41 protein-coding genes and 3 pseudogenes are annotated in these 44,113 nt (G+C 75.6%); 23 read left to right on the top strand and 21 right to left on the bottom strand.

What is annotated here, in order from left to right; genetic code table 11:
* Positions 1–254: 254 nt before the first annotated feature.
* From ABQ292_RS13425 to ABQ292_RS13415, 3 genes are all read left to right on the top strand, one after another.
* On the top strand, positions 255–1,217 hold the full coding sequence (locus ABQ292_RS13425; RefSeq protein WP_438940589.1) for an alpha/beta hydrolase: 963 nt from the start codon (positions 255–257) through the stop codon (positions 1,215–1,217).
* A 47-nt stretch (positions 1,218–1,264) separates the two neighbouring features.
* Positions 1,265–2,164, top strand: coding sequence for a phosphotransferase (locus ABQ292_RS13420; RefSeq protein ID WP_369207117.1), 900 nt, complete (start codon positions 1,265–1,267; stop codon positions 2,162–2,164).
* Between the two features lie 165 nt (positions 2,165–2,329).
* Positions 2,330–4,060, top strand: a complete 1,731-nt coding sequence (locus ABQ292_RS13415; protein ID WP_369207115.1) for a DEAD/DEAH box helicase — start codon at positions 2,330–2,332, stop codon at positions 4,058–4,060.
* A gap of 131 nt (positions 4,061–4,191) precedes the next feature.
* On the opposite strand, the gene ABQ292_RS13410 is transcribed toward ABQ292_RS13415, so the two are convergent.
* Entirely contained in the window at positions 4,192–4,800 is a 609-nt protein-coding gene (locus tag ABQ292_RS13410; RefSeq protein ID WP_369207113.1) for a GNAT family N-acetyltransferase, read from the bottom strand.
* Positions 4,797–5,411 (bottom strand): GDSL-type esterase/lipase family protein, encoded by a 615-nt coding sequence (locus tag ABQ292_RS13405; protein ID WP_369207111.1) that lies wholly within the window; start codon positions 5,409–5,411, stop codon positions 4,797–4,799. The genes ABQ292_RS13410 and ABQ292_RS13405 overlap by 4 nt, the downstream gene beginning before the upstream one ends.
* A gap of 263 nt (positions 5,412–5,674) precedes the next feature.
* Between ABQ292_RS13405 and ABQ292_RS13400 the strand changes: the two genes are divergently transcribed.
* From ABQ292_RS13400 to fdhA, 3 genes and pseudogenes are all read left to right on the top strand, one after another.
* Positions 5,675–6,628, top strand: a complete 954-nt coding sequence (locus tag ABQ292_RS13400; protein WP_369207109.1) for a cyclase family protein — start codon at positions 5,675–5,677, stop codon at positions 6,626–6,628.
* A gap of 257 nt (positions 6,629–6,885) precedes the next feature.
* Positions 6,886–7,041 (top strand): annotated as a pseudogene (locus ABQ292_RS13395) (AMP-binding protein); the annotation flags it as partial.
* 328 nt (positions 7,042–7,369) lie between these two features.
* Entirely contained in the window at positions 7,370–8,587 is a 1,218-nt protein-coding gene (fdhA, locus tag ABQ292_RS13390; RefSeq protein ID WP_204692187.1) for a formaldehyde dehydrogenase, glutathione-independent, read from the top strand.
* A gap of 64 nt (positions 8,588–8,651) precedes the next feature.
* Here fdhA and ABQ292_RS13385 read toward each other — a convergent pair whose 3' ends face one another.
* The 4 genes and pseudogenes from ABQ292_RS13385 to ABQ292_RS13370 form a co-directional block, all read right to left on the bottom strand.
* Entirely contained in the window at positions 8,652–9,872 is a 1,221-nt protein-coding gene (locus ABQ292_RS13385; RefSeq protein WP_369207119.1) for a PP2C family protein-serine/threonine phosphatase, read from the bottom strand.
* 200 nt (positions 9,873–10,072) lie between these two features.
* Positions 10,073–11,239 (bottom strand): annotated as a pseudogene (locus ABQ292_RS13380) (PAS domain-containing protein); the annotation flags it as partial.
* A 179-nt stretch (positions 11,240–11,418) separates the two neighbouring features.
* On the bottom strand, positions 11,419–12,165 hold the full coding sequence (gene yaaA, locus ABQ292_RS13375; protein WP_369207107.1) for a peroxide stress protein YaaA: 747 nt from the start codon (positions 12,163–12,165) through the stop codon (positions 11,419–11,421).
* A 76-nt stretch (positions 12,166–12,241) separates the two neighbouring features.
* Entirely contained in the window at positions 12,242–13,378 is a 1,137-nt protein-coding gene (locus ABQ292_RS13370; RefSeq protein WP_369207105.1) for an SPL family radical SAM protein, read from the bottom strand.
* Between the two features lie 170 nt (positions 13,379–13,548).
* Here ABQ292_RS13370 and ABQ292_RS13365 point away from each other — a divergent pair, with 170 nt between their 5' ends.
* From ABQ292_RS13365 to ABQ292_RS13345, 5 genes are all read left to right on the top strand, one after another.
* Complete coding sequence (locus ABQ292_RS13365) at positions 13,549–14,295, top strand: TSUP family transporter (protein WP_369207103.1); 747 nt, start codon at positions 13,549–13,551, stop codon at positions 14,293–14,295.
* A gap of 144 nt (positions 14,296–14,439) precedes the next feature.
* Complete coding sequence (locus tag ABQ292_RS13360; protein ID WP_369207101.1) at positions 14,440–15,078, top strand: ATP-dependent Clp protease proteolytic subunit; 639 nt, start codon at positions 14,440–14,442, stop codon at positions 15,076–15,078.
* A 23-nt stretch (positions 15,079–15,101) separates the two neighbouring features.
* Positions 15,102–16,085 carry a Rossmann-fold NAD(P)-binding domain-containing protein gene (locus ABQ292_RS13355; protein ID WP_369207099.1) on the top strand — a complete coding sequence of 328 codons (984 nt, stop codon included), beginning with the start codon at positions 15,102–15,104 and terminating at the stop codon, positions 16,083–16,085.
* A gap of 64 nt (positions 16,086–16,149) precedes the next feature.
* Positions 16,150–16,278: a hypothetical protein gene (locus tag ABQ292_RS13350; RefSeq protein ID WP_369207097.1), complete on the top strand. Its 129-nt coding sequence runs from the start codon at positions 16,150–16,152 to the stop codon at positions 16,276–16,278.
* A 27-nt stretch (positions 16,279–16,305) separates the two neighbouring features.
* The gene (locus tag ABQ292_RS13345) at positions 16,306–16,692 is read left to right on the top strand and encodes an AhpC/TSA family protein (RefSeq protein ID WP_369207095.1); all 387 of its coding nucleotides are present in this window, start codon (positions 16,306–16,308) and stop codon (positions 16,690–16,692) included.
* Between the two features lie 13 nt (positions 16,693–16,705).
* Here ABQ292_RS13345 and ABQ292_RS13340 read toward each other — a convergent pair whose 3' ends face one another.
* Complete coding sequence (locus tag ABQ292_RS13340) at positions 16,706–17,509, bottom strand: exodeoxyribonuclease III (protein WP_369207093.1); 804 nt, start codon at positions 17,507–17,509, stop codon at positions 16,706–16,708.
* Between the two features lie 267 nt (positions 17,510–17,776).
* Here ABQ292_RS13340 and ABQ292_RS13335 point away from each other — a divergent pair, with 267 nt between their 5' ends.
* The 3 genes from ABQ292_RS13335 to ABQ292_RS13325 all read left to right on the top strand — a co-directional run bounded on the left by ABQ292_RS13335 (position 17,777) and on the right by ABQ292_RS13325 (position 20,468).
* On the top strand, positions 17,777–19,396 hold the full coding sequence (locus tag ABQ292_RS13335; protein WP_369207091.1) for an LCP family protein: 1,620 nt from the start codon (positions 17,777–17,779) through the stop codon (positions 19,394–19,396).
* 481 nt (positions 19,397–19,877) lie between these two features.
* The gene (locus ABQ292_RS13330) at positions 19,878–20,072 is read left to right on the top strand and encodes a hypothetical protein (protein ID WP_369207089.1); all 195 of its coding nucleotides are present in this window, start codon (positions 19,878–19,880) and stop codon (positions 20,070–20,072) included.
* 192 nt (positions 20,073–20,264) lie between these two features.
* A complete protein-coding gene (locus tag ABQ292_RS13325) occupies positions 20,265–20,468 on the top strand; it encodes a hypothetical protein (protein ID WP_369207087.1) in 204 nt (67 codons plus the stop codon).
* Positions 20,469–20,571: 103 nt separating this feature from the next.
* Here ABQ292_RS13325 and ABQ292_RS13320 read toward each other — a convergent pair whose 3' ends face one another.
* The 8 genes from ABQ292_RS13320 to ABQ292_RS13285 all read right to left on the bottom strand — a co-directional run bounded on the left by ABQ292_RS13320 (position 20,572) and on the right by ABQ292_RS13285 (position 31,536).
* Positions 20,572–21,783 (bottom strand): acyl-CoA dehydrogenase family protein, encoded by a 1,212-nt coding sequence (locus ABQ292_RS13320; RefSeq protein ID WP_369207085.1) that lies wholly within the window; start codon positions 21,781–21,783, stop codon positions 20,572–20,574.
* Between the two features lie 203 nt (positions 21,784–21,986).
* Positions 21,987–22,430: a DUF4383 domain-containing protein gene (locus ABQ292_RS13315; RefSeq protein ID WP_369207083.1), complete on the bottom strand. Its 444-nt coding sequence runs from the start codon at positions 22,428–22,430 to the stop codon at positions 21,987–21,989.
* 206 nt (positions 22,431–22,636) lie between these two features.
* Entirely contained in the window at positions 22,637–24,283 is a 1,647-nt protein-coding gene (locus ABQ292_RS13310) for a carbamoyltransferase family protein (RefSeq protein WP_369207081.1), read from the bottom strand.
* A 128-nt stretch (positions 24,284–24,411) separates the two neighbouring features.
* Positions 24,412–25,803, bottom strand: coding sequence for an amidase (locus ABQ292_RS13305; RefSeq protein ID WP_369207079.1), 1,392 nt, complete (start codon positions 25,801–25,803; stop codon positions 24,412–24,414).
* 4 nt (positions 25,804–25,807) lie between these two features.
* On the bottom strand, positions 25,808–26,008 hold the full coding sequence (locus ABQ292_RS13300) for a hypothetical protein (protein WP_369207077.1): 201 nt from the start codon (positions 26,006–26,008) through the stop codon (positions 25,808–25,810).
* A 67-nt stretch (positions 26,009–26,075) separates the two neighbouring features.
* Positions 26,076–27,788, bottom strand: a complete 1,713-nt coding sequence (locus ABQ292_RS13295; RefSeq protein WP_369207075.1) for a RecQ family ATP-dependent DNA helicase — start codon at positions 27,786–27,788, stop codon at positions 26,076–26,078.
* Between the two features lie 93 nt (positions 27,789–27,881).
* On the bottom strand, positions 27,882–29,120 hold the full coding sequence (locus ABQ292_RS13290) for a DUF2786 domain-containing protein (protein ID WP_369207073.1): 1,239 nt from the start codon (positions 29,118–29,120) through the stop codon (positions 27,882–27,884).
* 94 nt (positions 29,121–29,214) lie between these two features.
* Positions 29,215–31,536: a putative bifunctional diguanylate cyclase/phosphodiesterase gene (locus ABQ292_RS13285; protein WP_369207071.1), complete on the bottom strand. Its 2,322-nt coding sequence runs from the start codon at positions 31,534–31,536 to the stop codon at positions 29,215–29,217.
* 270 nt (positions 31,537–31,806) lie between these two features.
* On the opposite strand from ABQ292_RS13285, the gene ABQ292_RS13280 reads away from it, so the two are divergent.
* The 8 genes and pseudogenes from ABQ292_RS13280 to ABQ292_RS13250 all read left to right on the top strand — a co-directional run bounded on the left by ABQ292_RS13280 (position 31,807) and on the right by ABQ292_RS13250 (position 37,748).
* Positions 31,807–32,202 (top strand): TOBE domain-containing protein, encoded by a 396-nt coding sequence (locus tag ABQ292_RS13280; protein WP_204692169.1) that lies wholly within the window; start codon positions 31,807–31,809, stop codon positions 32,200–32,202.
* Between the two features lie 113 nt (positions 32,203–32,315).
* On the top strand, positions 32,316–33,101 hold the full coding sequence (gene modA / locus ABQ292_RS13275) for a molybdate ABC transporter substrate-binding protein (protein WP_369207069.1): 786 nt from the start codon (positions 32,316–32,318) through the stop codon (positions 33,099–33,101).
* The gene (locus ABQ292_RS13270; protein WP_369207067.1) at positions 33,098–33,892 is read left to right on the top strand and encodes an ABC transporter permease; all 795 of its coding nucleotides are present in this window, start codon (positions 33,098–33,100) and stop codon (positions 33,890–33,892) included. The genes modA and ABQ292_RS13270 overlap by 4 nt, the downstream gene beginning before the upstream one ends.
* Positions 33,889–34,365 (top strand): annotated as a pseudogene (locus tag ABQ292_RS26695) (ATP-binding cassette domain-containing protein); the annotation flags it as partial. The gene ABQ292_RS13270 and the pseudogene ABQ292_RS26695, both read left to right, overlap by 4 nt.
* A gap of 120 nt (positions 34,366–34,485) precedes the next feature.
* Positions 34,486–34,941 carry a TOBE domain-containing protein gene (locus ABQ292_RS26690; RefSeq protein WP_438940590.1) on the top strand — a complete coding sequence of 152 codons (456 nt, stop codon included), beginning with the start codon at positions 34,486–34,488 and terminating at the stop codon, positions 34,939–34,941.
* Positions 34,942–34,954: 13 nt separating this feature from the next.
* Complete coding sequence (locus tag ABQ292_RS13260) at positions 34,955–35,536, top strand: nucleotidyltransferase family protein (protein ID WP_369207063.1); 582 nt, start codon at positions 34,955–34,957, stop codon at positions 35,534–35,536.
* Positions 35,533–35,943, top strand: a complete 411-nt coding sequence (locus ABQ292_RS13255; protein WP_369207061.1) for a molybdenum cofactor biosynthesis protein MoaE — start codon at positions 35,533–35,535, stop codon at positions 35,941–35,943. The genes ABQ292_RS13260 and ABQ292_RS13255 overlap by 4 nt, the downstream gene beginning before the upstream one ends.
* Before the next feature lie 170 nt (positions 35,944–36,113).
* Positions 36,114–37,748 carry a SpoIIE family protein phosphatase gene (locus tag ABQ292_RS13250; RefSeq protein WP_369207059.1) on the top strand — a complete coding sequence of 545 codons (1,635 nt, stop codon included), beginning with the start codon at positions 36,114–36,116 and terminating at the stop codon, positions 37,746–37,748.
* 6 nt (positions 37,749–37,754) lie between these two features.
* Here ABQ292_RS13250 and ABQ292_RS13245 read toward each other — a convergent pair whose 3' ends face one another.
* From ABQ292_RS13245 to ABQ292_RS13220, 6 genes are all read right to left on the bottom strand, one after another.
* Positions 37,755–37,970 carry a hypothetical protein gene (locus ABQ292_RS13245; RefSeq protein WP_369207057.1) on the bottom strand — a complete coding sequence of 72 codons (216 nt, stop codon included), beginning with the start codon at positions 37,968–37,970 and terminating at the stop codon, positions 37,755–37,757.
* Positions 37,967–39,028, bottom strand: coding sequence for a hemolysin family protein (locus ABQ292_RS13240; RefSeq protein WP_369207055.1), 1,062 nt, complete (start codon positions 39,026–39,028; stop codon positions 37,967–37,969). The genes ABQ292_RS13245 and ABQ292_RS13240 overlap by 4 nt, the downstream gene beginning before the upstream one ends.
* Positions 39,021–40,406 (bottom strand): hemolysin family protein, encoded by a 1,386-nt coding sequence (locus ABQ292_RS13235; RefSeq protein WP_369207053.1) that lies wholly within the window; start codon positions 40,404–40,406, stop codon positions 39,021–39,023. Before ABQ292_RS13235 ends, ABQ292_RS13240 begins: the two co-directional genes overlap by 8 nt.
* 69 nt (positions 40,407–40,475) lie before the next feature.
* Entirely contained in the window at positions 40,476–40,751 is a 276-nt protein-coding gene (locus ABQ292_RS13230; protein WP_369207051.1) for a MoaD/ThiS family protein, read from the bottom strand.
* Positions 40,752–40,756: 5 nt separating this feature from the next.
* On the bottom strand, positions 40,757–41,818 hold the full coding sequence (gene moaA / locus ABQ292_RS13225) for a GTP 3',8-cyclase MoaA (protein ID WP_369207049.1): 1,062 nt from the start codon (positions 41,816–41,818) through the stop codon (positions 40,757–40,759).
* A gap of 108 nt (positions 41,819–41,926) precedes the next feature.
* Positions 41,927–42,814, bottom strand: coding sequence for a hypothetical protein (locus ABQ292_RS13220; protein WP_369207047.1), 888 nt, complete (start codon positions 42,812–42,814; stop codon positions 41,927–41,929).
* A gap of 190 nt (positions 42,815–43,004) precedes the next feature.
* Here ABQ292_RS13220 and ABQ292_RS13215 point away from each other — a divergent pair.
* A partial coding sequence (locus ABQ292_RS13215) for an MFS transporter (protein WP_369207045.1) occupies positions 43,005–44,113 on the top strand: 1,109 nt, incomplete at its 3' end.

The following is a 44,113-nucleotide window of genomic DNA, read 5'->3' as shown; positions in this document are numbered from 1 at the left end:
CTGCCACGAGGTCAGGCGCAGGCGGTGGTCGTCCCGTGGGCGCCGGGCTCCACGGTGTGGCCGGGTGGACGGACCAGCTGCGCAGCTGTACGCCATCGCCACCGCGGACCGGCTGCTCCCCGCTGACGTGTTCGACGGCCTCTCGGCGGAGCGGTGGCGGACGCCCCGCCCCTGTGCCGGGTGGACGGTGCGCGAGGTCGCCGCCCACCTGGGGCCGGGGTTCGCGCTGCAGCGACGTGCGGTAGGTGTTCAGCATGCCCTTGCACCCGCAGGCAGCCGCCTTCCTCGAGCGCCGGCGACTGGCCGGCGTCCGCCCCGACCACCAGTTGACCGTCGCCGAGGCCCGGGCGGCGGCCGACGTGCCGCCGCGGGTCGTGGAGCCGGTGGCGCGGGTCGTGGACACCACGGTGCCCGGAACGGCCGGGCCGGTCCCGGTGCGGGTGCACACCCCCGCCGGGCGTCCGCTGGGCGTGGTGGTCTACCTGCACGGTGGCGGACACGTCACGGGCACGATCGACAGCTACGACGGCCTCACCCGCCGCCTGGCCAACCGGGTCCCGGCGACCGTGGTCTCGGTGGGCTACCGGCGCGCGCCCGAGCACCGCTGCCCCGCTGCTGTGGAGGACGCCGAAGCGGTCCACGGCTGGGCCACGGACCACGTCCGTGTCCTGGCGCCGGACAGCGGCGGGCGGGTCGCGGTCGCCGGGGACAGCGCCGGCGGGAACAACACCGCCGTGCTCGTCCGCCGGCTCCGCGACGCCGGGGCGCCACCACCTGCACTGCAGGTGCTCGTCTACCCGCCCGTGGACGCCGTCGCCTACCGCGACCGCAGCGCCCACCCCAGCTACACCGAGTGCGGGCGGGGCTTCGGCCTCCTCTACGAGGACGGGTTGTCCTACTGGGACCACTACCTCGGCCCGGACGGTGACCCCGCCTCGCCGGACGCCTCACCGATGCGTGCCGCGTCCCTGGCAGGGCTGCCGCCGGCCTACGTCCTCACCGTCCAGTACGACGTCCTCCGTGACGAGGGCGAGGCCTACGCCAGGGCGCTGGAGGCTGCCGGCGTGCCGGTGCAGCACCGGCGGTGGGACGGCCACCTGCACGGCTTCCTCGGCGACCCGGCCACCTTCAGCGACGCCGACCCCGCCCTCGAGGAGATCGCCGCCGCTCTGCGCGCCGCCCTCACCACCGACGCCCAGGCGACGGTGTCCCACTGACCGCTCCGGGCCGCCTGCGCGCGGGAGGCCGTGGGCAGGATGCCGGGGTGTCCGTGCACGAGGACCAGGTCGAGGTGACCGCCGGGACGGTTCGCGCGCTCGTCGCCGACCAGTTCCCCGAGTGGGCCGGGCTCGACGTCCGCGAGGTGCGGTCCGCCGCCACCGTCAACGCCGTCTTCCGGCTCGGGGACGACCTGGCCGCACGCTTCCCGCTGAGACGCGAGGATCCCGACCGGCTCCGCGCGCAGCTGGAGGCCGAGGCCGCCGCGGCACGCGAGCTGGCGCTCGTCTCGCCCGTCCCGACGCCCGTCCCCGTCGCCCTCGGGGAGCCCGGGCACGGCTGCCCGTCACCGTGGAGCGTCCAGACCTGGGTGCCCGGGCGCGACGCGACGGTCGAGGACCCGGCCAGGTCCTCCGGCTTCGCCCGGGACCTGGCCGCGCTCCTCACGCGGCTGAGGTCCGCGGACACGCGGGGACGACGCTTCGGTGGTGACGGCCGGGGTGGCGACCTGACGGACCACGACGGGTGGATGGAGGTCTGCTTCCGCAACAGCGAGGGCGTGCTCGACGTGGCACGTCTACGGCAGGTGTGGGCGGAGCTGCGGACACTGCCGGCGCCGGACCCGGACGTCATGTGCCACGGCGACCTCACGCCGCCGAACGTCCTGGTCGAGCACGGCCGACTCGTCGGGGTCCTCGACGGCGGCGGGTTCGCCGCTGCCGACCCGGCGCTCGACCTGGTCGCCGTCTGGCACCTCCTCGAGGACGAGCCACGGCAGCTGGTGCGCGAAGCACTGGGGTGCAGCGAGGTCCAGTGGCGACGCGGGATGGCCTGGGCCTTCGAGCAGTCGATGGGGCTCGTCTGGTACTACGCCGAGTCGAACCCGGTGATGAGCCGCTGGGGGCGACGGACCCTCGGCCGCCTCCTCGCCGGCTCGGACGGGTGAGTCGGCGGGGCGCCGTTCGGGAGGCGTTCCGGGGCCCGCCCCACGGCCGTTCCGGCAGGGGCGTGCCGACCGGCACGCCGACGACGCCGCCGGGCACGTGGTGCGCGCGCGGCCGTCCGGCCACCCGGGCTCCGCGCCGTCTTCCCTGCCGGGGACCATCAGGGCATGACCAGCGAGGTGGAGACGGCGACCGGCCCGGACCGGGGAGCGGCGCCCACGGGGACGGAGGAGGCGGTGACCACCTTCGCCGACCTCGGACTGCGCGCCGAGCTGCTGGCCGCGCTGACCCGGCTGGGCTACGAGGAGCCGACGCCGATCCAGCGCGAGGCGGTGCCGCCGATGGCCGCGGGCCGCGACCTGCTGGGCCAGGCCGCCACGGGCACCGGCAAGACGGCGGCCTACGCGCTGCCGGTGCTGCAGCGGCTGCCCGACGACCGGCCCGGCCGGGACCCGCTGGCGCTGGTGCTCGTGCCCACCCGCGAGCTGTGCATCCAGGTGTCGGAGGCGCTGCACCGCTACGGCCGCGACCTCGGCGCCCGGGTGGTGCCGGTCTACGGCGGGCAGCCGATCCCGCGGCAGCTGCGGGCGCTGGAGGCCGGCGTCGACGTCGTCGTCGCCACCCCCGGCCGGGCGCTGGACCTCGTGCAGCGCAACAGCCTGCGCCTGGGCGGGGTGGCCACCGTCGTGCTCGACGAGGCCGACGAGATGCTCGACATGGGCTTCGCCGAGGACCTCGAGGCGCTGCTCGACGAGGTGCCCGAGGAGCGGCAGACGGTGCTGTTCTCGGCCACCATGCCGAGCCGGCTGGACTCGATGGCCCGGCGGCACCTGCGCGACCCGCTGCGCATCCAGCTGGCCCGCGAGATGCCGGTGGAGGGCGAGGCCCCGCGGGTGCGCCAGACGGCGTTCGTCGTCGCCCGCGCCGCCAAGGCGGCGGCGCTGGGCCGGGTGCTCGACGTCGAGAGCCCGACGGCGGCCATCGTCTTCTGCCGGACCCGTGACGAGGTCGACGACCTCACCGAGACGCTCAACGCCCGCGGCTACCGCGCCGAGGCGCTGCACGGCGGGATGAGCCAGGAGCAGCGCGACCGGGTCATGGGCCGGCTGCGCGGCGGCACCGCCGAGCTGCTGGTGGCCACCGACGTCGCCGCCCGCGGCCTGGACGTCGAGCAGCTGACCCACGTCGTCAACTACGACGTCCCGGCCGCCGCCGAGACCTACGTGCACCGCATCGGCCGGGTGGGCCGCGCCGGGCGCGAGGGCGTGGCGATCACCCTGGTCGAGCCGCGGGCGCACCGGATGCTCAAGACGATCGAGCGGGTCACCGGCGCGCCGATCCACGTCGAGCGGGTGCCCACCGTCGCCGACCTGCGGGCCCGCCGGCTCGAGCTGACCCGCGCCGCGCTCCGGGAGAGCCTGCTCGGCGACGAGCTGGAGCGCTTCCGCGCCGTCGTCGACACGCTCACCGACGAGTTCGACGTCGTCGAGGTGGCGCTGGCCGCGGTCAAGCTCGCGCACGAGGCCACCACCGGCCCGGACGACGACGAGGAGATCCCCGAGGTCACCCTGCGACCCGAGCGGCCGCGGCGGGACGGCGACCGGGGCGATCGCGGGCAGGGCCGGGGTCCCCGGGAGCGCCGGTCCGGCGGCGGCGACACGGCCCGGCTGTTCATCGGCGCCGGCCGCAGCGCGGGGGTGCGCCCGGGCGACCTGGTCGGCGCGATCGCGGGGGAGACCGAGCTGCGCGGCCGTGACGTCGGTGCCATCGAGATCGCCGAGCGGTTCTCGCTGGTCGAGGTGCCCGAGGCCGCCGCCGAGGACGTCATCGCCGCGCTCAAGGCCACCACCGTCAAGGGGCGGAAGGTGACCGTCCGCCGGGAGCGTCCGCGTCCCTGACGGGACCGTGCGTCGCAGCCGGCGACGTCGCTGCCGCGTTCACCGATCGAGGGCCGGCAGGGCGGCCGCGAGCGAGGGGCCAGCCGCCATCGCGCGGTCGTCGTGGTCACCGGCCCGGCCGCGGACCAGGGTCAGGGCGAGGTCGGCGGGCACGGGATCCGTCCGGGGTCGTGGTCGGCCACGGGCCGGGCGAGGACGACGCGGTGCAGGCCGGGGCCGTCGTGGTCGGCGTGCACGGGGACGCCGTCCACGAGCAGGTCGCCGGGCTCGGCGCGGAACCCGAGCCGGGTGTGGAAGGCGATCGAGGCGGCGTTGCCCGGGCTCGTGACGCACCGGACCTCGCGGGCGCCACGCTCCGAGGCCACCGCGCCGAAGCGGGCGTGCAGCCACCGGCCCAGGCCGCCGCGCCGGACGGCAGGGTCGACGCCCAGGAAGTGCACGTGGGCCGTCCCGGGTCGCGCGGGCGAGAGGAAGCCGACCAGGAAGGCGACGAGGCGGCCGTCGGCGTCCTCGACCAGCGTGCTGGTGTCGGCGAAGTGCTCGAGGAAGAGCCGGGGCACGAGCAGCGCCCGCTCGCGGGACCCGGCCCCGCCGCCGAAGCCGCCCCACCACCTGTCGAGCACGGCCAGTACGCGCGGGTGGTCGCCCGCGTCGGGGGAGCGCACGGTCCAGCCGGGAGGCGGGCCGGGGGTCACCGGTAGCAGCACCGCCCGCAACGCGCAGGCCCGCACCGCGCTCACCGGAGCGCCCCGGCCGACAGCCACCTGGTGAAGGCCGGAGCGACGACCGCGGCCAGCCGCCGGTAGCCCGCTGCCGAGGGGTGGACGGCATCTCCGGCGGCGACCTCGGCGGTCCAGACGGCGTCCGCGGCGAGCGGGCCGAGGTCCACGAACGGCACGTGGGTGCCGGCGCACACCTCCGCCATGCCGTCTGCCAGGTCGGCCGCCCGGGCGCTGGCATCGCCGTCGGCGACCGGGGGCGGACCGATCACGAGCACCGGCCACCCCGCGGCCTCCGCGTCGGCGAGCAGCCCCGCCAGGGTCGTCAGGGAGTGCTGTCGGTCCACCCGCCGTCGCCCGTCGAGGACGTCGACGTCGTTGGTGCCGAACGCGAACACGGCGCCGTACCGGTCGCCGTCCCGCAGCCGGCGGCGGGCCTCGTCGAGCCAGCGACCGGCGACGTCGACCGAGGTGTCCCGGCGCACGCCCAGGCCGTAGGCGGTGAGCTGCCACCCGGCCTCCCGCGCCGCGGCGGACACCGGGCCGACCCACCCGGCACCGGTCGGGTCCCCGACGCCCGCGGTCAGCGAGTCGCCGAGGAAGCACACCCGGACGTCGGGCGGGGCGCTCACGGCACGGCGCGGTCGCCGCTCCCCGGACCACCGCGGCGGCGTCGCGGCGCGGACGTGCGCACGACGACGGCCGGGACGGTGCGGGGGGATCGGGTCATGCCAGCAGTATGGTCATGCACACCAGTGCATCGTCAAACGTCACGGGGGCCGAGCGGCCGACGCCGTTGACACCGGAGTTCCCCCGTTGTGACGCTGACCACCTTCCCTGCCCCCGAGGAGCCGAGCGCTCGTTCGGGGGCCTCACCGACTGCTGGGAGACGATTGTGGCCGATGCCCCCGACATGACCGAGGTCCTCGCCGACGCCCCGAAGAACTGGGGCAAGTGGGGGGAGGACGACGAGGTCGGTGCGCTGAACTACCTGACCGCGGACGAGGTGATGCGCGGCGTCCAGCACATCCGGCAGGGGCAGGTGTTCACCCTCCAGCGGCTGATCGGCGACCCCAAGGGCGACCCGGTCTGGCCGGGCCGCTCACCGGCCGTCCGCACCATGCTGCTCGACGAGTCCACCTGGGACTCCGCCGAGGCCCCGCAGTTCCCCGGCGGCCTGCACTACGCCGACGACAAGATCGACGCGTTCCTCCAGGGCTCCACGCAGTACGACGCCCTCGGGCACGTCTGGTACGACGGCCAGATCTGGAACGGCTACGACGCCCGCAGCACGGTCGGCGGCATGGCCAAGGCCAGCGTGGAGCCGATCGCCCAGCGCGGCGTCGTCGGCCGCGGGATCCTGCTGGACATGGCCCGGTTCCGGGGCAAGGACACCCTCGACAAGGGCGAGACCTTCACCCACGAGGACCTCGTGGCCTGCGCCGAGGCCCAGGGCACCCGGATCGAGCAGCACGACATCCTGGTCGTCCGGACCAACTTCCTGCAGCTGTTCTTCGACCAGGGCGAGGCCTTCTACGAGGGGTTCAACGAGCCCGGCCTGGTCTACAGCCCCGAGCTCGTGCGCTGGTTCCAGGACATGGAGATCCCCAACCTGGTCACCGACACCATCGCCAACGAGGTCACCTACGACCCGAACAACGGCACGGCGCTGCCGCTGCACTGCGCCCTGATGCGCAACCTCGGTGTCACCCTCACCGAGATCTGCGACCTCGAGAAGCTCGCCGAGAGCTGCGCGGCCGACGGCCAGTACACGTTCCTCTACGCCGCGGCGCCGCTGAAGGTCCACCGGGCCACCGGCTCCCCGGTCAACCCGCTCGCCGTCAAGTGAGCCGTCCGACCGCGAGGGGGCATTGAGCGTCCACGCCGACCGGCCCCGGCTGGCCCTCTGCGGCGAGGGGTAGCCGGCCGACATCCAGCCCGAGCACGACACGCTGCTCGACGTCTTCCGCGCCTCACTCGCGGCGGCGCCCGACAGCGTGGCGATCAGGTACTTCGACGGCGTGCTCACCTCCGCCGACCTCGACGCCGCCTCCGACGCCTGGCCGTCGCGCTCGCCGAGGGCGGCTTCTCCCCCCGGGGGACCGGGTGGGCGTCTTCGTGCAGAACGACCCGGCGTTCGTCATCGGGCTGCTCGGCGCGTGGAAGGCCGGCGGGGCCGCCGTCGCGATCAACCCGATGAACGAGGCCCGCGAGCTCACCTACCTGCTCAGCGACTCCGGGGCGACGGCGCTGCTGTGCCTCGAGCAGCTCCACGAAGGCCGGGAGCTGACCCGCGCCGGGCGCCCCACCGGGGCGCCCGGCCACCGGCCCGGCAGCAGCGCGGGCACGACAGGACACGCTGCGTGTCCACAGGCCGTGGCCCGCGGCGTGTCGGGCCTTCCCCGGTGCCCGACCGAGTGGTCCGCACCACACTCGGGCTCCTGGTGCCCCTGGGCATCCCCGCGACGGAGCGGCCGGCGACGGAGCCGGGCCACACCGACCGTCGCGGGACGGCCGCGCCGACCGGCGCGGCGGACGACGGACGCGGCCGGTACAGAGGCGTGCCGGCCGCCTACTGGGAGGAGCGTCCGTGGCAGGCAACAAGGCGGTCATGTACATGGGACCGGGCAAGGTCGAGGTCGCCGACCTGGACTACCCCGGGTTGGAGCTGAAGGAGGGGCCGGGGGTCAACCCGGCCAACGTGGGCCGCAAGACGCCGCACGGGGTGATCCTGCGGACGGTGGCCACCAACATCTGTGGCAGCGACCAGCACATGGTGCGCGGCCGGACGACCGCGCCCGAGCGGCTGGTGCTCGGCCACGAGATCACCGGGGAGATCGTCGAGAAGGGCTCGGACGTCGAGTTCCTCGAGGTCGGCGACATCGTCAGCGTGCCGTTCAACATCGCCTGTGGGCGCTGCCGCAACTGCAAGGAGGGCAAGACCGGCATCTGCCTCAACGTCAACCCCGACCGGCCCGGCTCGGCCTACGGCTACGTCGACATGGGCGGCTGGACCGGCGGCCAGGCCGAGTACGTCATGGTCCCGTACGCCGACTGGAACGCGCTGAAGTTCCCGGACCGCGACCAGGCGCTGGCCAAGATCCGGGACCTGACGATGCTCTCGGACATCTTCCCGACCGGCTACCACGGCTGCGTCACCGCGGGCGTCACCACCGGCTCGACGGTCTACATCGCCGGCGCCGGTCCGGTGGGGCTGGCCGCGGCCGCCTCCGCGCACCTGCTCGGGGCCGCCGTCGTCATCGTCGCCGACCTCAACGCCGACCGGCTGGCCCAGGCCCGCAGTTTCGGCTGCGAGACCGTGGACGTCTCGAAGGGCGACCCCAAGGACCAGATCGCGGAGATCCTCGGCGAGCCCGAGGTCGACTGCGGCGTGGACGCGGTCGGCTTCGAGGCACGCGGGCACGGCAAGGACGCCGAGCGCGAGCAGCCGGCGACCGTGCTCAACTCGCTGATGGACATCACCCGGGCCGGCGGTGCCCTCGGCATCCCCGGCCTCTATGTGACCGGCGACCCGGGCGCGGCCGACGAGGCGGCCAAGACCGGCTCGCTGTCCATCCGGCTGGGGCTCGGCTGGGCCAAGTCGCACGCGTTCACCACCGGCCAGTGCCCCGTCATGCGCTACAACCGCCAGCTGATGATGGCGATCCTCCACGACCGGGTGCAGATCGCGAAGGCGGTCAACGCCGAGGTGATCCCGCTCGAGGACGCACCGCGGGGCTACGCCGAGTTCGACCAGGGCGCGGCGAAGAAGTACGTGCTCAACCCGAACGGCCTGATCCCGGCCTGAGCCGGAGCCACCGGGAGCCCCGCCGGGACGGGCGGGGCACCCGGTGGTGGGGGCAGGGCCCTCGCTAGCGGCGGGGTGGGCTCGCCGGGTCCTCCGGGACGACGTCGGGCACCCGGTTGGGCCCGGCCACCGCCGGCCGCGGGGCGTCCTGCCGGTGCAGCCGCACGGCGACCAGGGCGACGTCGTCCTCCGGGTGGCCGTCGACCAGCCGCTCGAGCACCTCGTCCAGCATCTCCTGCAGCGGCCGGTGGGCCAGCTCCCGCAGCGCCTCGCGCAGCCGCGCCAGGCCGGCGTCGAGGTCGGCGTCGCGCCGCTCGACCAGGCCGTCGGTGAACAGCAGCACCGTCGCCCCGCGGTCGAGGGTCACCATCGACTCCTCGCGGCGGGCCTCCGGGTCGACGCCGAGCAGCAGGTCCCCGCGCCAGGTGGCCAGCTCGGCCACGCTGCCGTCGGGGTTGATCACCAGCGGCGGGAGGTGGCCGGCGTTGGCCCAGCGCATCCGCGTCACACCGCGGCGGCGCTCGTCGTCGGTCTGCTCGAGGCGGGCCACCGCCGCGGTGGCCAGCACCCGGGTCTGCAGCAGGGCCATGGAGGCGTCGAGACCGCGCAGCACCTCGCCGGGGCCGGCGTCGCTGTAGGTGGCGATGCCGCGCAGCAGTCCGCGCAGCTGGCCCATGGCCGCGGCGGCCTCGGTGTCGTGGCCGACGACGTCGCCGATGACCAGCACCGTCGCGCCGCCCGGCTGGAGGAACGCGTCGTACCAGTCGCCGCCGACCCGGGCCGCCTCGGCGGCCGGGTGGTACCGGACGGCGATCTCGGCGTGGTCGGGCTCGGGCGGCTCGGTGAGCAGGCTGCGCTGCAGACCCTCGGCCAGGGCCTGCTGCTGGCCGTAGAGGCGGGCGTTGTCCAGCGCCAGCCCGGCGCGGTCGGCGACGTCCTGGGCGGTGGCCAGGTCCTCCTCGCGCGGCGTCCAGCCCGACCGGAAGTACAGGGTCATCACGCCGAGGGTCCGGTTGCGCCCGCGCAGCGGGATGCAGCTCGCCGAGCCGGGGCTCAGCGCGGCCAGCACGTCGCGGGCCTCGCCGGCGGCCAGGAGGCCGAGCACGGACTCGGTCGGCTCCATGACCGGCTCGCCGGTGAGCAGAGCGCGCATGAGCGGCGCGGTGACCGGCATGGCGTCCATCCGGACGGCGGCGTAGCGCTCGACCAGCGCGCGCTTCGAGGGGTCGGCGTGCCAGTACCCGACGTCGCGCGGGCGGCCGTCGGGGTCGACGACGGTGACGATGCACCAGTCGGCCAGCGCGGGGACGACCAGCCGCGGCAGGTGGGCGGTCGCCGACTGGACGTCGAGGGCCCGGCCAGCTCCGCGCTCACCTGGGCGAGCAGGGCCAGCCGCTGCGCGCCGCGCTCGGCCCGGTCCTGCACCCGGCGCCGCTCGGTGACCTCGAGGAAGTAGACCGACAACCCCTCCGGGCTCGGCCAGGCCCGTACCTCGTACCAGCCGTCGAGCGGCGCGGGGTAGTGGGCGTCGAACTGCACCGGCGTCCCGGTGCGGACCGCGGCGCGGTAGCTCTCCTCGAAGACGCTGTCGACCGTGGCCGGGAAGGCGGTCCACAGCTCCTGGCCGAGCAGCTCCTCGCGGCTGCGCCCGAGCAGCCGCTCGGCCTCGGCGTTGACGTGGGTGAAGCGCCACTCGCGGTCGAGGGAGTAGAAGCCGGCCGGCATGGCCTCCAGGACGCGGGTGACCCGCACGCCGGCCGCCCGCTCGGCGGTGGTGTCGTAGGCGGCGCCGAGCACGCGGGTCGCCGTCCCGTCCCCGTCGACGAGCGTTCGTCCGCGGGCCTGCACCCAGCGGGTGTCCCCGTCGGGCCAGACGACGCGGTACTCCGCCTCGTAGTCGCCGCGGGACTCGATGCTGGCCTGGAGCGCGCCGGTCACCCGGGGCAGGTCGTCGGGGTGCACGCGCTCGTTGAACGCCTCGATGCTGCCGCCGAAGGTCTCCGGCGTGTAGCCGAACATCTCGATCAGCCGCGGGTCCCAGGTCAGCTCGCCGGTGCGCAGGTCCCAGTCGAAGGTGCCGATGCCGGCGGCGTCGATGGCCAGGCCCCAGCGCAGCCGGTCGCTCTCGTACGCGGTGGTGAGGGCGGCCAGCTCCAGCTCGGTGACCGCGGCGGCGGCCAGCTGCCGCAGCGTGGCGACGTCGGCGTCCGACCAGGGACGTGGCGCCGGGGCGACCGCGCAGAGGACGCCCACGGTGTGCCCGTCGCTGTCGACCAGCGGTGCGCCGAGGTAGGCGCCGACGGCGCCGGCCGCCACCGGCGCGAGCCGGCTGACCCGCGGGTCGCTGTGCGTGTCGGGGACGACGACGGGCGCCCGGTCGGCGGCGGCGATCGCGCAGGCGGTGGCCTGCAGCGGCGTCTCGCTGCCGAAGGCGCCGGGCGGCAGCCCGACGCCGGCCACCACGACCTGGGCGTCGTCGACGAGGGAGATCTGCGCGATCGGGACGCCGAGCAGACGGGAGGCCAGTTCGGCGAGGCGGTCGAGCGGGGCGCTGGCGTCCCGGAGCCGCAGCCGCCGCGCCGCCCCCGCGCGCGGCCGGTCGGCCTGCAGTACCTCCGCCGCCGCGTGTGGGTCCGTGACAAGGCTCTCCACGCGGGACCGCGACGTGTCGTCCACCGAACCCCTCTGCCCGGCTCGTGGCCGACTCGATACCGCAGCCGCCCGACCGCTACCGGGCCAGGCGCCGGACAGATCGTAGGGGACGCCGGTTGCGGCCAACAGAGCTGACGGGCCGCATCACAGTCATTGACGCTCCGTAACGGCCCGCCCGGTCAGGCCGCGGGGAGGACCAGGGTGAGCGCCGTCCCGCCGTCGTGTTCCACGTGCAACCCCGCCCGGCGAAGGAGGGTGCGCAGTCGGACGGCGGAGTCCGGCTCGGCGGTCGTGGTGGCCAGCAGCCGGGCGACCCGGCCCTTGTGCGACTTGTTGGCGTGGCTGACCACGGTGCGGGTGCCGTCGGGGCGCTCGCTCCGCACGTCGACGGTCACCGCGCCCCGGACCGGCGCCAGCGCCTGGTAGCTCCCGCTGCGCAGGTCGACGACGAGTTCCCCGGCCGCGGTGAGCGCCGGGCCGAGGACCGGCCGCCACAGTGCGCGCAGGGTGGGCAGCCCGGGCAGCGCCGAGCCGGCCGAGAGCCGGTAGGCCGGGATCGGGTCGGTGGCCCGGGCGAGGCCGAACAGCGCCGAGCCGACCGCGAGCCGGCGGTCGGCCCGCGCCCGCTGGGCCCGCGTCATCGAGCGGACGCCGAGGACGTCGTAGAGGACGCCGGTGTAGCGCTCGATCGCCGGCGTGGTCGGACTGGTGCACAGGGCGGCGTTGCGGGCCAGCTCGACGTCCTGGCCAGGGGAGAGCCCGAGCGCGGCGCGGGCGGCCGGCGGGTCCGCGGCGAGCCGGACCAGCGCGTCGACCAGTGTGACGCGCACTCCGGTGAGCTCCGGGGTGGCCAGCGCGGCCAGGTCGAGCGGGGCACCGTCGCCGTCCGGGGACTTGGTCTCCGACGGCGGCAGGAGCACGAGCACGGGGAACGACGCTATCCGGCTCCTCTGCGGACCCCGCCGCGAGCTCGCGAGCGGTGGAGGGCAGCGGGGTCCTCGTTCAGGTCCAGTACAGCAGGCGGGCGCCGGGGAGCCGCTCGGGGAGCTCGCGCTCGAACCAGCCGCGCAGCTCGGCCATCGTGTCCCTCGGGTACACGTGCTTGACCGAGCCGAACTTGCCGCGCTTGGTGGTCCGGCGCGCCTCGTCCATCTCGAGCTTGGTCCGCGGGTACCAGTCGAGCAGCGTCTCCTTGCTGCCCGGCGTGAACCGGTGGGTGATGCACTCGACGGTGAGGTCGTGTCCGGCCGGGACGGCGGCGGCGATGCCGTCGACCAGCTCGGCGTACTGCTCGCGCCAGCCCTCGACCGGGATGATCGGCGCGATGGTGACGCCCACCGGGTAGCCGGCGGCGGCCACCGCCGACAGCGCCCGCAGCCGCGCCGGCACCTGCGCCGTCGCGCCCTCGAAGCGGCGGGCGACGGAGGCGGCGTTGACCGAGAAGCGCAGCCGGGTCCGGCCGCCGTGGGGCAGGGCCAGCAGGCCGGCGACGTCGTCGAACTTGGTGGTCGCCCGCAACTGCACGGGGCCGGCCCAGTCGTGGGTGCCGAAGTGCTCGACCATCCGCGACAGGCCGCCGGTCAGGTGCTCGATGGCCAGCGGGTCGGTGTAGCAGGAGGCCTCGAACGTCGTCCCCTCGCCGCCGCGCTCGAGCGTGCCGGAGGTGACGGCACCGTGGCCGACGTAGGAGTCGAGGCCGTCGAGCACCTCGTCGAGGTCGGCGAACACGCGGGTGATCGGCGGGCCGCCGAGCGAGCCGGCGAGGTAGCAGTACTGGCAGTGCGCCGGGCAGCCCTCGGCCAGGTCGACCCGCCAGTCCGCCGACGGCGGGATCGGCTGCAGCTCGCGCTTGGACGGCGCCGGGACGACGAGCGCGAGGGTGTCCTTGGCGGCCATGAACGCCGCGCGGTCGCCGTCGCCGCGCAGGTTGGGCAGCCGGTCGCCCTTCAGCATCTCGATGGCGTCGACCCCGGCCGCCTCGAGGCGCGCGAGGACGCGCCGGCCGTGCGACCGCTCGGCGGCCGAGCGGGTGACGAGGACCCGCTGGGGGATCCACAGCCGGGAGGGCACGGGGGCGAGAGGGGAGCCGGGAGGAACGGTGCCGGCGGGGGTGGCGGACGGTGCGAGCAGCGCGGTCATCGCCTCCTACAACACCGGGGGCGGCCTGCTGATGCCCTGGTCAGCGGCCTTTCTGAGCCCTCCTGTCGCCCTCGGCGGAGCCGTCGGTCAGGGTCGGGACGTGTCCGCCCGCACCCACCCCGGCTCCGCGCCCGCCCCGGCGGCGGCGTGCCCGGGCCCGACGCGCTGACGTGGACGCCGACTGGCTGCCCTCGCTCGGACTCGCCGCCGCGGTGGCGCTCGGCGCGGGCACGCAGCGCATCACCGGGCTCGGGTTCGCCCTGGTCGCGGCGCCCTTCCTCGTGCTCCTGCTCGGGCCGTTCGCCGGGATCCTCCTGATCAACGTGCTGGGGGTCGCGGCCTCGGTGCTGGTGCTCGTGCAGGTGCGGCGGGACGTGGACGTGCGCCGGGGCCTGCTGCTCTCCGCGCCCGCGCTCGTGGCGGTCCTCCCGGGCGCCTGGGTCGCCCGCAACGCCGCACCGGCTCTCCTGCAGGTCCTCGTGGGCGGCTGCGTGGTGGTGGCGCTGCTCGTCGTCCTCGTGGCCGACCGGCGCAGCGACACCGGACCGGGCGTCGCGGCAGGGACGGCCCCGGCGGTCCTCGCCGGGGCGGCGTCGGGCTTCATGAACGCGACCGCTGGGGTCGGCGGGCCGGCCCTGACCATCTACGCGGTGGCGACCCGCTGGCCGCAGCCCGCCTTCGCCGCGACGGCGCAGCTGTGCTTCACCGTCATCGGCTCGGCCTCGGTGGCGGCCAAGGGCCTGCCCTCGCTGCCCGCCGCGGACTGGGTGGTCGCGGCCGCCGCCCTCGCGGTCGGCCTCGTGGCCGGCACCGCCCTCTCCGCACGGGTGGCGCCGGCGGCCGCCCGCACCGCCGCCCTCACGCTGGCCCTGGTCGGGAGCGTCGCGACCGTGGTCGACGGCCTGCTCGGCGGCTGAGCCGGCTGTCTGTCAATGCACTTTCGCGGTAGGCGAACGCCATTCCGCGTATAGCAGAAGAATGGCATCCGGCGCGCATTTCCCAGCCATTCACGCCAGGCTCCTGGACGTCGGGAAGGAGCGACCGGAGGAGGCCTCGACACCATGCGCACCCACACGCCGACCAGCGGGCGCCCGCGCCTGAGCAACGGGGACGGGAGATCGCCGGGTCTCTCCGACACGGTCCTCGACCGGCTCCTGCGCGAGCGGATCGTCGTCCTCGGCGAGGAGGTGGACGACGAGGTCGCCAACCAGCTCTGCGCGCAGATGCTCCTGCTGTCGGCCGAGGACCCGAGGGGCGACATCCACCTCTACGTCAACTCACCCGGCGGCTCGGTGAGCGCCGGGATGGCGATCCACGACACCATGCAGTTCCTCGACTGCGACGTCGCCACCTACGCGTTCGGGATGGCCGCCTCGATGGGGCAGTTCCTCCTCACCGCCGGCACCCCGGGCAAGCGGTTCTCGCTGCCCCACACGCGGATCCTGGTCCACCAGCCCTCGGCCGGTGTCGGTGGGACGCAGTCGGACATCAGCATCCAGGCCGAGATGCTGCGCCGGCTCAAGCGCGACCTCAACGAGTTGCAGGCGCAGTACACCGGCCGGACGGTGGAGGAGATCGAGCGGGACTCCGACCGCGACCGCTGGTTCACCCCCGACCAGGCGCAGGAGTACGGCCTGATCGACCACGTCGTCGCCTCCGCGACCGCGCTGCCCGGTGGTCCCGGTCCGGTGGGTGGCTGAGGAGGGCAGGGGAGGGGACCTCGATGGACGTGCTCGTCCTCGGCGGGACGGCGTGGCTGGGCCGCGAGGTGTCCCGGCAGGCGCTCGGGCGCGGTCACGCGGTCACCTGCCTGGCCCGGGGCGAGGCCGGCGAGGTCGCCGACGGCGCCCGGCTGGTGATCGCCGACCGCGAGCGCCCGGACGCCTACGACGCGGTGGCCGGCCGGTCGTGGGACGCCGTCGTCGAGGTGTCGTGGCAGCCGGCGTTCGTCCGCGCCGCGGTACAGGCGCTGGACGCCCGGCACTGGACCCACGTCTCCTCGGTCAGCGTCTACGCCTCCCGCACGACGCCGGGCGAGGACGAGACGGGTGGACTGGGGGCGTCCACCGAGCAGCCTCGCGTCGGCCGGGATCTCTACGGGCCGGCGAAGGTGACCTGCGAGGAGGTGTCCCGGGCCGCCGTGGAGGACCGCTTGGTGGTGGCCCGCGCCGGCCTGATCGGCGGTCCGGGCGACCACACCGACCGCTCGGGTGCGTGGGTCGCCCGCGCCGCCCGCGACCCGGAGGGCCCGATGCTGGTCCCGGACACCCCGGACCTGCCCACGCAGGTGGTCGACGTCCGGGACCTCGCGGCGTGGCTGGTGTCCTGCGCGGAGCGGGGCGTGACCGGGACCTACGACGCCGTGGGCCCGGTGGTCCCCTTCGGCGAGTGGGTGGCCACCTCCCGGGCGGTCGCCGGGCACACCGGACCGGTCGTGCCCGCACCCTCGGAGTGGCTGCTGGAGCAGGGCGTCGAGCCCTACGCGGGCGAGGACTCACTGCCGCTGTGGCTGCCCGCGCCCGAGGACCGGGGCTGGTCGAGCCGCTCGGGAGCACGGGCCGTGGCGGCCGGGCTGCGCCACCGCCCCCGGGAGGAGCTGCTGGCCGACGTCCTGGCGTGGGAGCGGGCGCAGGGGCTGGACCGACCGCGGCGGGCGGGGCTCAGCGCCGCCCGGGAGGCCGAGCTGCTGGCTGCGCTGGACCGCTGACGCACGTCAGCCGGGGCGGGACCAGCTGCCCGCAGTGCCGCCGGTCCTCGTCCATCCTGGGGGGATGACGCGCCGGGCACGGGTCGCCGTGGACGTGCACGACCTCCGCCTGACCGATCCTCGGGGGCGGCAGCAGCCGCTGGCCGACGGGCCGGGCGTGCGCGTCGTCGTCCTGATGCGGCACCGCCACTAGCTGCCCTGCCGGCAGCACCTGGTCCAGGTGCAGGGGGAGGTGCGCGCGGCCGGCGCCCCGGAGCTGGGGCCGGTCCTGGTCGGCTTCGGTCCGGCCGACCGGCTGGCCGCGGTCGTCCGCCGGGCCGGGTTCACCGGCGCGGTGCTCAGCGACCCCGGCCGCGCGCTGTACCGGCGGCTGGGGATCGGGCGCGCGCCGTGGTGGCGGGTCTACAACCCCGGGACGCTCGTCCTGTACGCGCGGGCGCTGCGGTCGGGCACCCGGTTGACACGGCCCTCCGGGGAGGACACCCGGCAGCTGGGCGGGGACGCCGTCGTCGTGGACGGCACGGTCGTCGAGGTCTGGCGGCCGCGCAGCCCCGACGACCGGCCCCCGGCCGACGAGGTCGTGCGCGCGGCGCTCGCCCGGCGGTGAGCGTTCGGCGGGCTCAGTCGGCCAGCTGCACGACGACCGGGGCGTGGTCGCTGGCACCCTTGCCCTTGCGCTCCTCGCGGTCGATCAGCGCGCCGGTCACCCGGCCGGCGAGCGCGGGGGAGGCGAGCACGAAGTCGATCCGCATGCCCTCGCGCCGCGGGAAGCGCAGCTGCGTGTAGTCCCAGTAGGTGTAGACGCCGGGCCCGGGGGCGTGCGGCCGGACGACGTCGGCGTACCCGGCCTCGACCACCGCGCGGAACGCCGCCCGCTCGGGCTCGGAGACGTGCGTCGAGTGCGAGAAGACGCTCGTGTCCCACACGTCGTCGTCCTGCGGGGCGATGTTCCAGTCGCCGACCAGCGCCACCTGCGCGGCCGGGTCGGCGGCCAGCCAGCCGCCGGCGGCGGTGCGCAGCGCGGCCAGCCACTCGAGCTTGTAGTCGTAGTGCGGGTCGCCCAGTGCCCGGCCGTTGGGCACGTAGAGGCTCCACACCCGCACCCCGCCGCAGGTGGCGCCCAGCGCGCGGGCCTCCGCGGCCGGCTCCGCGCCCTCCTTCGCACTCCACGTCGGCATCCCGGGGAAGCCCGTCTCGACGTCGGCCAGCCCGACCCGGGAGATCACCGCGACGCCGTTCCACTGCGAGTGGCCGACGTGGGCGACCTCGTAGCCCAGGGCGGTGAACCGGTCCTCGGGGAACTGGTCGTCGCGGCACTTGGTCTCCTGCAGCGCCAGGACGTCGACGTCGCGCCGCTGCAGCCAGGCGGCCACCCGGTCGGCGCGAGTGCGGATGGAGTTCACGTTCCAGGTCGCGAGGCGCACGACAGCCGAGCCTAGTGAGAGGACCTCCCTGCCCCCCACCACTCGCACGCTCGCGGCGGGACCCTGCGAAGGGGCCGTCCGTCGCAACCACGGTCGGTGAGCAGGAGACCACGGTCACGTCCCATCGGGTGACCTGCGCGTTCACGGGGTACGGGCGCCGGGTGACTGCCAGCGACCAGTGGGACCATGGGCCGGTGACCACGACCCGGACGACGCGCCGGACCCGCGGGACGACGCGATGACCCGGGCCGCCCACCGGGTGCGTTCGTGAGCGACGACGCCGACCTGACCCGCCCGATCGGCGACGCGCCGGCCCTCCCGCCGGTCCCCGATGCCCGGGGCGCGCAGCGGGTGGCCGAGACCCCCGGGTCCCGGCGCCGCGCCCGCCGGGAGCGCCCGGAGTCGCGCTCGCTGGGCGCCGTCCTGGCGCTGACCGTCGTCAACGCCGTCGTCTGGGGCACCGCCTTCCTGGCCTCCGGGCGGCGCCGGCTGGGCGCGGCCCTGATCGTGGTCTTCCTGCTGGTCGTGGCCGGCGGCGTCTGGCTGGCCACGGCCGGGCAGCGGACCGCGGCGCGGCTGCTGGTCGACTCCGCCGGCCTCACCTGGGTCCTCGCCGGGATCGTGGTGCTGGCCCTCGCGTGGGTCGCCGTCGTCGTCGCCGGCTACCGCTCGCTGCTGCCGCGGCGCAGCTCCCGTCCCCGGCTGGCCCTCGGGGCCCTGCTCGTCGCCGCCCTCGTCGCCGCGATCGCCTACCCGGCCTACCGGGTCGGCACGGTGGCGGTGGCCCAGCGCGGCCTCCTGGACGGCGTCTTCGCCGACGACCGGGAGTCGGCCACGGTCGACGACACGGTCGACCCGTTCGGCACCAAGGAGCGGGTCAACGTCCTGCTCCTCGGCGGTGACGGCGGCGAGGGCCGCGAGGGTGTGCGCACCGACACGGTGATCGTCGCCAGCATCGCCACCGAGACCGGTGTGACCACGCTGTTCAGCCTGCCGCGCAACCTCGAGGACCTGCCCTTCCCGGCCGACAGCCCGCTGGCCGCGATCTACCCCGACGGCTTCGACGCCGGCAGCGAGAGCGAGAGCCTGCTCAACGCCGTCTACCGCAACGGCCCGGCGCAGCACCCCGACGTCCTCGGGGCCACCGACGACCCCGGCGCCGACTTCCTCAAGCTCGGCGTCGGCGAGGCCCTCGGCCTGGACATCGACTACTACGTGCTGATCAACCTCGACGGGTTCAGCCGCCTGGTCGACGCCCTCGGCGGGATCACGGTGAACGTCAACTACTACGTGCCGGTCAACGGCAACCCCGGCACCGGCGAGCTGCCCGACGCCTACATCGCTCCCGGCCCGGACCAGCGGATGGACGGCACGACGGCGCTCGACTTCGCCCGCGGGCGCTTCGGTCTCACCGACTACGACCGGATGGACCGCCAGCGCTGCACGATCAACGCGATCATCGACGCGGCCGACCCGATCACCCTGCTCGAGCAGTACCAGGAGCTCGCGGCCACGACGCAGGACATCGTCAGCACCGACATCCCGCGGACGGCGCTCGACGACTTCGTCGACGTGGCCTTCCTGGTCAAGGACGCCGAGGTCCGCAGCGTCGTCTTCGACACGAGCCTGATCGACCCGGCCTACCCGGACTACGACCTGGTGCGCCGCATCGTGTCCGACTCGCTGGCCCCGCCGGCCCCGGCCTCCCCCGCGCCGCCGGCCGCCCCCGGCGACCAGGCCGCGGGTTCCGGGGACGACCCGGCCGGGGAGACGCCGGCGCCCCCGCCCGCCGCCCCGGCGACCGACGTCGGCGACGCCTGCGCCTACGACCCGGTGCGGGCCCAGGAGGCCCTCGACGCCGGCCAGCCGCCCACGAAGAACGGCTGAACCAGGACCCGTCCTCCACCGTGTCGTCGAGGACGGCGGTCGTCACCGGGCCCATGGCCAGCGGCTCCTGCGTGAAGGGGACGCCGAGGGCCTCGAGCCGCTCGACCTCGGCGTGCACGTCGGCGACCACGAACGAGGAGAACGGGATGCCGTCGGCGACCAGCGCCTGCTCGTACGGGCCCACCGCGGGGTGGTCGCTGGGGCTCGAGCACGAGCTCCACGCCGTCCGGGTCCTCCGGCGACACGACGGTCAGCCAGCGGGGCTCGCCGAGGGGGACCTCGGTCTTCTCCACGAAGCCGAGCACCTCGGCCCGCCCGGTCCTGACCAGGCCCGCCTGCTCGAGCACCTCCAGAACACGTCGCCCACACCGGAACGATACGCAAGCGCCTGCTTGCCCGTCGAGGCCCGGAGCCGCCTCCGTCACCGGTCTGGTTGGCTCGGACGCAGCCGGGGGCCGACCCCGGCGGGAGCGGAGGCGGCATGGGCACCCCACGGGACGGCCGACGCGAGCGGCTGGTCGCGCTGCTCGTGCTGGGCATCGGCGCGGTGCTGCTGCTCTCCTCGCCGACCTGGTTCGGCAGCGGCCGCACGGCGGTCGGCGTCGGCCAGCTCGTGCTCGCCGTCGCCCTGCTCGGGTCGGGCGCCCTGCTGCTCCGCCGGTCCCGCGCCGGCTGACGCGGGGGCCGACCGGCACCTGCCGGACCGGCCCTCGAGCTCACGACGGCGCAACGGCGGACCGGGCGGCAGGCCTGCACCGGCGTCCGGGACGCCTCCGCCCGTCCGCTCCGGACGTCGATGCCCGCTTGCAGGCCCTGGTGACCCACACCACACTCCGGGAGGACAGGGGCCCCAGGACGGAGGACGCGTGTGAAGCTCGACAAGCAGGAACTGGTGAAGATGTTGCGCGCCGAGGGCGACAACGACCGGGCCGACCAGGTCGAAGCCGGTCAGCTCCCCGACGAGATCGACACCGACCGGGACGCCGACGCCCTCACCGCGGTGGGGCTCGACAGCTCCACGTTGCAGGCCAAGCTCGCCGGCGGCGCGATCGGCGGCAACCTGCAGATCTGACGGAGGACCTCCCTCCTCCTCACCACTCGCCGGCTCGTGGCGGGCCCGGGAGGCGGTCGCACGGGGCCGGCACCCAGCTGGGTGCCGGCCCCGTCGTCCTCCCTCAGCCGTGCCAGGGGCGCTCGCGCGCCAGCTCCTCCTTGGCCACCCCGCGGATGTGCACGGCGTCCGGGCCGTCGACGATCCGCAGCGTCCGGGCGCTGGCGTAGAAGCGGGCGAGGACGGTGTCGTTGCTGACGCCGGCGCCGCCGTGCAGCTGGATGGCGCGGTCGATGACGTCGAGGGCGACCCGCGGGGCGGCGACCTTGATCGCCGAGATCTCGGTGCGGGCGCCCTTGGCCCCGTACTTGTCGATCAGGTCCGCGGTCTTGAGCACGTAGAGCCGCGCCTGGTCGATCTCCATCCGTGAGAGGGCGATGCTCTCCCGGACGGTGCCCTGCTCGGCCAGCGGCCGGCCGAAGGCGACCCGCTGCTTGGACCGCTCCACCATGAGCGCCAGCGCCCGCTCGGCCATGCCGATGGCGCGCATGCAGTGGTGGATGCGGCCCGGACCGAGCCGGGCCTGCGCGATCATGAATCCGTCGCCCTCGCCGGAGAGGATGCTGGACACCGGCACCCGGACGTCGGTGAAGCGCAGCTCCGAGTGGCCGTGCTGGTCCTGGTACCCGAACACCGGCAGATGGCGGATGATCTCCAGGCCCGGGGTGTCCCGCGGGACCAGCACCATCGACTGCTGCCGGTGCGGAGCGCCCTCGGGATCGGTCTTGCCCATGACGATGAAGACCTGGCAGCGCTCGTCGGCGGCACCGCTGGTCCACCACTTGCGGCCGTTGATCACGTACTCGTCGCCGTCGCGCACGATCGAGGTCTGGATGTTGCGCGCGTCGGAGGAGGCGACGTCGGGCTCGGTCATCGCGAAGCCGGAGCGGATCTCGCCCTCCAGCAGCGGGTCGAGCCAGCGCTGCTTCTGCTCGGGCGTCCCGAACAGCATCAGCGTCTCCATGTTGCCCGTGTCGGGCGCGCCGCAGTTGGTCGCCTCCGGGGCGATGGTCGGCGACCAGCCCATGATCTCGGCGACCGAGGCGTACTCGAGGTTGGTCAGGCCGGCGAGCTCGTGGTGGAAGAGGTTCCACAGACCCCGGGCACGGGCCTCCTTCTTGAGGTCCTCGAGGACCGGCGGGTGGCCGTGGTCGTCGTGGCCGCGGGCGGTGCGCCACTCGTCGTACACCGGCTCGGCGGGGAAGACCTGCTCACGCATGAAGTCCCACATCCGGCCGCAGACGTCCTCGGCTCGGGCGGAGAGGGCGAAGTCCATGCACCGGAAGGTATCCCTCGACGTGACCGGCGTCGCACCGGGGTCGAGCGTCGATCCGGACATCGAACGGCAGGAGCCGGGCACCCGCTGACGTGACGGGTACCCGGCTCCTGCCGTTCGGGCGGCCCCCCTGCAGGGTCCCGCCGTGGCCCCGTCCCGGGCTCCTCTGAGCGTGCGGAGGGTGGGGAGGACGGGGTCCTTCCTCAGGCGCGGGTGGGGCGCGCGACCGTGCTGTTGACCGGGCCGAGCGCGATCACCAGGCCGACGAGGGCGGTGGCGACGTGCAGCACGTTGTCGGCGGCGTTGATGTTGAGGAAGTCCCACGGCTGGTTGATCGCGATGAGGCCGTAGACGAAGGCCGCCGCGTAGCCGACCGCGAGCAGCCAGCCGTAGGTGCGGGCGCCGGCCAGCGTGCGGGACAGCGCGATGCCGGCCAGGCCGATGACGATGTGCACGATGTTGTGCAGCGGGTTGATCATGAAGATCAGCAGCATCTCGTCCTGCGCGTTGTCGGCGAAGGAGTCGAAGCCGGTGACGAAGAAGCCGACGATGCCGACCAGGAGGTAGACGACCCCGAACGCGAGGGCGAGGGTCTGGGGCCAGGCCTTGGCCGGGCGGGCGCCGGTGTTTCCTGCGGCTGCGGACATGGGTGTTCCTCCGGATCGTGGGGTGCCCGCCGTCCTGGCGGGGCGTTCATCGAGCGGTACCCCGGCGTGATCACCGGTAACGGGGACTCCCCCTTCCGGGGGGTCCCGTTACCGGAACGTCATCAGCCGCCGGGGCTGGTGCACCCGGACTTCGCAGGAACCGGCTCCTCCGGTTCGCCTCGCTCCCCCGGAGGGGGGACCCGGCGTCAGGGCCTCGGCGTCGGGCGGGGTCGGCGGACGACGAACGGGCCGATGGCCAGCAGGTCGACCGGCGCGGAGCCGAAGCACTCGAGGGCGTCGCGGGGGTCGTCGACCATCGGCCGGCCGGCGGTGTTGAGGCTGGTGTTGACCACCACGGGGATGCCGGTGCGGCGCTCGAAGGCAGCGATCATGCGGTGCACCAGCGGCTCGGTCCGGCGGTCGATGGTCTGGATGCGCGCCGTCCCGTCGACGTGGGTGACCGTGGGGATGCGGTCCTTCCACTCGGGGGCGACGTCGTGCACGAAGAGCATGTACGGCGAGGGGATCGGGCCGCGGCTGAAGATCTCCGGCGCCTTCTCCAGCAGCACCATCGGGGCGACCGGGCGGAACTGCTCGCGGCCCTTGACGTCGTTCATCCGCTCGAGGTTGGCCTCGAAGCCGGGGTGGGCGAGCAGCGAGCGGTGGCCCAGCGCCCGGGGGCCGTACTCGCTGCGGCCCTGGAACCAGGCGACGATGCCGTTGTCGGCGAGCACCTCGGCGACGGCCTCCGCGACGTCGTCGGGACGCTCGTAGTCGATCGCCGCCGTCTGCAGCCACCGCTCGATCCCGTCGTCGCTCCACCCGCGGCCCAGCGCGGCACCGGGCATCGGCTCGGTGCGCTCGCCGAGCTCGTGCGCGACGTGCAGGGCGCTGCCCAGCGCGGTGCCGGCGTCACCGGCGGCCGGCTGCACCCAGACCTCCTCGAACGGGCTCTCGGCGAGGACGCGGGTGTTGGCCACGCAGTTGAGCGCGGTGCCGCCGGCCATGGTGAGCACCCGGTCGCCGGTCTGCGCGTGCACCCAGCGGGCCAGGTCGACGAGCACCTCCTCCAGCCGCTGCTGGACGCTGGCGGCGAGGTCGGCGTGGTCCTCGGTCCACTGGTCGCCCTTGCCGAGGCGGGGGGCGAACTCGGAGAAGTCGATCCGCTCGGTGCGGAAGCCGCCGTCGTCGGTGGCGCGGATCAGCTCCGACAGCTCACCGAGGAAGCGCGGCTTGCCGTAGGAGGCCATCGCCATGACCTTGAACTCGTCGGAGCTGCGCAGGAAGCCCAGGTGGTCGGTGAGGTCCTCGTACATGAGGCCCAACGAGTGGGGGAGCGTCTGACCGGCCAGGACCTCCAGCTGCCCGTCGACGTAGCGGCCGGCGAGGTGGCTGTGCGCCTCACCGCGGCCGTCGAGCACGAGGACCGCGTTGTCCCGCTGCGGCGCGGCCAGCCCGGCGGAGGCGGCGTGCGCGACGTGGTGCTTGACGAAGCGGACCTTCGCGGGATCGAGGCCGGGGAGGGCGTGGGTCAGGAAGTCGGGCGCCATCTCGGCGTACTTCTTGCGCATGACGTCGCCGTCGTCGAACAGCCCGGACTCCTCAGGGGTGCCCATGAGCGCGGGGTCGAAGGAGTAGGCGACGGCGTCGAGCTCCTCGGGGCGGATCCCCGCCTCGGCCAGGCACCACGCCGCCGAGAGCTCGGGCAGCTCCCACGCGCTCCACGGCAGCGGGCGCTTGCCGTGCTTGCGCCGGCTGAAGCGCTCCTCCTCCGCCGCGGCCACGACCCTGCCGTCGACGACGAGGGCCGCCGCCGGGTCGTGGTAGATGGCGTTGATGCCGAGGACCTTCACGTGCGCACTCCTCTCGCCGGGCTGGCGCGCCCGGTCTCCCGCTCGATGATCACCGGACGCGGGGGGATCCGCAGCGCGAGTCGCTGGACGGAGGGACCCGGCACGGGCGCGTGCCGGGTCCCTGCCGGCTACAGGGCCGGACGCCGGCTGCTCCAGTCGGTCGCCGACCCGTAGGCCTGTCCCACGCGGAGCACGCCTCCCTCGTCGAACGGCCGGCCGATGACCTGCAGCCCGATCGGGAGCCCGGCCGAGGTGTAGCCGCAGGGCACGGAGAGCGCCGGCAGGCCGGTGACGTTGCCCGGGGCCGCGTGACCGACCCAGGCGTCGATCACCGTCTTCTCCCTCCCCCCGGGGAAGGTGAACGTCTGCTGCCCCACCTCGGCCGCGGCGGCGGGGAGGGTCGGGCACACCAGCGCGTCGAGGCCCTCGAAGGCGCGGCGGAACGCCTGCTGCACCAGCGTGCGGACGCGCAGGGCCTTGATGTACTGCGTGGCGAGCACCGTCTCCCCGGCGTCGAGGAAGACCCGGACGTCGTCGGTGTAGCGGTCCCCCGACTCCCGCAGCATCTCCTGGTGGTACGCGCTGGCCTCGGGCACGAGCACCCCGAACTCGACGGCCATCATCTGGTCGGCGTAGGGGATCTCCACGTCCCGCAGCGTCGCCCCCTGGGCCTCGAGGACGCCGATGGCCTCCCGGACGGCCGACTCCACCTCGGGGTCGACGTCGTCGAAGAAGTAGTTGGTCGGGACACCGAGCGTCAGCCCGCGGACCCCGGCGTCCAGGTCGGCGGTGAAGTCGGGCACCGGCTCCTTCGCGGAGCCCGGGTCGCGGGCGTCGAAGCCGGCGAGGACCTGCAGGGTCAGGGCCGCGTCGCGCACGGTGCGGGTGAGCGGTCCGGCGTGGTCGAGCGACCAGCACAGCGACGTGATCCCGAAGCGGGAGACCCGGCCGAAGGTCGGCTTGAGACCGACCGTGCCGCACACCGACGCCGGGATGCGGATCGAGCCGCCGGTGTCGGTGCCCATCCCCACCAGGCACTCCCCGGCGGCCACCGCGGCGCCGGACCCGCCGCTCGAGCCGCCCGGCACACGTCCGGTGTCCCAGGGGTTGCGGGTCGTCGGGGTCAGCACGCCGTAGGCGAACTCGTGGGTGTGCGTCTTCCCCACCACGACGGCGCCGGCGTCGCGGAGCCGGGCGACGCACGCCGAGTCCTCCGTCGCGAGGTGGTCCGACCGGACCGCCGAGCTGGACGTCGTCGGCAGGCCCGCGGTGTCGTAGAGGTCCTTGATGCCCACCGGGATGCCGTGCAGCGGACCGCGGTACCCGCCGTCGCCGATCTCCTCCTCCGCCTGCCGGGCGGCCTCCAGCGCTTGCTCGGCGGTGACGGCGACGAAGGCGTTCAACCTGCCCTCGACCTCCTCGATGCGGTCGAGGGCGGACTGCACCAGTTCGACCGGGGACAGCGTGCGCCGCTCGATCTGCCGGGCGGCCTCGGCGATGCTGAGCTCGTGGGGTCGCACGTCCTCACGCCCACCGCGCGTCGAAGCCCGAGGCCGGCGGCGTCTCGCCCACCGCGATCCCGTCGAGGCTGTCGTAGAGCCCCAGGACCATGGTCACGGCCGGGCCCGCCGCTGCCCGCCGTTCGGTGCCCAGGTCCAGACGGGCGTGGGCGAGCAGCTGGTCCAGTGCCTCGTCGCCGAGTGGCGAGCGCGGTGTCGGCGCCATGGGTCACCTCTTCCGGGTCGGGAGCGGGACGTGTCGCCCAGGATGCCCGGGTCCGGGTCCCGCGGCATCAGGCGCCGCGGACCCGCAGCAGGTCGTTGGCCTCGACCGCCCTCAGCGCCAGGGTCTTGTAGCCGACCTCCTCGAACAGGACGACGACGCGGTCGTCCTCGACCCGCATGACCATGCCCGGTCCCCACTCGGTGTGCTCCACCGGCGTCTCGGGCGGGAAGGGCGTGTCGGCGTCGACGGTGGTCACGCGTTCCTGCGCGGTGCCGGCCGAGCAGTTGTCGCAGTTGCCGCAGGGCTCGTCGAGCTGCTCACCGAAGTAGCCGAGCAGGAACTGGCGGCGGCAGTCGGTGGTCTCGGCGTAGCCGCGCATCATCTCCACGCGGCTCTGGTCGACCCGCTCGTGGTGCCGGGCGAGCTCGCGGGCGGCGGCCGCGGCCTCGCCCGGGGGCGGCGCGCCCTCGGCCGGGTGCGCGGCACCCTCCTCGTCGAGGACGACGGCCTCGACCTGCTCCAGCAGGTTGAGGTCGCGGGCCAGGGGGGTGGCGGCGCGGCCGGTCTCCTCGCGCAGCTGCCTGACGTCGACGCCCTCCTCGATCCCGGCCGCCGGCGCCGCGGCGACCAGCCCGGCCACCTGCTGCAGCTCTTCCTCGGCCGGGGTGCCGGCGGCGAAGAAGCGGCGCAGACCGAGGTCCTCCTGCCGGTACACCAGGACGGCGAGCGCCGGGTCGCCGTCGCGGCCGGCGCGGCCGATCTCCTGGTAGTAGCTGTCGACCGAGTCGGCCGGCTCGGCGTGGACGACGAAGCGGGTGTCGGGCTTGTCGATGCCCATGCCGAAGGCGGTGGTGGCGACGACGACGTCGAGCTCGTCGTCCATCCACGCGCGCTGGGCGTCCTCGCGCTCGCTCTTCCTCAGGCCCGCGTGGTACGGCCGGGCGCGCAGGCCCCGCTCGGTCAGGGCGCCGGCGAGGTCGAGCGTGCCCCTGCGGGTGGCGCTGTAGACGATGCCCGGGCCGCGGCCGGCCTGGACCTCGCCGGTGGCCCGGTCGAGGACGGCCTGCCGCTTGGCGTGCGCGTCGGCGTGGTGGTCGACCTCCAGCCGGATCTCCGGCCGGTCGAACCCGGCGACGACGACCTCCGGGTCGCGCATGCACAACCGCTCGAGGATCTCCGCGCGCACCGGCGGGGCCGCGGTGGCGGTGAGCGCCAGGACCGTCGGGTGGCCGAGCTGCTCGACCACCTGGCCCAGCCGGAGGTAGTCGGGGCGGAAGTCGTGGCCCCAGGCGGAGACGCAGTGCGCCTCGTCGACGACGAACAGCACCGGGCCGGCGTCGCGGACGGCGTCGACCACCTCGGGCTTGGCCAGCTGCTCGGGGGCGAGGAACAGGTAGCGGACCGTTCCGTCCGCCAGGCCCTCCAGGGCGGCACGCTGGTCGCCGGCGGACAGGCTGGAGTTGAGTTGGGCGGCGCGGCCGACGGCGTCCCCGAGCTCGTCGAGGCGCTCGACCTGGTCGCGCTGCAGGGCGATCAGCGGCGAGACGACGAGCACCGGGCCGTCGAGCAGCTGCCCGGCGACCTGGTAGACCGCCGACTTCCCCGCACCCGACGGCAGCACCGCCAGGGTGTCGCGCCCGGCGAGGACGGCCTGCATGGCCCGCTCCTGACCGGGCCGGAACGAGTCGTGACCGAGGACGTCGCGGGCGACCTCGCGCAGCCGGCGGGTGCGGACGGAGGCCGAGTTGCCGGCGGGGTTGTCACCGGGATTGGGTGGCACCGGCTGCGGCTGCCCGGACGCCGAGATCGGCAAACGGCGCGCGGGTGGACACCGGACGTCCCCGCGGGGACGCGGTGGGGGAGGGGCGAGGGCTCAGCGCAGGTGGGAGCGGCGGGGCCCGACGTCGGCGGAGTCGGCGGCCGCGCGGCCGGCCCACCAGCCCGGGGCGTCGGCCGATGCGCGGCTGCGGCTGCTGCGCACGCGGGGGAACAGCTCGGTGAACGCGTCGTCGACCGCCTCCTGCCGGGAGCGGAGGACCGGCCGCAGGTCCACGCCCTGTTCCGCCGCGGCGGCCGTAGCGGCGCGGTCCCGTGCGCTGGTCAGCCGCTCGCCGATGCGGGCCGCGTAACCCAGGAGGAACGCGCGGCGGAACGAGCGCGAGGCCGACCGCCGTCCCGCCGCCCGCTCGGCGGCCCCGAGGGCCTGGCCGACCTGGAGCAGCAGGGAGGTGAACAGCAGCTCGACGGCGTCGAGGTCGCCGGCGACGCCGACCAGGTTCGCGATGCCCAGGCCCGAGTACCAGACCAGCTGCACGCCGTTGGCGTCGGCGACCGCGCCCAGCAGCTGCACCTTGGCCCGCACGTAGGGGTCGTCGACGTGCACGCGGCGGGTGTCCACGGCCGTGCGCGGCGGCGCCCCGGTGCCGGGGGACGCCGCGTCGACCAGCGCCGCGTCCACCGCGTGGCGGGTCATCAGCTCCTGCGCCTTGGCGGTGAGCGCCTCCGCCTCGTCGGGGAACTCCGTCGACTCGGCCTTGGCCAGCAGTGCGCGGATGCGCCGGAGCACCCGGGCGTCGTCGGGCGGGGGCGCCGGTGCCGCGCGGCGCACCCCCGGGCCCCAGTGGGACGGCGGGGGCACCAGCCGGTCGATCCGCGCCAGCGTGCGCAGCGTCGTGGCCAGGAGCAGCACCTCCCGCCACGCCTCGTCCGCGGGCCGCCCCTCCGCCCGGTGCCACGCGGCCACGACGGCGGGGGTGCCGGCGGTCAGCGCGCCCAGCTCGCGCAGCTGGTCCACCCAGCCCTCGGGCGCCCGGGAGGCGGCGTCGGTGCGCCGGGCGTCCCCGGCGATGAGGGCGACCACCAGCCGGGCCGCCCGGGTGGTCGCCCGGCGGCGGACCGTGTGCGCGACGTCGGCCGGCTGCCAGCCCCGCTCCCACGCGTCCGCCAGGGCCGACAGCAGCGCACGGGTCGCCCCGCCCGACCCGTCGACCCCCGGGTCGCGTCCGGCCAGGACGGCGGCCATCCCGTCCGCGTCCTCGCCGTCGTGGTGCCAGTCGCCGCCGAGGAGCAGGTCGCGGAGCCAGGCGTCGTCGGTCCCGGTCGTCTGTGGCATGCCGCGATGCTCTCCCGGCGAGCGGGTCCCGCCCGGGAGGAGCTGTGGACGGCCGGCCGCCGTCCACAGGCTCGTGCGGCGGCGGCCGCTGGCGTCACCTCGGCCGGCTGAGCCAGTCCCGCTCGATCCGTTCCGCGCTCGCCGGGCGGCCCAGGAGGAAGCCCTGCACCTGCGGGCAGCCCAGCTCCCGGAGGCGCTGCAGCTGCTCGTCGGTCTCCACGCCCTCGGCGGTGACGGTGGCGCCGAGGTGCTGGGCGAGCGCGAGCACGGCGGAGACGATGGCGTCGGTCGGGCGGTCGTCGGGCAGCCGCGCCACGAAGGAGCGGTCGAGCTTGAACGCCTGCGGCGTCCGCTCGCGCAGCGCCGCGAAGCTCGAGTAGCCGGTGCCGAAGTCGTCCACGGCCAGCCGGACGCCCGCGGCCGTGAACCGCTCCAGGGCCGCTCGCGCCCCCGGTTCCAGGGCGCAGGACTCGGTCATCTCCAGCTCGAGGGCGTCCGCGGGCAGCCCGACGCGGTCGAGCAGCGTCAGCACCCGGGGGGCGAAGTCGGCGGGCAGCAGCTGCCGGGGGGAGACGTTGACCGCCACGCGCGGGGTGGCGGCGCCGAAGACCCGCCGCCACCTCGCGACCTGGGTGCAGGCCTGCTCGAGCACCTGCAGGCCGAGCTCGTGGATGAGCCCGGTCTCCTCGGCCGCGGCGATGAACTCCGCCGTCGGCACCTCGCCGCGCTCGTCGTCGTGCCACCGGGCCAGCGCCTCGACGGTCTCGAGCCGGCCGTCGCCCACCCGCACGATCGGTTGGTAGGCGACGGTCACCGCACCGGCTCCGACCGCGCGGCGCAGTGCGGCGCGCAACCCCAGCCGGTCCCGGGTCTGCTGGCGCAGCGGTTCGTTGAACAGCTCGTAGCGGTGCCCCCCGCTGGCCTTGGCCCGCTGCAGGGCCATGTCGGCCGCCCGGAGCACCTCCTCGGCGTGCCCGCTCCCGTCCGCCCCGGCTCCGCCCCGCTCCTCACGGAGCCGCGGCCCGGCCAGGCCCTCCGCATCGGCGACCGCGACCCCGACACTGACCGTCACGACGACCTCCCGGCCGTCGACGGCGTACGGCTGGGCCAGCGCGGCGAGCAGCCGCTCGGCCACCCCGGCCGCCTCCTCGACGCCGCTCACGCCGTCCAGCAGGACGGCCATCTCGTCCCCGCCGAGGCGACCGACGAGGTCGGCGGGCCGCACCGCCTTCTCCAGCCGGCGCGCGACCGCCACGAGCAGCTCGTCGCCGGCGTCGTGCCCGAGCTGGTCGTTGACCCCCTTGAAGCCGTCCAGGTCGCAGTAGAGGACCGCGAACCGGGCGTCGGGCCCGCGCTCGGCCCGGTGCGCCGCGGCGTCCACCCGGTCCATCAGCAGGACCCGGTTGGCCAGCCCGGTGAGGGGGTCGTGGACCGCCGCGTGCTCGGCGGCCGCGATGCTGGCCTGCCGGCCGGTGACCAGCGCGCCGAGGGTCAACCCGGCCAGGGTGAGGGTGACCAGGCCGAGCTGCAGGCGCAACGGGCTCTCCACGACGTCCCGGCCGACCAGCGCCACGGCGACGGCGTTGGCGACGAGGACGGCGAAGGCCACCCGGGGCAGCCCCCCGCGGACGGCGATCCAGATGAGCGGCACGTAGACCAGGTAGGCCAGGTCCAGCCCACCCACCGAGGGCTCGCCGTAGGCGAGGTACACCGTCGCCAGCAACAGGGTGGCCTGCCCGGCGACCTCCAGCCGCCGGTCCAGCACGGGCGCGGCGAGCCGGCCGAGCCACCGGGGCCGGGTGCGGTCCGGCCAGGACGAGCGCTGGTACCCCGGTCCGAGCCGGGGCGGGCCGGTGAGGGGCGGCCGGTCGCGCCACAGTGCGGGCACCCGCCGGCTCGCGACGAGCAGCGCCGGCGTCAGCACCCCGACGCCCGTGGCCCGGCCGGACCAGAAGCCCAGGACACCCCGGAACCACTCGCCCCAGGTCAGCAGCCCCGTGACGGTGTACTGCAGGACCTGGGCGACCGCGACGACGAACGGCCCGGCGACGGCGGCCAGCCCCAGGAGCCAGGCGACGTCGCGTTGGCCGGGGAGGCGCGGGTCGATCCCGAGCCGCCGGAGGAGGAGCCAGGCCACGGCCGTGTGGACGACGGTGTTCAGCACGCCGCCGAGCCAGACGCTGACCCAGCTCACGTCCGGGCTGCCGACCACCAGGCCGTGCAGGGGCTCGGTCAGCAGGAGGAGCGGGGCGTAGCGCAGCCCGAACACCAGCAGCAGGGCGTAGCTCAGCCCCGTCGGCGGGTACCACAGCGACACCTCCTGCCGGGCCTGGAAGACGCTGGCGATGGCGTCCAGCCCCAGCCAGAGCCCCAGGTACACCACCGAGACGATCAGCGGACCGCGCCACCGGCGCATGCTCGTCGCGCCCTCCTGTCCCCGGCGGCCGGACGGGCACCGGCTGCGCACCTCCCCTGCCCCAGGCCCGGAGCCCTACACGCCGGTGCCGCGTGGCGGCCCCCTGCAGGGTCCCGCGGCGAGCCTGCGAGTGGTGGGGGGCAGGGGCGGCCTCGTCCCGGGTCCCGCCCTGAGCCTGCGAAGGGTGGGGAGGACGGCGGCCCCCTGCAGGGTCCCGCCGCGAGCCTGCGAGTGGTGGGGGGCAGGGGGTCCTCCAACTAGCCTGCCGCGGTGACGACCAGCTACCGGATCGCCGAGGCCGCGGCGCTGCTCGGGGTCAGCGACGACACCGTCCGCCGCTGGGTCGACAGCGGCCGGCTCCCGGCGCGGCGCGAGGGCGGTGGCCCGGCCGTCGTCGACGGCGCCGACCTCGCCCGTGTCGCCACCGCGCTGCACGAGGCGCCCGAGCCCGGCGCCACCCGCGGGTCCTCGGCGCGCAACCGGCTGGCGGGCATCGTCACGCGGGTCGTCCGCGACACCGTCATGGCGCAGGTGGAGATCCAGGCCGGTCCGTTCCGGCTGGTCTCGCTGATGTCCCGCGAGGCCGCCGACGAGCTGGGCCTGGAGGTCGGCGTCCGGGCGGTGGCCACGGTCAAGGCCACGCAGGTGGGCGTCGACGTCCCTTGAGCTGTCTCAGCTGAGGACGCCCCCTCCGATCGGATAGCCGCAGCATCGGGTGTGGCAGCGTTATGGTCCTCCGCAGACGCGGATCGCCGATCCGCCGGCGGGGAGGAGACCCGGTGCGCGAGCGGATGGCGGCGGTGCTGGCCGCGGTGGTGCTGGGCGCCACGGCCTGCGGGGGAGGGGACGACGCCGCGGCGTCGTCGGCGTCCGACGACGGCGGCGGGCTCACCGGCACGCTCACCGTCTTCGCGGCCGCCTCGCTCACCGACGTCTTCACCGACCTCGGGCAGCGGCTGGAGCGCGCGAACCCGGACCTGACCGTGCAGTTCAACTTCGCCGGCAGCTCGGCCCTGGCCACCCAGCTCACCCAGGGCGCCCCGGCCGACGTCTTCGCCTCGGCCAACGGCGCGCAGATGGACGTCGTCACCGACGCCGGCCTGGCCGACGGCGACCCGACCGTCTTCACCGCCAACGTCCTGCAGATCGCCGTCCCCGCAGGCAACCCGGCCGGCGTCACCGGGCTCGCCGACCTCGGCCGCGAGGAGCTCACGGTCGCCGTCTGCGCGCCCGAGGTGCCGTGCGGCGCGGCCGCCGAGGACGTCTTCACCGCTGCCGGCGTGACCCCGCGCCCGGACACCCAGGAGGAGGACGTGCGCGCCGCGCTCACCAAGGTCGAGCTCGGCGAGGTCGACGCCGCGCTCGTCTACGCCACCGACGTGGTCGCCGCCGGGGACGCCGTCGAGGGCATCGCCGTGCCGGAGGCCGAGGACGCCGTCAACGACTACCTGCTGTGCACCCTGGCCGCCGCACCCGACCCGGAGGCCGCGCGCGCCTTCGTCGACCTGGTCCTGTCCGAGGAGGGGCAGCAGGCGCTCGAGGCGGCCGGCTTCCGGGCCCCGTGAGGCGCCCCCGGACACCGGCGCCCCTCCTGGTCCCCGCCACCCTCGCGGTCGCCTTCCTCGTCCTCCCCCTGGCCGGGCTGCTGATCCGGACGCCGTGGTCGCAGCTCGGCGCGCTCCTCACCGCCCCGGGCGTCGGGCAGGCGCTGCGCCTCTCCCTCGTCTCCGCGACCCTCGCCACCGCCGTCTCCGTGGTGCTCGGCGTCCCGCTGGCCTGGGTGCTCGCCCGTTCGCGGGCGCGCGGCCGGGCGGTGCTCCGCGCGCTGGTCACCGTGCCGCTGGTCCTGCCCCCGGTCGTCGGCGGCGTCGCGCTGTTCCTCGTGCTCGGCCGGCAGGGCATCGTCGGGAGCTGGCTGGCCGCGACGACCGGGATCACCATCCCGTTCACCACCGCCGCCGTCGTCATCGCCGAGACGTTCGTGGCGATGCCGTTCCTCGTCATCAGCGTCGAGGGCGCGCTGCGGGCCGCCGACGCCCGCTTCGAGGACGCCGCCGCCACCCTCGGGGCCGACCGCTGGACCACCTTCCGCCGGGTCACCCTGCCGCTGGTCGCGCCCGGCGTGGCCGCCGGCGCGGTGCTGTGCTGGGCGCGGGCGCTGGGGGAGTTCGGCGCGACGATCACCTTCGCCGGGAACTTCCCGGGGACGACGCAGACGATGCCGCTGGCCGTCTACCTGGCCCTGCAGCGCGACCCGCAGGCGGCGATCGTGCTCTCCCTGGTGCTGCTGCTCGTCTCGGTGGCCACCCTGCTCCTGTTGCGCGACCGCTGGCTCGGACGGGGGGCGGCCGCGTGAGTCTCGCCGCGGAGATCGCCGTGCAGCGCGGCCCGGTCACCGTCGACGTCGCCGTCGAGGTGGCCGACGGCGAGGTGCTCGCCGTCCTCGGACCCAACGGCGCGGGCAAGTCCACGCTGCTGCGGGTGCTGGCCGGCCTGCTGCCCCCGGACGGCGGCCGGGTCGCCGTCGGCGGGCGGACCTGGGACGACGTCACCGCCGGCGTCCACCTGCCCGCGCACCGCCGCCCGCTCGGGATGGTCTTCCAGGACCACCTGCTCTTCCCGCACCTGTCGGTGCGCGAGAACGTCGCCTTCGGCCCGCGCACGCGCGGGGTGCCGAGGGCCGCGGCGCGGGCCGCCGCCGACGGCTGGATCGAGCGGGTGGGCCTCGCGGGCCTCGGCGACCGCCGGCCCGGGCAGCTCTCCGGCGGGCAGGCGCAGCGGGCGGCGCTGGCCCGGGCGCTGGTGGGCGACCCGGCGCTGCTGCTGCTCGACGAGCCGCTGTCGGCGCTGGACGCCCGCACCCGCCTCGCCGTCCGCGCCGAGCTGCGCCGTCACCTCGCCGACTTCGCCGGCAGCACCGTCCTGGTCACCCACGACCCCGTCGACGCCATGGCGCTGGCCGACCGGGTGCTCGTCGTCGAGGACGGGGCCGTGGTGCAGGCCGGCACACCGGCGGACGTGGCCCGGCACCCGCGCACCGACTACGTCGCCCGGCTGGTCGGGCTCTCGCTGCTGCCGGGCACCGCCGACGGCCTGACCGTGCGGCTGGACGGCGGGGGCGTGGTCGCCGTGGCCGAGCCGGCGCGGGGGCCGGTGCTGGTGGCCGTCCGCCCCGAGTCGGTGGCGCTGTACCCGTCGCGGCCCGAGGGCAGCCCGCGCAACGCGTGGCCGGCGCGGGTGGCCGGCGCGACGCCGCACGGGTCGACCGTGCGCTGCGAGCTCGACGGCGAGGTGCCGCTGGTCGCCGACGTCACCGCGACCGCGTTCGCGGAGCTGGGCCTGGCCCCGGGCTCGCCGGTGTGGGCGGTGGTCAAGGCCTCCGAGGTCGCCGTCTACACCCGGTGACAGGGTGGCGGGCATGAGCGTGGTCGCCGGGCTGGTCCTCGCCGCCGGGGGCGGCCGCCGCTACGGCATGCCCAAGGCGCTGGTCGAGTACGAGGGCAGCCTCCTGGTCGAGCGGGCGGTGCGGACGGCGCGCGCGGTCTGCGACCCGGTGCTCGTCGTCCTCGGCGCCCGGGCGGTCGACGTCTGGCGGACCGCCGACCTCGACGGCGCCACCGTGCTGGCCAACCGCGACTGGGAGACCGGCATGGCCTCCAGCCTGCGCACCGGCCTCGACGGCCTGCGCGGCTGGCCGGGGCGGGTCGACGCCGCCCTGGTCACGCTGGTCGACATGCCGGGGATGACGCCGGAGGCGCTGCGCGTCCTCGCCGCGCACGCCGCCCCCGACGCACTCGCCGTCGCCACCTACGACGGCGTCCGCGGGCACCCGGTGCTCCTCGGCCGCGAGCACTGGGCCGGGGTGGCGGAGACGGCCACCGGTGACGAGGGCGCCCGCCGCTACCTGGCCGCGCACGGTGTCACCGAGGTCGACTGCACCGGCCTGGCCGACCCGGTGGACCTCGACGTGCCGCCCGGCGGGGTAGCTTCGGCGCCGTGATCGCCCGGGTCGTCGACGAGCCGCTGTCGGTCGCCGAGCACGAGCAGGCCGTGGCCGACTCCGGTGCCGGCGCCGTCGTCTCCTTCTGCGGGGTCGTCCGCGACTCCGACGGCGGCCGGTCGGTGACCGAGCTGGAGTACGTCGGGCACCCGACGGCCGAGGCGGTGATCGCCGAGCTGGCCGAGGAGTTCGCCGCCCGACCCGAGGTGCGGGCGGTCGCCGTCTCCCACCGGGTCGGCCTGCTGGGCATCGGTGACGTCGCCCTGGCCTGCGCGGTCAGTGCCGCCCACCGCGGCGAGGCCTTCCGCGCCTGCGCCGACCTCGTCGACGAGGTGAAGGAGCGGCTGCCGATCTGGAAGCGGCAGGTCTTCACCGACGGCGAGGAGGAGTGGGTCGCCTGCCCCTGAGACGCCGGGGCAGGGGGCGCGGACGATCGCGTTCCGTCACCGATCTGTGTCCCTGCGTGCACCGCGGCACCTTGACCCGGCGCGGCCCCCGTGGCACAACAGTGCCGGAGCTCCAAGGGCGGGGCGCGGGTCTCCTGGCACGTCGCCATCCCGGACGGAGGTGGACCACGGTGCCGGCCCCCCGGCGTGATCCCGTCCTGGAGTCGATGCCGCTGGGCTACATGTCCGTCGACGCCGACTGGTGCATCACCTACGTCAACGCGGCCGGCGAGGCCGTCGTCGGTCAGACCTGGGACGAGCTGGTCGGGGTCGACTACTGGTCGGTCTTCCCGGCCAACGCGGCCAACGAGTTCGGCCGCGCCTTCCGCGAGGTGGTCGCGAGCGGCCGGCCGCAGACGATCGAGGCCTTCTACCCCGAGCCGCTCAACCGGTGGTTCGAGGTGCGCGCCGTCCCGGTGCCGACGGGGCTCACGATGTACTTCTCCGAGGTCACCGCCCAGCGCCTGGCGCAGGACCGCCTGGCCCTGCTGGCCCGGGTGGGCGCCGAGCTGACCGGCACCCTCGACCTCACCGAGGCGGTGCGGCGCATCCCGCGCCTGGTCGTGCCCGAGCTGGGCGAGGCCTGTCTGCTCACCGTCCTCGACGACGAGGGCCGCCCGCGCGACCTGGGCTCCTGGCACGGCGACCCCGCCCGCCGCGACACCCTCACCCGCTACGCCTCGGTCCGGCTGCCGGCGATGCCCGCGGCGGCACCGGTCGTCCGGGCCCTGGCCGGCGAGACGGTGGCCGCCGACGGCGCCGACGTGCTCGCCGCCATCCCCGACCCCGAGGCCCACGAGCTCTACCGCGAGCTGGGCGCGCCCTCGGTGCTGGCCGTGCCGCTGCCCGGCCGCGACCGGGTCATCGGCGCGCTGACCTTCCTCGCCGGCAGCGGCAGCAGCACCGTCCGCGTGGACCCGCTGACCGCGCGCGAGGTGGCCGGCCGGGTGGGGCTGGCCCTGGACAACGCCCGGCTGTTCGCCCGGCAGCAGCAGCTGGCCGAGACCCTGCAGCGCAGCCTGCTCACCACGCCCCGGCGCTCGCCCCTGGGCCGGATCGCGGTGCGCTACACCCCTGCCGCCGAGGCGGCCCGCGTCGGCGGCGACTGGTACGACGCCTTCACCCAGCCCGGTGGGGGCACGACGCTGGTCATCGGCGACGTGGTCGGCCACGACACGGCGGCCGCGGCGGCCATGGGCCAGCTGCGCTCGCTGCTGCGGGGCATCGCCGCCTACAGCGACGCCGGCCCGGCCGAGGTGCTGCGGGGCCTGGACACCGCGATGGCCACCCTGGACGTCGACACGTTCGCCACGGCCGCCGTCGGCCGGTTCGAGCGGGCGCCGGAGGACGCCGCCGCCGGCCGGACCCGGATGACGTGGTCCAACGCCGGGCACCTGCCGCCGCTGGTCCTGGCGCCCGGTGGCGGACCGGTGGCGCTGCCCGAGGGCCCGGGCGACCTGCTGCTCGGCGTCGACCCGGACAGCCCGCGCACCGAGTGGACGGTGTTCCTGGAGCGGGGCACCACGGTGCTGCTGTTCACCGACGGCCTGGTCGAGCGGCGCACGACCGACCTCGACAGCGGGCTGGCGCGGCTGCTCGCCACGGCCCGCGAACTGGCCGACCGCCCGCTCGAGGAGCTCTGCGACGAGCTCATCGAGCGGCTGGTGCAGGGCCGGCCCGAGGACGACGTCGCCCTGGTGGCCCTGCGCCTGGACGGCTGGGACGCCGGCGGCTGGGACACCGACGGCTGGGACGCCGACGGCTGAGCGGCCTCAGCCGACGGGGCTGCCGTCGTCGTCGGTGCGGCGCGGGGTGCCGCGCTGGCCGGCCTCCCCGGCGCGCTCCTCCTCCAGCTCGACCTCGCCCTCCAGCCGGTGCGCCTCGCCGGCCACCGTGGCGGCGGCGTCACCGTGCGACTGGCCGTAGACCTCCTCGGCCCGCCCCAGCAGCTCCTGCGCCTTCGCCCTGGCCTTGTCGATGAAGCTCATCGCGCTCCCGCCCTCCCTGGTCCCCGGGCCGGTGCCCGGTGTGCAGCATCCCGGATCTCGCCGACCAGCTCCTCCAGGATGTCCTCCAGTGCCACCACGCCGACCACCCGGCCCCCGTCGGTGACCGCGGCGAACTGCGCCCGCCCGGCCTGCATGACCGCGAGGGTGCGGCGCAGGTCGTCGGCGGCGGCCACCCGCGGCAGGGGGCGGGTGATGTCGCGGACCCGCGGCTCGGGTGCTCCGTCGGAGACCAGGACGTCCTTGACGTGCACGTAGCCGAGCAGCCGCTCGCCGTCGGCGACCGGGAAGCGGGAGAACCCGGTGGCGGCGGCCGCCCGCTCGACGGCGGCGGTGTCGTCGCCGGGGGAGACGACGGTCAGCGCCGCACGCGGGATGAGCACCGAGCGGGTGTCGCGGTCCTCGAGGCCGAGGGCGCCGGTGAGCAGCTCGTGGCCCCGCGCGTCGAGCAGCCCGCCGGCGCGCGACTCGTCGAAGAGGCCGGCCACCTGGTCGCGGGTGAACGCGCTGGTGACCTCGTCCTTGGGCTGCACGCCCAGCAGCCGCAGCACGCCGTTGGCCAGCGCGTTGAGCGCCACGATGACCGGCTTGAGGACGGTGACGACGGCCGCCAGCGGCGGCGCGAGTGCCAGCGCCGCGCGGTCGGGCCCGGCCAGGGCGAGGTTCTTGGGCACCATCTCGCCGATCACCACGTGCAGCGCGACGACGACGGTCAGCGCGATGACGAAAGCGATCGGGTGCACCAGCGCCTCGGGCACCGCCAGCAGCTCGAAGGCCGGCTCGAGCAGGTGCGCCACCGCTGGCTCGCCGATGGCACCCAGGCCCAGCGAGCAGACCGTGATCCCGAGCTGGGCGCCGGCCATCATCAGCGAGACGCGCTCCATCGCCGCGAGCGTCGTCCGGGCGCGGCGTGAGCCGGCCTCGGCCAGCGGCTCGATCGACGAGCGCCGGGCGGAGACCAGCGCGAACTCCGCGCCGACGAAGAAGGCGTTGGCCAGCAGCAGCACGACGGCGACCAGCACGCCGACCCAGTCACCCACGGTCGGCCTCCTCGTCACCGGTCGTGGCGGGCAGCCCGCCGACCACCGCCCGCTCCACGCGGGTGCCGTCCACCCGGTCGACCTGCACCCACACGCCGGCCGGCAGCCCCTCGGCGTCGGCGGCCAGCTCCGGCGGCAGGGTGGGCCGCGCCTCGATCCGGTCGCCGACCTCGGGGATGCGGCCCAGCACGTGCAGCACCAGGCCGCCCAGGGTCTCCCAGTGCCGGTCGGCGGGGACCGCCAGGCCGGTGGCCCCGGCCACCTCGTCGGGGCGCAGCAGCCCCGACACCGACCAGGTGCCGTCGCCGCGGTCGACGACGTCGTCGCCGGTCTCGGTGTCGTACTCGTCGGTGAGGTCGCCGACGAGCTCCTCCACCAGGTCCTCCACGGTCACCACGCCGTCGGTGCCGCCGTACTCGTCGACGACGACGGCCATCTGCAGCCCACTGCGGCGCAGGTCGCCGAGCAGGTCGTCCAGCCGCCGCGACGTCGGGACGAACAGCGCCGGCAGCATCACCGCCGACACCGGCGTGGCCGCCCGCCGGTCGCGGGGGACGGCGAGGGCGTGTTTCACGTGCACCATCCCGACGACGTCGTCGACACCGCCGGCGGCGACGACCGGGAAGCGGGAGTGGCCGGAGTCGCGGGCGGTGGTGAGCACCTCGGCGACGGGCGCGTCGGCGTCGACGGTGGTGGTGCGGGTGCGCGGGGTGGCGGCATCGCTGGCCCGCAGCTCGCCGAAGGCCAGGCCGCGCTCGAGCAGGACGGCGGTCTCGGCCGGCAGCGTGCCCTGCCGGCCCGAGCGGCGGACCAGCGAGGTGAGCTCCTCCGGGGAGCGGGCCGAGGCCAGCTCCTCCTGCGGCTCGACGCCGAACAGCCGGCGCAGCAGCACGTTGGCCCCGCCGTTGAGGAACCGGATGAGCAGCGCCGTGGCGCGGGTGAAGCCCCGCTGGAAGCCGGCGACGGCCCGCGCGGTGCGCAGCGGGTCGCTGATCGCCAGGTTCTTGGGCACCAGCTCGCCGAACACCATCGTCAGCGCGGTGGCCAGGACCAGCGCCACGGTGATCGACACCGACCGGGCGGCGGCGCCGGACAGGCCGACCGACTCCAGCGGTCCCCGCAGCAGGGCGGCGATCGACGGCTCGGCGACGAAGCCGATGGCCAGGTTGGTGATCGTGATGCCGAGCTGGGCGCCCGACAGCTGGGTGGACAGGGTGCGCAGCGCGTCGAGCACGCCGGAGGCGCCGCGCGTGCCCGCCGCCGCCTCGCGCTCCACGGTGGGCCGGTCGACGGTCACCAGGGCGAACTCGAACGCCACGAAGGCGGCGCAGGCGAGGACGAGGACGAGGCCGACCAGGAGGAGCAACCACTCGGTCATGCGGCGCCTCGGAGGCGGGGGTGGGACGGGGGACGGCTCGTATGGTGAGGCAGGCTCACGAGGGGGCGGTCATCCTCCGGCGAAGGGGGGCAGCACGTCGACGACTGCCCCGGGTGCCAGCTGCAACGCGCGGTCGCGCGTCTGCGTTCCGTCGACGAGGAACGAGCAGGCGGTGAGCACGCGCTCGAGCCGCTCGCCGTGGGTCTCGACGATCCGGCCCACCAGCTCCTCGAGCGTGCCGGCCGCGCAGGTCTCGGTGTCGACACCGGCCGCGGCGCGGGCGCCCGCGAAGTACCGCACGGTGACCGTCGGGGCGGTGGGGTGGGGGAGGGAGACAGCGGTCACGCCGCTCACCCGCCGATCGCCGACATCGGCCGGCTCGGCTGCAGGAAGCTCGGGTCGTCGATGCCGTGGCCGGGCAGCTTGGCCAGCGTGGCGATCCGCCAGCGGTCGGCCAGCTCGTCGTCGGTGGCGCCCTCGCGCATCGCCGTCCGCAGGTCGGACTCCTCGCGGGCGAACAGGCAGTTGCGGATCTGCCCGTCGGCGGTCAGCCGCGTCCGGTCGCAGGTGCCGCAGAACGAGCGGGTCACCGAGGCGATGACGCCGACCGTGGCGGGACCGCCGTCGACCAGCCAGCGCTCGGCGGGCGCGGAGCCGCGCTCCTCGGTGTCGGGCGTGAGCACGTGCGCGGCCGACAGCCGCTCCAGGATGTCCTCGGCGGTGACCATCTCGCCGCGGGTCCAGGCGTGGTGGGCGTCGAGCGGCATCTGCTCGATGAAGCGCAGCTGGTAGCCGCGCTCGAGGCAGAAGTCGAGCAGCGGGACGGCGTCGACTTCGTTCATGCCACGGAGCAGGACGGCGTTGACCTTGACCGGGGTGAGCCCGGCGTCGTGCGCGGCGGCGAGGCCGGCGAGGACGTCGTCGAGGCGGTCGCGGTGGGTGAGCGCCCTGAACCGCTCGCGGTCGAGGGTGTCGAGGCTGACGTTGATCCGGTCCAGCCCCGCCGCGGCCAGCGCCGGTGCGACCCGGGCCAGGCCGATGGCGTTGGTGGTGAGGCTGACCTCCGGCCGCGGGGACAGCGCGGTGGCGGCCTCGACGATGCCGACCAGGCCGGGGCGCAGCAGCGGCTCGCCGCCGGTGAACCGGACCTCCTCGATGCCCAGCCGCTCCACGCCGATGCGCACCAGCCGGACGACCTCGTCGTCGGTGAGCTGCTCGACCTTGGGCAGCCACTGCAGGCCCTCCGGCGGCATGCAGTAGGTGCAGCGCAGGTTGCAGCGGTCGGTCAGCGAGACCCGCAGGTCGGTGGCGACGCGGCCGTGGCGGTCGACCAGCCCGCCGCTGCCGGGGGACACGGCCGGCGCGGGCGTGCGGCGCACCACCGGGTCGGGCAGCGGGCTGGGGGTGGTCACGACAGTGAATGTAGTGGCGCGCGGCCCGTCCGCGCCGCCTCCGGACACGACGACGGGGGCGACCCGGGTGTGGGTCGCCCCCGTCGGGGGATGCGGATCAGGCGGGGGTCAGCCGATCGGGGTGGGATCGGTCGGGTCCGGCGGGACCGGCACCGAGCCCTGGATGCGGTTGCGCGCCTGGCAGTCGGTGGTGCAGTTGGTGGCACCGGCCGACAGCTCGATCGCGTCCTCGCCGAGCACGCCGCCCATGCGGCCGCCCGAGGTGACCGACCAGCGGGTGGTGGTGGCGGTCTGCTCGAGCTTGGTGGCCACCTGCGGGCTGTCCTTGCCGAGCAGCATCTGGTGGGTGGCGTCGGCGGCGACGCCGTCGCCGAGGTTGATCTTGCCCGTGTACTCGTTCACGAAGTAGAAGAGGCCGGCGCCCAGGGTGTGGACGTACTCGATCGCGGTGCCGAACTCCTGCTCCATCTGGAAGATGCCGCCCTGGGGGGCGTCCTTCGACTGGACCTTGAACTTGCCGCCCGCGGTGCTGAACTCGGTGACGAGGACGTCGTCACGCAGGCGCAGGTCGCTGATCCGGACGCTGCGCAGCTGCGCGGCGGTGAGCACCGGGACCTTCGAGGCGAACACGACGGTCGGCCGGGTGACCATGCGCTCGGCGCTGGGCGCCCCGGTCAGCGTGTAGTCGTAGACACCCAGGGTCGTAGGGTCGATCCTGTAGGTGACGTGCCGGCCACGGACGGTGATCGGGCTCGTCGGCGTCACGCCCTGCAGGCGCGTCTCACGGCCGGCGGCGGGGTCGTACGTCCGGCCGTTGACGGTGACCGAGAAGTCGCCGCCGGCGCTGCCGCCCTCGGTGCCGCCGTCGTCACCGCCGGCCCACGCGGTGCCGGGCGCGAGCAGGGAGACGAAGGCCGAGACGGTGGCGAGCAGCAGGACGAGCGCGGCACGGAGGGGCAGCGGGCGCGAAGCGGGCTGCGGGGTGCTGGGGGCCACGGGGCTCCTCTGTTTCGGTGAGCGGGTCGTCGCAGAAAGTACATGAAGCTTCATGTATTCCGGAGGCGGACACGCCACGTCGACGAACCGGGACGACGACACCCGAGCGGGTGGTTACCGTCGAGGAGCCACCCGAGGAGCCCGCGGACGGATCCGCGCTCGCCCGTGGCCAGGAAGCGCGAGAGAGCCCGTGTCACCCCGCACCGTCTTCGGGCCCTATGCCCGCCTGTTCGCCGTCCCGGGGGCCGCCTGGTTCTCCCTGGCCGGCTGGGTCGCCCGCCTCCCGCTGCCGATGCTCGGCCTCGGCGCGGTGCTGCTCGTCGAGGGCGAGTCCGGCAGCTACGCCCTGGCCGGCGCCGTCTCCGGGACGCTGGCGCTCTCGGCCGCGGTGGCCGGACCGCAGTGGTCGCGGGCCATGGACCGGCGTGGCCAGGGGGCCGTGCTGCGGGTGGCGATGGCCGCCTACCTGGTCACCGGGCTGGCCTTCGTCGGCGTCGTGGTCGGCGACGCGCCGCGCTGGAGCTGGTTCCTCCTCGCCGCGCTGACCGGGGCGAGCCTGCCGAACATCGGCGCGATGGTGCGCGCCCGGTGGGCCGCCGCGCTGGAGGACGCCGAGCGGCGGCAGACCGCCTTCGCCTTCGAGGCCGTCGTCGACGAGGTCGTCTTCGTCGTCGGGCCGCCGCTGGTGACCGTGCTGGGCACGCTGGTCGCCCCGGCCGCCGGCTTCACCACCGGCATCGTCCTCGGGACGGTCGGCGGGCTGTGGCTGGCGCGCCAGCGGGGCACCGAGCCCGCGGTCGTGCCGGTGGCGGCGGGCCAGCGGCGCGGCCGGGCGGTCGCGCTCGGGCCGGCGGTGCTCGTCGTCTGCGCGGCCTACCTGGGCGTGGGCACGGTGTTCGGCGCGATGGACGTCGTCGTCGTCGGGTTCGCCGAGGAGCAGGGGGTGCCCGCCCTCGCGGGGCTGGCGCTGGCCCTCTATGCCGGCGGGAGCCTGGTCGCCGGCCTGGCCTACGGCGTCGCCCGGCTGCGCGGCACGCTGTCGGCGCGCTTCCTCGTCACCGCCGTCGCCTTCGGGCTGGCCGCGCAGGCGCTGTGGGCCGTGGCCTCCCTGCCGCTGCTGGTCGGCGCCGGGTTCCTCGCCGGGCTCGCCGTCGCGCCGGTGCTCGTCTCCGGCGCCTCGCTGGTCGAGTCGCGGGTGCCGCGGGCGGCGTTGACCGAGGCGCTGGCGTGGACCAACACCGGGCTCACCCTGGGGGTCACGGCCGGGTCGGCGCTGGCCGGCGCGGCCGTCGACGCCTG

The sequence above is a fragment of the Geodermatophilus maliterrae genome (genome assembly GCF_041018925.1).
Taxonomy (GTDB): Bacteria; Actinomycetota; Actinomycetes; order Mycobacteriales; family Geodermatophilaceae; genus Geodermatophilus; species Geodermatophilus maliterrae.
This window is presented reverse-complemented; position numbering and strand designations above follow the sequence as displayed.

Coding starts and splice junctions, on each gene's coding strand:
- ABQ292_RS13425 (WP_438940589.1), top strand. CDS start 255: ATGCCCTTGCACCCGCAGGCAGCCGCCTTCCTCGAGCGCCGGCGACTG.
- ABQ292_RS13415 (WP_369207115.1), top strand. CDS start 2,330: ATGACCAGCGAGGTGGAGACGGCGACCGGCCCGGACCGGGGAGCGGCG.
- ABQ292_RS13370 (WP_369207105.1), bottom strand. CDS start 13,378: ATGACCGCGCTGCTCGCACCGTCCGCCACCCCCGCCGGCACCGTTCCT.
- ABQ292_RS13360 (WP_369207101.1), top strand. CDS start 14,440: ATGCGCACCCACACGCCGACCAGCGGGCGCCCGCGCCTGAGCAACGGG.
- ABQ292_RS13355 (WP_369207099.1), top strand. CDS start 15,102: ATGGACGTGCTCGTCCTCGGCGGGACGGCGTGGCTGGGCCGCGAGGTG.
- ABQ292_RS13350 (WP_369207097.1), top strand. CDS start 16,150: ATGACGCGCCGGGCACGGGTCGCCGTGGACGTGCACGACCTCCGCCTG.
- ABQ292_RS13330 (WP_369207089.1), top strand. CDS start 19,878: ATGGGCACCCCACGGGACGGCCGACGCGAGCGGCTGGTCGCGCTGCTC.
- ABQ292_RS13320 (WP_369207085.1), bottom strand. CDS start 21,783: ATGGACTTCGCCCTCTCCGCCCGAGCCGAGGACGTCTGCGGCCGGATG.
- ABQ292_RS13315 (WP_369207083.1), bottom strand. CDS start 22,430: ATGTCCGCAGCCGCAGGAAACACCGGCGCCCGCCCGGCCAAGGCCTGG.
- ABQ292_RS13300 (WP_369207077.1), bottom strand. CDS start 26,008: ATGGCGCCGACACCGCGCTCGCCACTCGGCGACGAGGCACTGGACCAG.
- ABQ292_RS13290 (WP_369207073.1), bottom strand. CDS start 29,120: ATGCCACAGACGACCGGGACCGACGACGCCTGGCTCCGCGACCTGCTC.
- ABQ292_RS13285 (WP_369207071.1), bottom strand. CDS start 31,536: ATGCGCCGGTGGCGCGGTCCGCTGATCGTCTCGGTGGTGTACCTGGGG.
- ABQ292_RS26690 (WP_438940590.1), top strand. CDS start 34,486: ATGGCGCTGGCCGACCGGGTGCTCGTCGTCGAGGACGGGGCCGTGGTG.
- ABQ292_RS13260 (WP_369207063.1), top strand. CDS start 34,955: ATGAGCGTGGTCGCCGGGCTGGTCCTCGCCGCCGGGGGCGGCCGCCGC.
- ABQ292_RS13245 (WP_369207057.1), bottom strand. CDS start 37,970: ATGAGCTTCATCGACAAGGCCAGGGCGAAGGCGCAGGAGCTGCTGGGG.
- ABQ292_RS13235 (WP_369207053.1), bottom strand. CDS start 40,406: ATGACCGAGTGGTTGCTCCTCCTGGTCGGCCTCGTCCTCGTCCTCGCC.